This window comes from Micromonospora desertarenae (genome assembly GCF_056150265.1).
In genome coordinates this window covers 56,897-113,968 of sequence record NZ_JAXCFQ010000013.1, presented here as the reverse complement: position 1 = coordinate 113,968, position 57,072 = coordinate 56,897, and the positions used below count along the sequence as shown (strand labels likewise).

The following is a 57,072-nucleotide window of genomic DNA, read 5'->3' as shown; positions in this document are numbered from 1 at the left end:
CTTGAACAGCCCCTTCTGCTCGGCCTCCAGCCGGTAGCGGGTCGGCTCGGGCAGCGCGTGGAAGTAGTCCACGTAGTCCGGTGAGGTCATCTCCAGGGTCAGCTTGGTGTACTCCAGCGGGAAGAACCGGGGCGAGCGGGTGACCCAGTTCAGCTGGTAGCCGTACGTGCCGATGTCGCCGAGCAGGTCGTGGTAGATCTCCGCGGCGCTCTGCCCGCTGCCCACGATGGTGATGCTGCGCTTGGCCCGCAGCGCCTCCCGGTGCTCCAGGTACCGCGAGTTGTGGATCAGGTCGCCGCCGAGGCCGGCGCAGGCGTCCGGGAGGTACGGCGGGGTGCCGGTGCCGAGCACCAGGTGCCGGGCCCGGTGGGTGACCGGCCCGTCCGCCGTGTCGGCGTGCACCACGTAGCGGCCGTCGGCCTCGTCGTACTCGACGGCGGTGACGGTGTGCCCGAAGCGCAGGTTCGGCAGCCGCCCGGCGGCCCACCGGCAGTAGTCGTTGTACTCGGCGCGCAGCGGGAAGAAGCTCTCCCGGATGTAGAACGGGTAGAGCCGGCCGGTCTCCTTGAGGTAGTTGAGGAAGGAGTACGGCGAGGTCGGGTCGGCGAGGCTGACCAGGTCGGCGATGAACGGCGTCTGCAACCGGGTCGACTCGAGCAGCATCCCGGGATGCCAGTCGAAGCCGTCGCGGGCCTCCAGGAACACCCCGTCCAGGTCGTCGATCGGTGCGGTCAGGCAGGCCAGGCCGAGGTTGTACGGGCCCAGGCCGACGGCGATGAAGTCGTGGGTCGACATGCGTTTCTCCAAGCGGCGGGGCGTCAGCCGACCGGGCAGGACAGCTCGGCGGCGGAGCTGGTGCGGGCGTACCAGGCGGCGTGCTCGGCGATCAGGTCGAGGACGTGGGCGATGTCGGCCACCGTGGTCTCGGGGTTGAGCAGGGTGAACTTCAGGTAGTGGGCACCGTCCACCTTGGTGCCGGCCACCAGGGCGGCCCCGGAGGCGGCCAGCGCCTCGCGGGCGTGCAGGTTCGCCTCGTCGGCCAGGCTGGGCCCGACGCCGTCCGGGAGGTAGCGGAACACCACGGTGCTCAGCTGTGACCGGGCGGCCACCTGGAAGCGGGGATCGGCGTCGAGCAGGCGCCCCGCCTCGGCGGCGAGGTCGACGACCCGGTCGAAGAGCGCGCCGATGGCGTCCGGGCCCATGATCCGCAGGGTGAGCCAGAGCTTGCACGCGTCGAAGCGGCGGGTGGTCTGGATGCTCTTGTCCACCTGGTTGGGGATGCCCTGCTCGGCGGCGCGGGCGGGATTCAGGTAGTCGGCGTGCCAGGTGGCGTGCCGCAGCATCCGGCCGTCGCGTACCAGCAGGGCGCTGGAGCTGACCGGCTGGAAGAAGGACTTGTGGTAGTCGACCGTCACCGAGTCGGCCCGCTCGATGCCGTGCAGCAGGTGCCGGCGGGTGGGGGAGACCAGCAGGCCGCAGCCGTAGGCCGCGTCGACGTGCAGCCACACCCCGGCCGCCGCGCAGATCTCGGCGATCTGGGTCAGCGGGTCGATGGTGCCGAAGTCGGTGGTGCCGGCGGTGGCCACGACGGCCATCACCACCAGGCCGTCCCGGCGGCAGCGGTCGATCGTCCGGGCGAGTTCGTCGGTGCGCATCCGCCGGCCCGCGTCGGTGGGCACGGTGAGGACCGCGTCGCTGCCCAGACCGAGCAGCTTGGCGGCCTTCTGCACGCTGAAGTGACCGGCGGCGGAGGTGACGATCCGCAGCCGGGCGAGCACCTCCGCCCGGGCCGGGCGGGTCGCGGCCGCGCCGACCACCCGGCGGTACGCCTCCTCGCGGGCCAGCAGCATCGCCTGCAGGTTCGACTGGGTGCCACCGCTGGTGAAGACGCCGTCGGCGGCGGTGCCGAGGCCGATCCGCCCGGCGGTCCACTCGACGAGCCGCCGCTCCATCAGCGTGGCCCCGGCGCTCTGGTCCCAGGTGTCCAGGGAGGAGTTGACAGCGCTGAGCACCGCCTCGCCGAGCAACGCCGGGATCACCACCGGGCAGTTGAGGTGGGCCAGGTAGCGGGGGTGGTGGAACCACACCGCGTCGCGCAGCCAGAGCTCGCTCAGTTCGTCGAGGGCGGCGTCGGTGTCACCCAACGGCCGGTCCAGGTCGACGCCGGCGATCAGGGGAGCCAACGCCTCCGGCGTGACGCCGGTGAACGGCCGGTCCGCGCCGGCCACCCGGTCGGCCACCCGGTCCACGCCCTGGCTCAGCACGCGCTGGTAGCGCGCGACCGAACCGGCGTTGAACAGGTGGGCCCGAGCGGCGGACAGGTCGGGGACGGCCCCGGTCGACGAGCTGTCGAGCGTGCTTCCGGTCAGGCTCATGCAGGTCCTCAGGTCGAGGTGGACATGATGGGCGCGAGCGCCGCAGTTAGGTTAGCCTAACCTAATAGATCGTCAAGTAGGGGGTCGGCGGTTCATCCCACCGGGGTCACGTCGCCCACGACCGGGCGCTGGTCGGCCGTCTCGACCGGGGTCCGCGGCGGGCGGTGCCGCCGCTGGTGCGCGAGGCCGAGCACGACCCCGGCCGCCACCAGGACCACTGACGCGACCGCGACCGCGGGGTAGCCCACCCGTTCGGCGGCCGCCAGCCCGACCGAGGACGCCACGAACGAGCAGACCAACCCGAACGACGACAGCACCGTGAAGTCGGTGCCGCCGGTGTCCGGCCGCGAGTAGTCCATGTTGACCGTGTAGAGCACCACGTTCGCCACCGTGTACGCCGCCAGGAAGCAGCAGAGGGCGGCGACCGTCCCGGCCAGCGGCGCGTGCCCGTTCATCAGTGGCAGCAGCAGCACCGTCGACAGCCCGAGCGCCACCCCGCCGGCCACGAGCACCCAGCTGCGACCGAGGCGCCCGATCCCCAGGCCGGCGAGCAGACCGGCCACGATGGCCGGTGCGCTGGTCACCACCCCGGTCACCACGCCGACCCGGCCCAGCGACCAGCCGGCGTCGACCAGGGCCGGCGTGACCAGCGCGTACGCCATCCCGGCGCCGACGTAGACCAGCGGCACCACACCGAAGGTCCACCACCGGCAACCGGGCTGGCCGAACACCGACAGCAGCGCCCGGTAGGCCGCGCCGACCCGGGGCACCCGGTCGGTGCGCGGGGGCTCCCGGAACCGCCACACCACCAGCAGCCCGACCGCCGTCAGCGCGGCCAGCAGGCCGACCGCCGGCGCCCAGCCGAACCGGTCGTAGACCAGCACGCAGGCGCCGCCGCCGAGCAGGTTGCCGAGGTAGCTGGCGGCGACCTGGATGCCGTTGCCGACGCCCCGGGCCGACTCGGCGAGCAGCCGGACGGCGACCGCGTCCACGGCGATGTCCTGGGTGGCCGAGAAGAAGACGTACGCGGCGCAGATGGCGACGACCGGGCCGAGCCGCTCGGCGGGGCGGGTGAACGGCAGCAGCGCCAGCAGAGCCAGCACCAGGGCGGCCTGGAACACCAGCAACCAGGACCGGTAGTGGCCGCGGTGCCGGGAACCGTAGCGGTCGAGGATCGGCGCCCACAGGAACTTGATCGGCCAGATCAGACCGACGATCTGCAGCAGCGCCAGGGTGTCCAGCGACGTCCCGCCGTCGCGCAGGATGGCGGTCAGCCCGACGGTGATGAAGCCGATGCCGAGGTACTGGGTGACGTACAGCGCGGTGAGCGTGCCGAGACGGCCCTTCATGCGGCGCTCCGGTGGCCGAGCGAGGTGAGCTGACGCATGGCCTCGAGCGTCAGAGCCGCCCAGTTCCGCTTCACGCACCCTCCAGGTAAGGTCAGCCTTCGTTAGGGCAGGTTAGCCTAAGTTGGGCGCTCGACGGAACGCGCGTCGCCCTCCCTCCGATCCGCGATGGCGTCGAGCCTCGTCGATGGCGCGCGGGAGTGCCGCGGCCACGGGGTGACGACGTCGACGGTCAACCGGCAGCACGGCCTCGCCCGTCCGCACCCCGTAGCTAAGGACCCCGCACCATGACATACCAGGAGAAGATCTCCGATCTCGGCGAGTTGTCGCTCGTGACCGTGGACCCCGACCGGCACGCCGACCTGCTGCACGGCTGGGTCACCCAGCCCCGCAACTCGTTCTGGGGGATGGGCACGCACACGGTCGACCAGGTACGCGAGATCTACGCGTTCATCGACAGCCTGCCGACCCACCACGCCTACCTGATCATGGTCGACGGTGAACCGGTCGGGCTCTTCCAGACCTACCAACCGGAGGCGGACCCGGTGGGCGAGCGTTACCCGGTCCAGCCCGGCGACATCGGGATGCACCTGCTGCTCAACCCCGGCCGGCGCTACGCACGCGGCCTGACCACCGCCGTCGGCCCGGCGCTCGCCCGATTCCTGTTCCGTGACCCGGCCGCGCAGCGGATCGTCGTCGAGCCGGACGTGCGCAACCACCTCGCCCTGCGCCGCCTGGAGGCCGAGGGCTTCACCTTCGGCTCCGAGGTCGACATGCCGGACAAGCGCGCCCAGCTCGCCTTCCTGACCCGGGCCCGGTTCGAGGCGGACCACCCGACCCCGGCCTGAACCGCCGTCGGGGCGGTCCCGCACGCCCACCGGTCCGCTCCCGCCACCGCCGCGGCAGTCGAACCGGCTGCGTGGGACACCCACCGCCGAGGGGAGCCGACGACACGAGATGCCGGTCGCGTCGCTGACCGACACCCGTGGCGTCCGCTGTCGGCTTCGTCTCACCGATCGTTCACCCCCGGGCCGCTGCCCGCCGGTCGGGTCCGGCGACCGGCCGGCGGGCCGGCCCGCGCGCCACGAATTCCCAGCTGGCGCCGATGCTCCGGGCACCCGCTCTGACCAGGGCCGCGAGGCGCCGGCCGGCGGACGGCGGGTGCCCGGGCCGGCGGCGGCGGCTTGCCCGCAGGATGACCGACCGATAGCCTCTCGCCGTCAAGGTGCACGGGAAGCCGGTGTGAGACCGGCGCGGCCCTCGCCACTGTGACCGGGTAGCGATCTCCGACGACGCCACTGGGCCCATCCGGGCCCGGGAAGGCCGGAGGGAGCGTTGATCCGGGAGCCAGGAGACCGGCCTTGACGAGTGATCTCATCCACGAGGTGCTGGAGAGGAAGGTCGTTCCATGCATATCGCCGAGGGCTATCTGCCCCCGGTGCAGGCCGCGGCGTGGTTCGCGGTGTCCGCACCGTTCGTCGTCCATGGCAGCCGGACGCTGGTCCGGCAGGTGCGCCGGGATCCGGATTCGAAACTGCTGCTGGGAGCGGCGGGCGCCTTCACGTTCGTGCTGTCCGCGTTGAAGATTCCGTCGGTGACCGGGTCGTGTTCGCACCCCACCGGCACGGGGCTGGGCGCTGTGCTGTTCCGGCCACCGGTGATGAGTGTGCTGGGCGGCATCGTGCTGCTGTTCCAGGCGGTGCTGCTGGCCCACGGCGGGTTGAGCACACTGGGCGCCAACATCTTCTCGATGGCGATCGTCGGCCCGTGGGTCGCCTTCGCCGTCTACGCCCTGGTCCGCCGGGCCGGTGGCGGGATGGACGTGGCAGTGTTCGCCGCCGCGGCGCTGGGTGACCTCGCCACGTACTGCGTCACCAGCGTCCAGTTGGCGCTGGCGTTTCCCGACCCGGCGGCCGGGTTCGTCGCCGCGCTGGCGAAGTTCGGCGGGATCTTCGCCGTGACCCAGATCCCGCTGGCGATCAGCGAAGGGCTGCTCTCCGTGCTGGTGGTACGCCTGCTGACCCGGACCAGCGGGGACGACCTGCGCCGGCTCGGGGTGCTGCGGACGCCGGCGGAGGTACGGGCATGAAGCGCTTCACCCGGACGAACCTGGTGCTGCTGCTCGCGGTGCTGGCCCTGGCGGTGGCGCCGGTGGCACTCGGACTCGGGTCGGGCGACGAGCCCTTCACCGGGGCGGACGCCCTGGCCGAGCAGGCGATCGTGGACGACCACCCGGACTACGAGCCGTGGTTCGCGCCGATCTACGAGCCGCCGTCCGGCGAGGTGGAGTCCGCGCTCTTCGCGCTCCAGGCCGCGCTGGGCGCCGGGTTCCTCGGCTACTACTTCGGGGTCGCCCGGACCCGGCAGCGGCAGCGGAGCACCGCCGCCGAGCAGCCGCGCGAGTAGTGTTCGCGCTCGACGTCGCGGCGCACACCGGTCCCTGGCGGCCGCGGCACCCCGCCGAGAAGGCGCTGCTCTCCCTCGGGCTGCTGGCCTGCGCGGTCGCGCTGCCGCCGTGGCCGGGTGCGGTGCTGTCGGGCGGGGCCGCCGCCACCCTGCTGCTCGGCCCCGCCAGGGTGTCGCCGGCCGTGCTGCTGCGGGCGGCCCGGGTGCCGCTGCTCTTCGTGGCCACCTCGACCGTGCCCCTGCTGGTGACGATGCCGGCGCCGGCCCGGCTGGCGGTCGACCCGGCCGGCCCGGCGCTCGCGGCGCAGACCGCCGGACGGTCGGTGGCGGCGTTGGCCTGCCTGCTGCTGTTCAGCGCCACCACCCCGCTGTCGGAGGTGCTGCCCCGGCTGCACCGGCTGGGGATCCCGGCGGCGGTCACCGAGGTCGCCGCGCTGACGTACCGGATGCTCTTCCTGCTCGTGGACAGCGTGCGCGCGGTCCGGGAGGCGCAGGCGGCGCGGCTCGGCTTCCGGACCTGGCGCACCGCCTACGCGTCCCTCGCCGGGCAGGCGGGTGCGGTGTTCGTCCGGGCGTTCAGCCGCGCGCGGCGGCTCGAGGAGGGGTTGGCGTTGCGCGGATACACCGGATCGCTCGCGGTGCAGGTGGAAGCCCGCCGGATGTCACCGCCGTTCGTGGCGGCCACCGTGGGTTTGCTCGTGACCATCGTCGTCGCCACCGCCGTCGCGGGGTCGCGGTGGTGACCGGCCCGCTGCTGGAGATGGCCGGGGTGCACTACGCCTACCAGCCGGGCCGCCCGGTCCTGACCGGCGTCGACCTGCGCGTCGAGGCGGGCCGGCGGCTGGCTGTGGTCGGGCCCAACGGCGGTGGGAAGACCACCCTGTTCAAGCTGGCGGCCGGCGCGCTGAGGCCCGGCTCCGGGCAGGTCACCGTCGCCGGCCACCGGGTACGGCACACCCGGGCCGGGCTGCGCGCGCTGCGGCAGCAGGTCCAGCTGGTGGTGCAGGACCCGGACGACCAGCTCTTCTCCGCCAGCGTCCGGCAGGACGTCTCGTTCGGACCGGTCAACCTCGGGCTGCCCGCCGAGCAGGTCCGCCGGCGCTGCGACGAGGCGCTGGCCGCGCTCGGCGTCACGGCGGTCGCCGACCGGCCCACCCACCTGCTCTCCTACGGCCAGCGCAAGCGGGTGGCCATCGCCGGCGCCGTGGCGATGCGGCCCCGGCTGCTCATCCTGGACGAGCCGACGGCCGGGCTCGACCCGGCCGGGGTGGAGGCGTTGCTGCGGACGCTGGACGACCTGCACGCCGCCGGCACCACGGTGGTGCTGTCCACCCACGACCTCGACCTCGCGTACCGCTGGGCGGACACCATGGCCGTGGTGACCGGCGGTGGGGTACGCACCATGCCGACGGCGGACGGGATGGCCGACCCGCGGCTGCTCACCGCGGCCCAGTTGCTGCCCGCCTGGGCCCCGCTGGTGCACCGGCTGCTGGACCGGGTCCCCGGCCTGGCCGGGAACCGGCCCCGCTCCGCCGCCGAACTCGCCACCCTGCTCACCGGCGACCCCGAGCGGGCGCCCTGACGCCGGCCGCCGGGACGGGAGCGGAGCGGCGGCGTCGGCGGGCTACCGCACCGAGGATCACGTCGACGACGAGGAAACCGAGCAGGGTGACGCCGAACCAGGGCAGCGCCCAGCCGACGGCCACCGTGAGCGGCACGCCGAGCAGCAGTGCCCAGACCGGCAGCCGCCGTACGCCGCCGCGGGCGGGCGGAGCACCGAGCGGGAAACGCCGCTCGGCACGGGTGGGGCGGCGCTGCCACCACATCCGGTATCCCCAGACGATCACGCAGAGCAGGCCGAGGGCGAGCGCGGCGAGCAGGATCTGGTTGACCGGGCCGAACAGCACGCCCATGTGGGCCTGGATGCCGAGGCTGCTGAGCTGGGCCAGCAGCGGCCAGTCGGCGAAGTCGCTGCGGGCGGTGACCGTGCCGGCGACCGGATCGACGGCGACCCGGTCCTTCGCGACGGGCCAGGTGTTGTCGGTCTGGGTGACCGTCCAGGCGGTACCGGCCGTCTCGGCGGGGATGATCTCCACCGGGCCGGCCAGGCCGGCGTCCCGGGCCACGGCCAGCACCCGGTCGTAGGTCGCCGGGTCCACGGCCGCGGCGGCGGACGCGCCGTGGTGGTGCGCGCCGCCGGCGTCCGCCGGGGTGCCGGTGAGGCTGGTGGAGAGCTGCGGGGTGCCGGCGCGCAGGGCCGCCAGGCCGGCGCTGAAGTTCGCGCCGGCGTAGCGGGACCAGGTCAGACCGGTGGCGGAGAGGAAGAGCAGGCCGACGACGAGCCAGACCCCGGTGGTGGCGTGCCAGCCCCGGGTGCGCCGTACCCCCTTGCCGGCGGCCAGGTCGGGCACGAGCAGGTGCCTGGCGCGGGCACGCGTGGGACCGCGGCGACGCCACCACAGGACGATCCCCCCGAGGACGAGGACCCACAGCCAGCTCGCGGCGAGCTCGGAGTAGTGCCGGCCGAGGTCGCCCAGGTGCAGGTTGCGGTGCAGGTCGTCCAGCCAGGTGGTGGCGGGGGTGGCGCCGAACCAGGTGGTCAGCTGCCCCTTCACCGCGCCGCTGTACGGGTCGACGTAGACGGTGTGTTGCCGGTCGCCGAGGTCGGGTTGGGAGAACACCACCCGGGTGGTCGTGTCGCCGATGCCCGGCTGCACGGCGGCGAGGGTGCCGCCGGGGTGCGCGGCGCGGGCCGCGGTGATCTGCACGGCGAGCGGCTGGGGTGGACCGCCGACCGCGGTGGTGGTGAGTTCGTCGCCGTAGAGGGCCCGGTCCAGCTGCGGGGTGATCGTGTAGGCGAGGCCGGTCAGGGCGGCGACCAGCAGGAAGGGGGCGACCAGGATGCCGGCGTAGAAGTGCAGCCGCGTCAGCAGCGCGGCGAAGGGCGCCAGCCGCCGTGCAGGCTGCGCGGTGCCCGCCGGGGCGGCAGGGGAGTCCGGCGCGTCTTCGGGCAGTTCGGTCACCGACATGGACCACTCCGATCGGAATTCACGGGTTCTGGTTGCGGTTGACTCGTGCCCGTCGAGCCATCTCGGGGTTGCCCGGTCGCCGTCTCCCGGTCGAGTAGTCGGGTCGATGCCTCAGGAAGTTCCCGGTCGACCGCTCGGGTCGGTGCGGCTCATCCGTCCGCGGCGCCCTCGGCCTGTCGTGCCGCGCCGTCGGCCTGTCGTGCCGGGCGGTCGGACTGCGGTGCCGCCCGGTCGGCCTGGCTGGCGGCGGCGAGGAAGGCGTTGTAGCGGGCCAGGTCGTCGACCTCGCCGGTCTCCTCGGCACGGTCGGCCGCCCGGTCCAGGCGGGCCTGTTCCCGCTGGTCGGCCCGGACCCACTGGCGCACGAGGACGACCATGACGACGGCGGCCGGGATCTCGCCGAACGCCCAGGCGATGCCGGCGCCGAGCCGCTGGTCCTCCAGCAACGAGGACGCCCACGCCGGATGCACGGCCAGGTACCAGTCCGGGGCGATGACCGTGGTGGTCTGCATCAGCACCAGGCCGAAGAAGCCGTGCGCCATCATCGCCGCCAGGTGGACGATCACCAGGATCGGGTACGACACCCGCGGCCGGCCCGGGTCGACGCCGATGAGCACCCAGAACAGCAGGTAGCCGGCGATGACGAAGTGGACGAGCATGGCCAGGTGCCCGACGTGCGAGCGCATCAGGGTGCCCAGCAGGTCGCTGAAGTACAGGGCGAAGAGGCTGCCCGCGTAGCCGCCCAACGCCACGAGCGGGTGGGTGAGCAGCCTGGCGGGCCGGCTGTGCAGTGCCAGCAGCAGCCACTCCCGGGCGCCCCGCACGTCGGGGTCGGTGGGGCGGCGCAGCGCGCGCAGGGCCAGGGTGACCGGGGCCCCACCGACGAGCAGGATCGGCACCAGCATGGAGAGCACCATGTGCTGCACCATGTGCGCGCTGAACAGCACGTACGCGTACCGGGCCACGCCCAGGGTGGTGACCGCGGCGAGCACCGCCAGCCCGCCGAGCCAGCTCGCGGTGCGGGCGGCCGGCCAGCGGTGTCCGCCCCGGCGCAGCCGCCACACCCCGGCCAGGTAGCCGGCCGCGCCCACCGCGACCGCGCTCAGCACGAACAGGTCCGGCAGCGGCTGGCCCAGCAGTCGTCCGGGCGTCGGCGCGGCGGGCATCGGGAAGCCGAGCAGCTCGGTGATCGGATCGGCGTCGACCGGGTCGGCCGCCACCGGCGTGGGACTGCGGGACAGCGCCACCGCCAGTCCCAGCACCGCCGCGAAGACGACCACCTCGCCGGCGGCCAGCCGGGCGAACGCGCCACGCCGCCCCGAGCGCAGCGCCGGCAGGGTGCGCGCCCGGTGTGCCGCGCCGACCGCGCCCAGGACCGCCAGCGCGGCCAGCTTGCCGAGCACCAGCCACCCGTACCGCGACCGCCACAGCTCCTCGACGCTGCCGAGGCGGACGGCGGCGTTGACGGTTCCGCTCACCGCGACGGCCACGAAGCAGCCCAGCGCCAGCCGGCTGTAGCGACCCACCGCGTCGGCGAGGTGCCGGCTCCGGCGCACCATCAGCAGCGCCACCAGCCCACCCACCCACAGCGCGGCGGCCAGGACGTGCAGCACGAGGCTGGAGACCGCGACCTGGTGGTTGCCCGCCCCGGCGGCGTGCCCGGTGAACGCCGGCGGCACCACCGCGACCATCGCCACCAGCGCCGCGGCGGCGGCCAGGCCCCGTGACACGCCCACCCGGGCCAGCACCGCCACGGCCAGCGCCAGGCCGGCCTGGAGCAGCAGGGCCTGACCCTGCGAGATGGCGGTGGCGAAGCTGACCACGCTCGCGGCGCCCAACCGGCCCGCCGGCACCCCGAGCACGTCGGACACGGTGAGCACGATGAGCACCAGGGCGGCCGCCGCCCAGGCCGCCGCGGCCAGGCCCGCGCGGCGCAGCAGCAGCCAGCCGTACGGGGAGACGCTCGGTCCGTCGCCGGGCAGCAGGAAGGCCGCCGTCACCGTCAGCCCCACGGTCACCGTGGCCAGGCCGTCGACGAGCAGCCGGACGGCCGGCAACGCCCAGGCCGTCACCGGTCCCGGGTCCGGCAGGCCGGGGATCGCGGCCACCAGCGCGTCGCCGACCCGCAGCGCCAGCACCAGGACGGCCACCGCCGACGCCAGGGCGGCGGCGGTCACCAGCGCGTCCGGGCCGGCCGACCGGCGTACGGCCGGTGGCGCCGCCGGTCCGGCGCCCGCCGCCGCGCCGCCGGTGGGCGCGGAGCGGTGCTGACGGGTGGGGGCGGAGGCGATGTCTGGCACGTCGGAGACCTCGGTGTCGGGGCGGTCGGCGGCAGCGCGGTCGTGGGTGGTCGCCGGGCCGCGGACCGCGGGGTCGGGGTTGGTCGGTGGCGGCGGGTTCACCGGTGCCGCGCCGGCGGTCAGGACGCGGTGCGGCGTCGGCGCAGCAGCACCACCGCCCCGGCGGCGAGCGTCGCCAGCAGGAGCACGCCACCGACCAGGGCCGGTGCGCCGGGTCCGCGGTCGGGGTCGCCGGTCGCCGACGCGGGGCTGACCGACGACGGCTCGGCCGCCGGCGCCGAGGGCGTCGTCGCTGTGCCGGCCTGCGGGCCCGCGGTGGCGGAGAGGTCGGCGACGGTGAACCGGTACGAGCCCTGCACCGGGTGCCCGTCGGCGGAGACCACCCGGTAGGCGACGGTGTAGGTGCCGTTGGCCAGCGGCTCGTCGATCGTCACGGTGCCCGTCGCCCCGGTGACGGTCGGCCCGCTGGCGGGGATCCTGTGCTGGGCGGCGTCCGAGATCGCGATGGTGGTGAAGGCCGGGTTCAGCTTCTCCATGAACTCGAGCGTGATCCGCGTCGGCGCCGTGGTGAGCCGGGCGTCCCGGGCCGGGGTGGCGGCCTTCAGCGTGTTGTGCGCGGCGGCCGGCTGGGCCGGTACGAACAGCGCCGCGACGGCGGCCAGCGTGGCGGCGAGCAGGCCGGCGACGGACCGGCGGGCGTGGGTGTGCATGGTTCTCCTGTCGGGTCAGCCGAGCAGTTGCTGGCCGATCCAGCCGCCCTCGGGGCAGCCGGGTGGGATCGCGAAGACGGCGGAGCCGATCGGGGTGGTCCACTCGTTGAGCAGGTCCCGCTCGGCGAGGCGCCGTTGGATGGGCAGGAACTGACGGGCGACGTCGGCCTGGTAGGAGGCGAAGATCAACCCGCTGTCGGCGGTGCCGTCCGCCGTCGGGACGCCGTCGTAGTTGTACGGACGGCGCAGGATCTTCAACCGGTCCTCACCGACCCGGGCACGGGTGAGGTGCGAGAAGTCCGGGATGACGGTGAGCCCGTCCGGCCCGAGGGCGGCGAAGTCGGGCTCGTCGCGCTCGGCGGTGCCGGTGAGCGGAGCGCCGGTGTCGAGCCGGCGGCCCACCGCCAGCTCCCGGTCGGTACGGCCGAGCAGGTCCCAGGTCTCGAGGTTCATGCTGATCCGCCGCAGGACCAGCGTGCTGCTGTCGCGCAGCCACGGCGGCCCGTCCGGCACCCACACCGCCGTGTCCAGGGGTGCGCCCGGCTCCGGGTTGGCGGTGCCGTCGAGCTGACCGAACAGGTTGCGCTGGGTGCGTCCCGGTTCGGCGCCGGCCGCCCGCCGGAAACCCTGCTGCACCCAGGCCACCGTGGCGAAGGGTCGACTGTCCTTCACCAGCACGCGCTGGGCGTGGGCGACGGTGACCGGGTCGTCGGCGCAGATCTGCAGCAGCAGGTCCCCGCCCGACCAGCGTGGCTGGAGGCGGTCGATGCCGAACCGGGGCAGGTCGGCCACCGACGGCGGGCGCCGGTCGTCGAGGCCGGCGGCCCGGTAGAGGCCGGGGCCGAAGCCGACGGTCACGGTCAGCCGGGCCGGCAGCAGCCCGAGTTCCGGTTCGGTGTCGGCCAGGGCGGGCCGGCCCTGGGCGAGGCGGGCGGCGTCGTCGGTGAGCAGCCGCAGCATCCGCCCGAGCGCCGCCCGGTCGGTGCCCGGCCGGAGGGTGAACGCGACGAACGCGGCGTGCGCCTGCGGGTCGGTGGCGACACCGGCCTGGCGGGGCCCGTGGAACGGCTCGACAGCGGTGCCGACCCGCGCCACCGGGACCGCCGGGACGGGGCGTACCGCCGGGTCGTCGGATCGGGCGGCGGCGGTGACGGCGGTGGCGCCGGCGAGCGCGCCGCCGGCGGCCAGGGCGCCGCCGGTGAGCAGGCCCCGCCTGCTCACCGGCCGCGCCGGGGAGCGCTCGGTCATGACGCCGGGCTCGTGCTCGTCCCGGGCGTGGCGCCGGGGGCGGACATCGGCGCGCCGTGGCCGGGGTCGTAGCTCTCCTGGGCGCCGGTGAACGGCTTGGCCACCGCGGTGAACGTCTGGGTGCGGCCGTCGGCGAAGGTGAGGGTGAAGGTCAGCTCGTCGCCGGCCCGGACCGGCCGGGTGAGGTCCATCAGCATCAGGTGGTCGCCGCCCGGTTCGAGCACGTGGCTGCTCTTCGCCCTGACCACGATGCCGCCCGGCTTGGCCCGCATGACCATCCTGCCGTCCTTCATGGTCATCTCGTGCAGCTCCATCGGGGACACGTCGGTGGCCGCGGCGGTGATCGTCACGTCGGTGACGCCGTCGTTGACCAGCGTCCCGAACGCGGCGGTCATCCCCGTGTCGGCCGCCTTCACCCACGGGTCCCGGACTCCGAGCACGCCCGCGGCGGGGCTCGGCGACGCGGAGACCGACGGGCTCGGGGCGGCCGGCGCGTCGCCCGCGCAGCCGGCGGTGGCCGCGGCCAGGAGGGCGGTGGCGAGCAGGACGGCCGGGCGCGGGCGCCGGACGCTGACGGTGCTGGGCATGGAGGTCCCCTCGAAAGGTCGATGTGGCGTGGTGGTCGGCCCGGCGGGCCAGGAGGCTCCGCAGGGTGTGGGTGTGCGTGTGGGTGGCTGGCCGGGTCAGGCCGCCGTGCGGTCCCGGCGGTACGCGGACCCGGGGTGGGGTGGCGGCAGCAGCCGCAGGTTGGCCGGCGCGGGGATCTCGTCCTCGGCCGGCAGCCGCCAGCGGCTCTGCGGCGAACGGCCGCGCTCGGACGGGCCGTCGGGCCGTCGGCCCGACCGGGACATGGCGACCACGATCGCGTAGCCGGCGAGCAGGAAACCGTGGCTGACCAGCCGTGCGGTGTCCACCCGCCCGATCACCAGGTCGTTGGCCGACAGCAGCACCAGTGTGCCGACGAACGCGCTCAGCATCGGCACCAGACCGGTCGGTCGGGTGCGCCGGGCGGCCACGAACAGGAACCCCGCGCCGACGGCGACGTTCCACGCCGCCGACTCGTGCCACAGGTGCCCCGATGTCAGCGCGCCGGCCGCCGAGTGGGCGTGATCGTCGGCCGCACCGCGCCCGATCTGCGCCAGGCCGAGCAGGAGTTGCAGGGCCCCGATCAGGCCCAGCACGGCCCGCAGGGTGAGCACGAGCCGGTGCCGCCGGCGGTACGGCGCCGGTGCGGGCAGGGCGGCGAGGATGGCGTCGGTGCGGTCGTCCCCGGCGACGGTGACCGACAGCCGGGCCCGGCGGGTCACCGCGGCGGCCCGGTCGAACCAGGTCCGGCAGTCGGCACAGCCGGCCAGGTGGGTCTCGGCCGCGGTCCGCTCCGCGGGCGTCTCCTCACCGTCCAGCTGGGCCGACAACACCTCGCGCCACTGCTCACACCTCATGTACCGGTAGTCGGCCCGGCGGCGGCGTTGGTTCCCGGCTGGTGCCGGGAAACCCGGTATCGACGCAGGTCAAAGCCGGTGCGCCGGGTCATCCGGCGGCGTCGTCGCCGCGGCGCGAGCCCGGCGCGGTCCGGTTGTCCACCGCGGCGACGAGATCTTCCCGGGCCCGGGCCACCCGGGAGCGGATGGTGCCGACCGGGCAGTCGCAGACCGCCGCCGCCTCGGCGTAGGGCAGGCCGAGGACCTGGGTGGCGACGAACGCCTCCCGCCGTTCGGCGGGCAGGGCCGCGATCAGTTGCTCCAGTACGACCTGCCCGTCGAAGCCGCTGCGGGAGACGTCGAGGTCGTCGTAGCCGTCCGACATCGGCACCGTCCGGGGACGCGACGTGACGGTGCGGACGTGGTCCGCCGCGACGCGGCGGGCGATGGCGAGCAGCCAGGTCCGCGCGGACGAGCGTCCGGCGAACGACGGCAACGACCGGAACGCCCGCAGGAAGGTCTCCTGGGCCAGGTCGTCGGCCTCGGTGGGGGAGACCAGGGCGGCGAGGAAACGCCGGACCTGCTGCTGGGTCGCCCGGACGAATCGGCCGGCGGCGTCCTGGTCGCCCCGCCCGGCGGCCAGCGCGCACGCCGTGATCTCCGCCTCGTCGTCAGTCATCCGGCGCCTCCGGGTCGGTCCCGCGGCGCCGGCAGGGCGAGGTCGGACGGGTGGTCCCTGGCTGCCGACCGTGCACGTGTCACCTGGGCTCCTTGCTCCACACGTCCGCGCCGACCGCCTCGGACCGCACGAGGTGGCCGGTGTGGCCACCGCTCGTTGGTCGCAGCCCGGGCCCGTCGAGTTCCCGGCGATGACGAAATCAGCGCTCGGCCGGTCACCACCCCCGCGTGATCTTGATCATGCGGGGACTCGCCGGAGGCTTGTTGCCAAGGTTTGGCAACTGAGGAAGAGTGGCGATACCCGGGTCCGCGGTCGGCGCGCACCGGTGCCGAGCCGCCGACGTCCCCGGCCCGGCCGTCGCACCCGCACTCGTCAGGAGCACGTCATGGGTAAGCCGCTCTCCGCGCGCGTCACGGCCCTGGCCGTCGCCACCGCCCTCGCCGTCGCCGGCTGCTCGTCGGCCACCTCGCCGGCCGGCACCAACGCCGGCGGCACCTTCGTGGTGGCCACCGGGGGCGAACCCGAGACGTTGAACCCGGTGCTGAACTACGGCGTCGACGGCGGATCGCTGATCTTCGACGGCCTGGTCGCCCGGGACGGGCGCAACCAGCTGGTGCCGGCGCTGGCCCGGGAGCTGCCCGTGGTGTCCGCGGACGGCCGGACGGTCACCGCGAGGTTGCGCGACGGTGTGCTGTTCCACGACGGCGCCGCGCTGACCGCGCAGGACGTCGTCTTCACCTACCAGGCGGTGCTGGACCCGAAGGTCGACTCGACGCTCCGTTCCGACCTGGACATGCTCACCTCGGTCACCGCGCCCGACCCGTCGACCGTCGTGTTCACCCTGAAGTACGCCTACGCGCCGTTCCTGCAGCGGCTGACGCTGGGCATCGTGCCGGCGAAGGCGTTCGCCGGGCAGGACGTCAACCGGGCCGAGTTCAACCGCAAGCCGGTCGGCACCGGCCCCTACCGGGTGACCTCGTGGGTTCCGGGCGACCGGCTCGTGCTCGCGGCGAACGAGAAGTACTGGGGCGGCAAGCCGGCCAACTCCGGCGTCGTGGTGGCCTTCGTCGCCGACGACAACGTGCGCGCGCAGCGCATGCGGGCCGGCGAGTTCGACGCCGCCGAACTCGCTCCGAAACTGGCCGCCGGCTTCGACGGGCAGCCCGGCCACCGGGTGCACCGGGTGCCCACCGCCGACTACCGCGGCGTGATGCTGCCGATGGGCAACCCCGTCCTCGGCGACCCGGCGATCCGCCGGGCCCTCAACGCCGCGGTCGACCGGCAGGCGATGGTCACCGGAGTGCTCGGCGGAGCCGGGGAGCCCGCGTTCGGGCCGGTGCCGCCGTCGTCGGACTTCGCCGAACCGTCCATCGCCGGCAAGCCCGCCGCCGACCTCGCCACGGCCGCCGCCGTGCTCGACGCCGCCGGCTGGCGGCCCGGCCCGGACGGCGTGCGGGTCAAGGACGGTCGACCGGCGGCGTTCACCCTGATGTACCCGGCCACCGACAGCCTGCGCAAGGAACTCGCCCTGGCGGTGACCGCAGACGCGAAGAAGGCCGGCATCACGGTCACGCCGGAGGGCCTGACCTGGGACGCGATCACCCCACGGATGAAGACCGACGCGCTGGTCATGGGCTACGGCACCCCGTACGACCCGGACTTCGTCTCCCACAAGCTGTTCGGCTCCGCCCTCGCCGGCCAGGGCTTCTTCAACCCCGGCCGGTACGTCTCCCCGGTGGTGGACAAGGCGTTGCAGGACGGCCGGGACAACGCCGACCCGGCCACCCGCAAGGCCGCGTACGCCACCTTCCAGAAGCAGCTCGCCACCGACCTGCCGTGGGTGTTCCTCACGTACCTCCAGCACACCTACGTGGTGCGGGACGCGGTGGTCGGGGTCACGCCGCGGGTGGAGCCGCACGAGCACGACGTGGCCAACAGCCTCTGGTGGAACATCGACACCTGGACCCGGACGTCGTGACCGCGGCCGGTCCCGTCCGCGGCGCCCGCCGCTCCCGGCGGCTGGCCGGCGCCGGCGCGGTGATCCGCCGCCGGCTGCTGGTCGCCGTCCCGGTCCTCGCCGCGACCAGCGCCGGCATGTTCGCCCTCGGTGCGGCCTCCCCGATCGACCCCGCCCAGCAGTACGCGGGCGCGGCCGCGTTCACCACCAGCGAGGAGAACCTGGCCCAGATCCGCGCCAACTGGGGCGTCGACGACCCGCTCCCGGTGCAGTACGCCCGCTGGGTCGGCAACCTGCTCCAGGGTGACCTCGGCTGGTCGACCAGCCGGCACGAGCCGGTAACCGCCGTGCTCGCCGCGCGGGCCGGCTGGACGCTGCTGCTCGTCGGCGCCGCCCTCGTCCTCGTGCTGCTGGCGAGCCTGCTGCTCGGCACCCTGGCCGCCTACCGGCGGGGCGGCTGGTTCGACCGGGCCCTGCGCGCGAGCGCGTACGCGGTGCAGTCGATGCCGGTGTTCTGGCTCGGGCTGGCCGCGATCGCGGTGTTCGCGCTCAGCCTGGGGTGGCTGCCCGCCGGCGGCCTGACCGACATCACGGCCACCGGCACGGACCCGGCCGACGTGGCCCGGCACCTGATCCTGCCGGTGACCGTGCTGGCGCTCTCCCAGGCGCCGTGGTTCGTGCTGTTCATCCGCGACGCCGTCGCCGACAGCCTGCGCGACGACCACGTCCTCGCCGCCCGCGCCCGCGGCCTGCCCGGCCGCACCGTCCTGTTCGGGCACGCCCTGCGTACCGCGCTGCTGCCGTTCCTGACCCTGGTCGGCACCCACCTGCCCGAGCTGGTCGGCGGCGCGGTGCTGGTGGAGACGGTGTTCTCGCTGCCCGGCCTCGGCGCGGTCACCGTGCAGGCCGCGCTGGGCAGCGACTTCCCGCTGCTGGCCGCGACCACCCTGGCCACCACCGTCGTGGTGCTGACCGCCAACCTGCTCACCGACCTCGGCTACGCCGCCGCCGATCCCCGGGTACGCCTCGATGACTGACCTCGCCGCCCCGTCCCGCCTCCACCGGCCCCGCCGGCCGGTGCCCCGTACCGGCCGTGCCGGAGTCGCCGTCGCCGCCGTCGTGCTCGCTTCCGCCGTCGCCGCCTGCCTGCTGGCTCCCGTCCTCTGGCCGCTCGACCAGAGCGCCGTCGAGCTGGGCGCCATCCGGCTCGCCCCCTCCGGGGAGCACCCGGCCGGCACCGACGACCTGGGCCGCGACGTCCTCCACCGCAGCCTCTACGGGCTGCGGATCTCCCTGCTCGTCGGCGCGATCGCCGCGCTGGTGGCCACGGTCATCGGCGGCTGCGTCGGTGCGGTCGCCGGCACCGTCGGCGGTTGGGTCGACCGGGCGCTGATGCGCGTCGTCGACACCATCGCCGCCCTGCCGCACCTGCTGCTGGGCATCTTCGTCGTCGCGATGCTGCGCCCCAGCCTCGGCGCGGTGATCCTGTCCATCGGGCTCACGCACTGGCTGTCCACCGCGCGCATCGTCCGCTCGGAACTGCTCAGCCTGCGGACCCGCCCGTTCATCGACGCCGCGATCTCCGGCGGTGCCAGCCGGGCCCGCGTGCTCACCCGGCACCTGCTGCCGCACGTGCTGCCCCGCCTCGCGTTGGCGACCACGCTGATGGTGCCGCACGCCGTCTGGCACGAGACCGCGCTGTCGTTCCTCGGTCTCGGCCTGCCCCCGCACCTGGCCTCGCTGGGCAACATGATCAACGATGGGCAGCGGTCCCTGCTCACCGGCGCCTGGTGGGCCAGCCTCACCCCGGGCCTGGTCCTGATCGTGGTCACCCTCGCCCTGGCCACCCTCACCGGCCGCTGGCGGGACCGCCTCGACCCCCGCGTCCGAGCGGAGCTGAACCTGTGACCGCCACCCCCACCCACGCGCCCGCCGCCACCGGCGACACCGCGGAGTGGCCCCCGTTGCTGGACGTCGACGGCCTCACCGTCCGCTTCCAGCTCCGCGACGCCGTCGTGCACGCCGTCACCGACCTGCGCGTGGCGATCCGACCCGGCGAGCTGCTCGCCGTCGTCGGCGAGTCGGGCTGCGGCAAGTCCGTGCTCGCGCACGCCCTGCTGGGTCTGCTCCCGGGCAACGCCACCGTCACCGGCCGGGCCCGCCTGCACACCGCCGCCGGCGCGGTGGACCTGCTCGGCTGCGGTGAGCGGCACCTCGCCCGGCACGTCCGGGGCCGCGCCGTCGGGCTGATCCCGCAGAGCCCCGCCACCGCCCTCACCCCCGTGCGCACCGGACGCCGGCTGCTCACCGAGACCCTGCGTGCCCACGGCCACAGCCGCGCCGCGGCGTCCGACGCCGCGGTCCGGCTCGCCGCCGACGTCGGCCTCGAACCCGCCGACCTCGACCGCTACCCCCACGAACTCTCCGGTGGCATGGCCCAGCGACTGGTCACCGCGCTCGCCCTGGCCCCGGATCCACCACTGCTGCTCGCCGACGAACCCACCACCGGCCTGGACCGGCCACTGGTCGACCACACCCTCGACCTGCTGCGCCGGCGCTGCGACACCGGCGCCGCGGTCCTGCTCATCACCCACGACCTCGCCGCCGCGCGCCGGGTCGCGGACACCGTCGCCGTGATGTACGCCAGCCGCGTCGTCGAACACGCACCCGCCGACGCGCTGTTCACCGCCCCCGCCCACCCGTACGCCGCGGCGCTGCTCGACGCGCTGCCCGACCGGGCGTTCCGACCGGTTCCCGGCCACCCGCCCATGCTCACCGACCTGCCCGCCGGCTGCGCCTTCGCGCCCCGCTGCGGCCACCGCACCGACGCCTGTCACACCCAGCCGGACCTCGCCCGCGTCGCGACGAGCCGGGTCGCCTGTCACCACCGGATCGGAGCACCGACATGAGCGACGCCGGGCTGGCCGCCCGACAGGTCACCGTCAGCTACGGCCGGCAGCGCGTCCTCGACGGCGTCGACCTGCACATCGCCCCGGGCGAGACCGTCGGGCTGCGCGGCCCCTCCGGCAGCGGCAAGTCCACCCTCGCCCGGGTCCTCGCCCTGCTGCACACCCCCGAGGGCGGCCACGTCAGCATCGACGGCGTGCCGATCCGGGGAGCCCGCCACCGCGTGCCGGCCGCCGTGCGGACCCGGGTGGCGATCCTGTTCCAGAGCCCGCGCGCCGCCACCGACCCCCGGCTCAGCCTCGCCGACATCGTCGCCGAACCGCTGCGCGCCACCGGCGTTCCCGCCCCGGCCGTCCGCGCCCGCACCACCGAACTGGCCGACCTCGTCGGGCTCACCCCGGACCTGCTCGGCCGCCGGCCCCACGCCGTCAGCGACGGGCAGCTCCAACGCGCCTGCCTCGCCCGGGCCCTCGTCCACCGGCCCGACTACCTGATCTGCGACGAGGCCACCGCCATGCTCGACGCCTCCACCCAGGCCCACGTCGCCGCCGTCATCACCGCCTATCAGCGGGAGCACACGGCAGGGGTCCTGCTCATCACGCACGACACCGCCCTGATGAGCCGGTGGGCCAGCCGCGGCGTCGACCTCGCCGCGCGGCCCGCGTCCCCGGCGCGGCCGGGATCGGCCGACCACCGGGACCGGGCCCTGTCCCGACGATCCTGAGGCTCCGCCGCGGCAGGCGGGGTGGACGGTGAATTGTGTTGATCTTATGATCGCCCGATGTTCGGACTCTTCCGCAAGCCGCCCGCCCCGGACACCGACCTGGCCCAGGCCGACCTGGACCTGCGCGCCGCGCGTGACCGGGCGCTCGCGGGTGACTGGCCGGCGGTCCGGGGCCTGATCGCCGCCACCGGCCGGGACTGGGAGCTGCGCGGACGCCGGCTCTCCGTGCTGGGTGGCGCCGCCGGGCAGGCGCCGCACTGGCTGGACGCCTGGGAAGCCGCCGTGCCGGACGACCCGACGGTCGCGGTCCTGCGCGCCGACGCCCTGATGGACCAGGCCGGCGAGGCCCGGGGCTACGCCTCCGCGCGCAACACCACCCGCGAGCAGTTCCGGGAGTTCGAGCGGCTCTCCGCCCTCGCCGCGCAGGCCAGCGAGCGCGCGGTGAAGCTCAACCCCGACGACCCGTACCCCTGGGTGACCCGGATGGCGTCGACGCTCGCCAACGGCCACCGGCAGCGCGAGGAGTTCCGCGCGGCGATGGACGAGGCGGTCGCGCGCGACCCGGACAACTTCGAGGCGCACCTGATGGCGGTGACCTTCTACTGCGAGAAGTGGTACGGCTCGCACGAGCAGATGTTCGCCGCGGCCCGCGAGCCTGCCGCCGCCGCGCCCGCCGGCTCGTCGGTGGCGATGCTGCCGCTGCTCGCCCACTTCGAGTACGCCCTGCGCGAGTACGGCTTCGACACGCGGGCGGAGTCGCTGGGCGCGAAGGCGGACTACTTCCACCGGCCGGAGGTGATCCGGGAGATCCAGGCGTGCGCCGCCAAGTGGCGCGGAGCCGGCGAACCTCGCCTGATCGGTCGGGGGATCACGCTGCGCCACTGGCTGGCGCTGGCCAACTACCTGGCCGGGCACGACCGGAAGGGCACCAGGGCGCTGCTCGGGCAGATCGGGCCCTACCTGGGTAGCACCGCCGTCTACGGCTACTTCTGGGTGCGCCAGACCGAGGGCTTCCGCGCCGTCTGGGAGTGGGCCGGCTGAACCCGGCCGGGACGGGGCGCTCGCGGTCGACGTCGGTTCGACCGCCGGCGGCCCGTCCGGCCGGCGACGCCCCCGCGACGGTGATCGCCTCCCGGCGGCGGGACGCGCGACGATCCCTCAGAGCCAGCCCTGGTCGCGGGCGCGCCGGTACGCCTCGGCCCGGTTGCGGGTGTCCGTCTTGCCGATGGCCGCCGACAGGTAGTTGCGGACCGTGCTCGGCGACAGGTGCAGCCGCGCGGCCAGGTCGGCGATGGTCGCGCCGTCGGCGGAGGCGGCGAGCACCTCCCGCTCGCGTTCGGACAGCGGGTTGGGGCTGGCGCCGAGCGCCCGCGCCGCGAGCTGCGGGTCGACGACGATCTCGCCGGCGAGCACCCGGCGGATGGCCGCCGCCAGGTCCTCCACCGGGTCGTCCTTGACCAGGAACGCCCTGGCGCCGGCCTGGAGCGCGCGCCGGAGGTAGCCCGGCCGCCCGAACGTCGTCACCACGATGACGGCGCACGAGGGGACGGCCCGCAGCAGATCGCCGATGACGTCCAGGCCGCTGCGCCCGGGCAGCTCGATGTCGAGCAGGCAGACGTCCGGCCGTACCCGCTCGACCGCCGCCACCACCTCGTCGCCGCGGGCGACCTGGGCCACCACGGTCAGGTCGTCCTCAAGGTCGAGCAGGGTGGCCAGGGCCGAGCGCATCATGCCCTGGTCCTCCGCGATGAGCACCCGTGTCGTCCGGTCCATCGCGGGCCTACCGGGAGCCCACGGGTACGGACGCGGCCAGGCGGAAGCCCGCCGGTGTCCGGGACGCGGTCAGCTCGCCGCCCAGGTCCTCGACCCGCTCCCGCAGGCCGTGCAGGCCGCTGCCCTCCGCAGCGGCCGGGCCTTCCCGGCCGTCGTCCACGATCTCCACGGTCACGGTCGAGCCGTCCGAGGTCACGGCGATCCGGCAGGTGCGGGCGCGGGCGTGCCGCAGGACGTTGGTGGTTCCCTCGCGGACCACCCAGCCGAGCAGGGAGTCGACCTCGGCGTCGAGGGGGACCGACGGCGGGGTGAGGTCGACCCGGACGTTGCCGGCGGCCAACGCCGTCCGGGCACCGGCCAGCTCGTCCGCCAGCCGCACGCTGCGGTAGCCGGTGACCGCCTGGCGCACCTCGGTCAGCGCCCGGCGACCGGTGGTCTCGATGTCGCGGGCGTGCGCGGCCGCGGCGGCCGGGTCGCGCTCGGCGAGCCGCCGTACCGCCTGCGCGCTCACCACCATCACCGACAGCGTGTGGCCGAGCAGGTCGTGCAGGTCGCGCGAGAAGCGCAACCGTTCCTCGTCGACGGCGGCGCGGGCGAGGCGCTCGCGGGTGCGGCGCAGCTCGGCGGCGACGTCGAGCAGGTGGTAGACCAGGAACGTGCCGACGCCGCCGAAGAACGTCGCGAAACCCAACGACAGCGCGGCGTCGACCGAGCCGGTCTCCAGGCCGACGGCCAGCGCGCCGCTGATCGTCAGGGACGCGATCGTGCCCGGCGCCCAGCGCGGCCGGACCGCCACCGCCACCGCGATGGCGAGCAGGGGGAACACGAACTGCCGGTCGGTGCGCCAGAGGACCAGGTACGCGGTGACGAGCAGGAGGAGCACGGCCAGCACCGCCTCGGCGCGCCACCTCGGCGTCCGGGACCGGAAGGGCAGCCACACGGCGTACGCGTAGCCGAGGCCGATGGCCGCCACGTGACCCGCCCGCGCCACCCGACCGTCGGCCAGGGCGGCCACGAGGGGCGCGGTGAGCAGGAGCGGCGCCCAGACCAGCGCGAACCACGGGCCGGGGTGGCGGGCGAACCACGCCACCGCCGGCTGCGGCTCGGTGCAGTAGGTGTCGCGCATCGGTGTCGGTCCGTTCAGCCGGCCGCGGTGGCGGCGTCCGCCCCGGGTGCGAGCCCGAGGATCAGCGTCGTCCCGACGGCCACGTGCATGGCGATCAGGCCGGCGAGCACGCCGCCGGTCGCCCCGGACGACAGCGGCCCGAGCAGGGACAGCGCGAGCACCGTCCACCCCGTGATCCGCCATGCCCGTCGCCCTCGCCGCAGCCGTCGCTCCAGGAACGCTAGCAGCGCCCATCCCGCGGCACCGACGACCAGGGCGGCGACGACGATCGAGGCCGGCCCGACGGTTCGGGTCGCCGCCGACTGGCCGACTGTCAGGTCCAGTCCGGCGAGCGGGTCGCACACCAGCCAGACGGCGAGGCCGGCGATCACGGCGAGCCCGAGCGCCGCCGCTCGACGGCCCCACCGCGCGGACGGCCGAGGCCGGGTGATGGTCTGTGTCATGGGATCCCCTTTCGGATGTCGTCGTCCGACGCGCTCGACGCTACGGAGGCCGGCCGGTCCGCCGGCAGGCCGAGGAATCCCGTCCCGGGCAGGACGAATGTCCCGGGGCCGCGCGTCGTGGAGGTATGTGCCGGCGTGCCCCGGGTAACCGGCCGGCATGGCGCGGTACACCAAGCCCGAACTCAGGGAGCAGATCAAGGAAGAGATCCAGGCATCCGACCGGGGCGGCCGGCCGGGTCAGTGGTCCGCCCGCAAGTCGCAGCTGCTCACCAAGGAGTACCAGCGGCGAGGCGGGGGCTACCTCGGCCCGAAGGACGAACGGCAGAAGTCGCTGCAGCGCTGGGGCAACGAGAAGTGGCAGACGAAGGAGGGCGGCACCCGGGCGCGCCGCGGCGGCGAGACGAGTCGTTACCTGCCCAAGCAGGCGTGGGAGCAGCTCTCCGACGCGGAGAAGCGCGCCACCGACGCCAAGAAGCGCCGGGAGTCGAAGTCCGGCAGACAGTTCGTCGCGAACACCGGCCCGGCCAGCCGCGCACGCAGGAACGCCTCGGCGGCCGCGCGGCTGTCGGAGATGACGGTCGCCGAGGCGGCCAAGCTCGTCCGCACCCTCGACACGGGCCAGCTCCGGAACGCGCTGCGCCGCGAACGGGACGGTAGGGCCCGTAAGACGCTCCTCCAGCGACTGGAGACGGAACTCGCGCGCCGCTGACTCACCTGCGCGTCGAGTGCGCTCCACACGCGCGACCCCGGGACCGGCTGGGGAAGGTCGCGCCGTTGCTCGCCCTGGACGTGGGGCGGCGGAGTTGCCCGCATCGCGGCGGCCCCAGCGGTCGCTCCGTCGGAGATCCGGGCGACGGCGCCGCCGCTCGCCCCGGTGGTCGCACCCGCTTCGGTTCGGCCGCCCGAAGGTGGGTCGACCGTCCGGGGAAGTGGCCCGGGCGCGGGTGGCGAAGGTGCTTCAATCGGAACAAGAGCACCAATGTTAGAAAACCGGACACGTTCGTCGTCGAGGAGCTGGAGATGCCGCTGACCGCCACCGACAACCACGCCGTCGCCCAGGCGGTGCACGACATCGGGTCCGCCCTCTGGTTCGGCGGGACCGTGATGGGCGTCGCCGGAGTCAACAAGTCGGGCAGCGACCTGCGGGACGGCATCGACCGCATCCGGGTCGCCGAATCGGCGTGGGGACGGTTCGGGCCCGTTCAGTGGCTCGGCATCGGCGCGACCCTGCTCGCCGGCGCCCAACTGGCCCGGGTGGGTGGGCGGCGGATGGCGTTGCAGAAGGGTTTCGGGACGGTGGGGGCGGTGAAGGCCGGGCTGGCCGTAGCGGGCGCCGCCGCCAGCGCCTACGCCGCCTACTGCGGAAGTCGGATCGGCCGGCTCGCCGAGGAGGCGCATCGACGCGGCGACACCGTCGAGGTGCGCGACGCGACGATACCGACGTCGCGGACGCCGTCGGAGATCGCCCGCTGGCAGCGGCGGCAGCGGCTGACCCAGTACGTGGTGCCGGTGCTCGCCGGGGCGAACATCGCCTGCGGCTCGTACCTGGTGCAGTCGTACCGGATGGGCGCGACCGGCAGGGGAGTGCTCCGGCGGCTGCTGCCGGACTGACCTCGGCTCGGGTGGGGCCGGCCCGGCGATCAGTCGGCCGGTCAGCCCGTCGGCTCGACCGGCCGGAACTCGTGGACCACCTCGATCGGCCCGACGATGTGCCGGTTGAACTCGTCCAGCTCCTCGGCCGGCACCCACAGTTCCAGGATGTCCCGTCCGCCCGCCTGCCGGACGGGGTAGCGGGCGGCGAACGCGCGGTCGACGTGGAACCGGGTGACGTAGCCGACGCCGGAGGCGGGCACGTTCCAGTCCCGGGCGATCATGATCGCGTACTGCTCGTTGAGGACGGGGTAGAAGATCGGCTGGTCGGGCAGGCGCGGCGGCCACGCCGTCCACCCCGAGGCGCGGACGAGGTCGAGCTCCTGCGGGCCGGTCGGCCGCCACAGCGTCATCGTCTCCGTCACCACGCGCTCCCTCCTCGGTCGAGGCACCGTACCGGCCGGCTCGCGGCGCGGACCAGCGGATTTCGTCCGTCTGCCGCTCCGGTCGCGGCCCGCGGCGGCCCGTGGGCCCGGGCCGCTGGCCGAGCGTGCGGAGGTTCGCCGCGTGTCGGTGCACCCGGATACTGACCCGATGACATCGGAGCCGTACGCGGGGCTGGCCAGGACGTTCGACTCGGCCGCGGAGCTGTACGAGCGGGCCCGCCCGGGCTATCCGGAGCGGTTGTTCGCCGATCTGGCGGCGTCGACGGGGCTGCGAACCGCCGGAGCCCGGGTGCTGGAGGTCGGCACGGGCACCGGCCAGGCCACCCGTGGGTTGCTCGGGCGCGGCTGGCGGGTGGTGACGCTGGAGCCGGGGCGGGAACTGGCCGCGGTGGCACGCCGCGTGCTCGCCGGCCGTGGTGACGTCGAGGTCGTGGTGTCGCCCTTCGAGCGGTGGGCGGCGGGTGCCCGGGAGCCGTTCGACCTCGTCTTCGCCGCGACGTCGTGGCACTGGCTGGACCCGCGGGTCGCCTACCGCCGCGCCGCCGAGCTGCTGCGTCCGGGCGGTCACCTGGCGATCGTGGCGACCGAGCACGTGTCGCCACCGGGCGGCGACGACTTCTTCCGGCACGTCCAGCGGATCTACGACGAGGTGGGCATGGGCGACGGGCAGGACGGCCCGAAGCCGCCCGAGGCGATCCCGGCCCCGGACGTGGCGGCGATCGGCGGCAGCGGCTTCTTCGCGCAGCCGATCGTGCACCGCTACGTCTGGAGCCAGGACTACACCGCCGAGGAGTACCTGACCCTGCTCTCCACCTACTCCGGGCACATCGCCGCCTCGCCCCGGCAGCGGGAGACCCTGTTCACGGCGATCCGGGACCTGATCGCCGCCCGCCCGTCCGCGACGGTGCGCAAGCACTACCTGAACCTGCTCCAGATCGCCCGACGCGTCGGCTGACCCCGCGGCGCCGCGGCGGCCTACAAGGTGAAGTCCTCGGGTGCGCCCTCGCCCACCCGGCCGTCCACGGCCTCGCGCAGCAGGTCGGCGTGGCCGGTGTGCCGGGCGTACTCCTCGATCATGTCGAGGAGCATGTCGCGCACGGTGGGGGTGCGCCCGTTCGGCCAGGTGAAGGCGGCCGGCCCGGCGAGCCCGCGCTCCGCGACCACCTCGGCGACCAGTTGTCGGGACCGTTCCACGGCGTCCCGCCACACCCGGTAGACGTCCCCGGGCGCGTCGACGGCCCCCGTGCGCCATTCCCAGTCCGGGTCGGCGTCGAAATCCACCGCGTCCCACGGGGCGCCGTACTCGCGGCCGGCGAGCTTGACGGCCAGCCAGTCGGCCTCGACCAACGCCATGTGCTTGACCAGGCCACCGAGCGTCATCGTGCTGGCGGCCGTGGTGGCCCGCAGACCCCGCTCGTCCAGACCCCAGGTCTTCCAGGCGAAGGTCCGCCGGTTGCGGTCGAGCACGGACAGCAGGGACTCCACCTCGGTGCGGTCCGCTGCCGGGCGAGACCGTGCGGTCGTCTCAGTCATGACCGGAGCATAGGCACCGGGGCCGACACCGGGAGGGGTCAGCTTCCGGTGCGCCGGTCACCCGGTCCGGAACGGTATGGGCCCTCGCCGGAGACCAGCGCCGTCTCCCTGCCGGGTCGGCGCGGTGGCCGGGATCGGCGGGACCCGCCGGCCGGGTCCGCGCGGTGCGGCACCGGCGGGAACCGTCATGATGAGCCGGTGAAGATCCTGTCTATCCAGTCGTCGGTCGCCTACGGCCACGTCGGCAACTCGGCGGCCGCCTTCCCGCTCCAGCGGCTCGGGCACGAGGTCTGGCCGGTGCTGACGGTCCACTTCTCCAACCACACCGGGTACGGCGCGTGGCGCGGGCCGTTGCTGGCCCCGGCCGACGTCGCCGAGGTGATCGCCGGCATCGGCGACCGCGGGGTCCTCGGCAGCGCCGACGCGGTGCTCTCGGGCTACCAGGGCGACCCGGCGATGGGCGCGGTGATCCTCGACGCGGTGGACACGGTCAAGGCGGCCAACCCGGACGCGGTCTACTGCTGCGATCCGGTGATGGGCGACGCCGGCCGGGGGATGTTCGTCCGGCCGGGCATCCCGGAGTACCTGCGCGACGTCGTCGTCCCGCGGGCGGACATCATCACCCCGAACCACTTCGAGCTGGACTTCCTCGCCGGCGGGGCCACGAACTCGCTGACCGGTGTGCTGGCGGCGGTCGACGTGGTACGCGGGACGGGGCCGCGGCACGTGCTGGTCACCAGCGTGATCCACGACGACGTGCCGGACGGCTCGCTGGAGGTGGTGGCCGTCTCGGACGAGGGCGCCTGGGCGGTGACCACGCCGTTGCTGCCGATCAGCCCGAACGGTGGCGGCGACGTCACCGCGGCGCTCTACCTCGCGCACCTGTGGACGACGGGCTCGCCCGCGACGGCCCTGGAACGCACCATCGCCTCGGTCTTCGCCGTCCTCGAGGCCACCCTCGCGGCGGGCACCCGGGAGATCCAGCTGATCGCGGCCCAGGACGCGATCGCCGACCCGCCGGCGAGGTTCGCCGCCCGGCGGCTGCGCTGACCCGACCGGCCGGCGTCGCCCCGGGGGCTGGTCGCACTCGCCGCGGGGAGCCGGCCGAGGGGCGGCGGCGGGCTGGTGGTCGCTTCGCGCTCGCGCGGTGGGGCCGGGCGGGACGCCGTCCCGCCCGGCGTCCCGGCTCAGGGAGCGCAGTTGTAGTTGCGCACCGGGTTGGTCAGCTTCTCCTGGGCGCCGAACTTCGCGTAGACCCGCAGGTAGCACGGCAGGTCGAGGTCGCCGTAGTAGCTGGTGACCTGGTTGTCGTAGTACGTGGTGCCGCTGTCCGCGACCTGCCAGGTGCCGCTGTCGGCCGAGTGGACCTCCCAGTAGACGTCGCCGGCGCAGCCCTGCAGGCCGCGCGACCAGGCGATGATGTTCGCCCCGTTGTAGATCTCGGACTGCACCAGGGTGCAGGTGGCGGCCTGTGCGGGTGCGGCGCCGACGAACAGCCCGGCCGTCAGCATGGCCCCCGCCCCAACCGCCGACATCAGCTTGCGCATGGTCCGATACCTCCAAGGTGGATGGTGGATCACTTCCCGGAGGGTAGCCGGCTGAGAAAAGGAGTTTCAAGGTAAGAACATCATCTGTCGAAATTCTTCATCGATGGGAGTGGCTCTGTCGCCGGTCGCGATAGTGACCCGCCGACCGCCCGCGCGGCGTCGACGGGGCGGTGCCGTCCGGCTCGCCGGAGCGGTCGCCGGCGGGCCGGCAACCGCCGGCGGTCACCCCGACGCCCCCGTCAGCAGCCCGGCGACGGCGTCGGCCGCGGCCGGGTGTGCGGCCACCAGCGCCGCCGCGGGCCCGGCGGCCGGCGCGGCATCCTGCCGCCACCCGTCGGCGCAGCCGAGCAGCGCGGCCACCGCGTCCACCGCCTCCGGGTGCCCGACGAGCAGCGCGGTCGCCGGGCCGGTCGGGGCCGACCGTACGGCCGGCGCCGGCTGGCCGGCGGCCCGCCACGGCGGCACCCAGGCGTCCAGCGCGGCCAGGCCGCCGGGGAAGGTGCGTTCGGCCTCGCGGACCAGCCGGGGCACCAGGTCCGGCCCCTGGTCCCGCAACGTGGTGATCAGGGTGGGCAGCCAGGGCAGCAGCACCGGATCCGGCAGCCGGGCGAACGCCGTCGACATCGTCTCGACCACGAACGGCGCCAGCCCCGGCGCCGGCTCCAGCGCGTGCACGAAGCCGGACAGGTACTGCGGGAACGCCGGCACCACCAGTGGGTTCGCCAGCAGCTCGGCGCAGCGGTCCCGCAGCTCGGCCAGCGGCAGCAGGCCGAGCTGGTGGCGGGACGCCCAGAGCAGCGCGACCTTCGCCGGCGCCTCCGGATGGGACTGGGCGACCGCCAGCTCCAGCTGGGACCGGTCGCAGCCCAGCGACAGCGCGAGGCTCTCCATCCCGAACAGGAAGCCCAGCATCGCGCCGACCTGCCGGACCCCGGTCGCCTCGTCCACGAACGCGGTCGGCAGCAGCGTGCAGTAGTGCGCGTACCCGGTGGTCACGAACGCCTCGCACCAGGCCGGCAGCCGCGCCGCGGTGGTCCGGTGGTGGGCCAGCAGCCGGCGGATGCGCCGCAGCACCTCGGGGGCGTCGTCCACGGTGCGTTCGGCGGAGAGCAGCTCCACGGCCCGCGCGCCCAGCTCGTCGACCAGGCGCGGACTGTCGAGCAGCCGGATGGCGTCCTCGACGGCGGCGAGCGCGGTGGCGGCGGTCGCGTCGGGCCCTCGGACGCAGCGGCGCAGCCGCTGCTCGAGAACCTGTTCGACGGTGACGCCCTCGTAGCCCAGCTCGATGAGCGCGCGCTGGTGACGCCCCAGCGCCAGGTCCCAGCTCTCCTGCGGCGACCGGTGGCCCAACCGCCGCTCGCCCATGATCGGGCGGACCGCGTCGGCGGGCAGCAGGTGCCGCAGCATCCAGAGCAGGTCCGAGCAGGCCGGCAGCGCCGGGTCCGCGCGCAGGTCGAGCAGGGCCCGCTGCACGGTCCGCTTCTCCAGGTCCAGCCCGAGGGGGCGGAGGCGGTCGAGCACGTCGCGGGCCAGCGGGGGCAGCGAGTCGTAGCCGACCTGCCCGATCCGGTCGCCGCCGAGCAGGATCTCGCAGAGCCGCCGGACGTCCCGGCGGCCCGGCACGACGTCCTTCTCGATGCAGGTGACCGCGGCGTCGGCGAAGTCGTACGGGGTGGGCCGGGCCCGGTTGCGCAGCCCGGCGAGCAGGATCGAGGTCTCGAACACGGCGATCGCGTCGGCGGTGCTGGCCAGGTAGCCGTTGCGCCGGGCCAGCCGGACGATGTCGACGCACCAGCCGCGCAGCTCCGCCTCGTCCAGCTCGTCCAGCACCGGGGGCGCGGCCAGGAAGCCGGTGAGCCGGTCGGCGACCGGTGTGGCGGGCGCCGGGGCTACCGCCGCCCGCCCGCGGCGGCTGCGCTTCGTGCCGCCCTGCTGGCCGTCGAGCCGGAACGGGACCAGGCCGCCGCGGCTCAGCGCCGTCGTCCAGGCCGCCGCGGCGATCGAGACCGAGCCGGGGGCCAGGCCGAACTGCGCCTCGATCGCGGAGTGGCTGGACGGGATCAGGCCGTACCGCCACCTGGTGGCGGTGCGCGGGCTGATCGCGAAGTCCGGCGCGGTCGAGTCGAGGCCGAACTGCTCGACCCGGCTCGCCGCGTGGAACGCACCGCACACGTAGAGGCAGTCGGCCGGGTCGGCGCCGGACGCGGCCAGGTGCTGCCGGATCCGGGTCCACATGTAGCGTTCCCGGTCCTCGTCGCGGTCCAGCCGGTCCGCGGCGGTGGGCCGCAGCCGCCGGAAGAGGCTGCCGATGAGCACCATCACCTGCCGGTAGGTGTCGTGGTCGGCGGTGGCCAGCGGGCGCTCGACGTACTGGTCCCACCACTCCGACCAGTGCCGCACCTTGCCGTGGTGCAGCAGGTACGCCTCCAGCTCCGCGAACCGGGGCCGCAGGTCGCCGATCTCCACGCCGACCGCGTCGCCGTGCAGCGCCGCCTCCTCGGCCGGCTCCGCGCCCACCGTCGCCTCGCCCGGCGGCCCCGCCGGGGTGGAGCCCGCCTCCCCCGGGCGGGGCGTCCACTGGAAGACGTGGTCGGTGGAGCGGTCCACCAGCACCAGCTCCACCCCGGGGGTGTCCAGGGCGTACGCGATGGCCTGGTATTCCGCGGACGCCTCGGTGATCGGGGCGACGACGCTGAGCGGGGCCCACTCGGCGGGGAAGTCCGCCAGCTCGGTGGCGAACGCCTGCACGGCCACCGGGAGGCGGCAGTTGCGCAGCTCGGTCAGCAGCGGCTGGAGATCCTCGCACAGCTCCAGGTAGACGACCTTCGGCTGCTTGGCCCGCAGCCGCCGGAGCATCGCCAGCGCGGAGGCCGGTGAGTGGTGGCACACCGGGAAGATCTCCAGCCGCTCGCCGAGGGCCCGGTCGACGTCGTCGACCATGCCGGCCAGGATGCCGGCCAGCGCGTCGGGGGAGTCGGCGAAGGCGGCGGCCGCGTCGGCGAGCCGCTCGCGCAGCGCGCCGAACAGGCCGGCGTCGGTGGGTGCGGTCACGACAGCGACGCGATCGCCTGGCGGCCGCCGTCGAGGAAGCCCGCCCAGTCGCCGCCGTCCTGCTTGGCCCGCGGTTCCACGACCCCGTGCAGGTACTTGTTGAGGATGGCCAGGTCCTCCGGGCTGCGCCGGGCGAGGGAGCCCATCAGCGATCCGGCGAGGATCTCCGGGCGCAGGGCACGGTCGCCGAAGAACTGGCTGTGCAGGATGGCGTCCTCCAGCACCCCGATCTGCTCGGCGGTGGACAGCGCCGACTCCAGCTTCTCGTCGTCGCTGGTCGCCGAGGCGGCCGCGGCCCGCAGGTCGGCGAAGCTCTGCAGCAGGATGTCCAGCAGGGTGGGCGGCACGTCCAGGTCGATGTGGTGCCGGCGCAGCAGCTCCTCGGTACGGAACCGGACGATCTCCGCCTCGCTGCGCTTGTTGGTCACCACCGGGATCCGGACGAAGTTGAACCGCCGCTTCAGCGCCGAGGACAGGTCGTTGACGCCCCGGTCCCGGCTGTTCGCGGTGGCGATGATCGAGAAGCCGGGCTTGGCGAAGACGATGTTGTCCCGGTCCAGCTCCGGAATGGAGATGTACTTCTCGGACAGGATCGAGATCAGCGCGTCCTGCACGTCGCTGGTGGACCGGGTCAGCTCCTCGAAGCGGCCGACGACACCCTGCTCCATCGCGGTCATGATCGGCGACGGGATCATCGACTCGCGGGACTGGCCCCGGGCGATGACCATTGACACGTTCCACGAGTACTTGATGTGGTCCTCGGTGGTGCCGGCGGTGCCCTGCACGACCAGCGTGGAGTTGCGGCAGATCGCGGCGGCCAGCAGCTCGGCCAGCCAGCTCTTGCCGGTGCCCGGGTCGCCGATCAGCAGCAGCCCCCGGTCGGAGGCGAGGGTGACGATGGCGCGCTCGACGAAGCTGCGGTCGCCGAACCACTTCTGCGGGATCTCCCGGTCGAGGCCGTCGGCCCGTTCCGAGCCGAGGACGAACAGTCGCACCATCCGCGGGCTCAGCCGCCACGAGAACGGCTTCGGGCCGGTGTCGACCGACTCCAGCCAGTCGAGCTCGTCGGCGTACTTGACCTCGGCGGGGGCACGCAGCATGTCGGACATGAGGGGTTGGTCTCCTAGGTGAGGAAGCTCTTGAGCTCGAAGACGAGTTTGCGGATGTGGCCGGAGATGACCGGGGTGCCCAGGTCCTTGAAGCGCTGCCGGAACCAGGGGTTGACGCTCTGCTGCCCGGAGCTGTTCACCGAGCCGACCGGGATGAACCGCACCCCGGAGCGGTGCACGGCCTCGATCCCGTCGAACAGCGGCTGCGACCGTCCGAACTCGTAGAAGTCCGAGATCCACACCAGCACGGTGTTCTTCGGCTCGACGATCTTCGGCCGGGCCATCGCCATCGCGACCGGCCCGTCGTTGCCGCCGCCGAGATTGGTGCGCAGCAGCACCTCGAACGGGTCGTGCACCCACGGGGTCAGGTCCAGCGCCCGGGTGTCGTACGCGATCAGGTGCACGTCCACCTTGGGCAGCCCGGCGAAGATGGACGCCAGGATGGTGCAGTTGACCATCGAGTCGACCATCGACCCGGACTGGTCCACCACCACGATGAGCCGGGCCGGGGTGGTGCGGCGGGCGGTCTGCCGGTAGTAGAGCCGGTCGACGTAGAGCCGCTGGTCCTCCGGGCTCCAGTTGGTCAGGTTCTGCCAGATGGTGCGGTCCAGGTCGAGGTTGCGGAACACCCGCTTCGGCGGCACCGAGCGGTCGACGGTGCCGACGCTGGTCTGCTCCACCTGGGTCCGCAGCACCTCGGCGACCTCGTCGACGTAGCGGCGGATCAGCGCCTTCGCGTTGGCCAGCGCCACCCCGGACAGGTTCGCCTTGTCCCGCAGCAGCTGCTCGATCAGCGACATGCTGGGGGTGAGCTTGCTCGCCAGCTTCGGGTCGGCCAGCACCTCCCGCAGGTGCATCCGCCGGACCAGGTCGCCCTCCAACCCGGCGAGCGCGGTGCCCAGCTCGCCGCCCTGCCGGCGCAGTTCACCGGGCGCCGCGCCGAGCGCCTGCTCGAACCAGCCGGCGTCGGACTGCCAACGGGCGAGCTGGCCGGCGCTGACCGACCCGGAGCCGGTGGCGAAGACGTTGAGCAGCAGCTTCGACACCAGCGCCGCCCGGCGTACCTCGGCCGGGCCGGGCTCGGCGGGGCCGGCGGCGGGCTCGCCGCCGCCCGTGAGCAGGCCGCGCAGCTCGTCGGCGAGCGCCGGGAAGCGCTGGACCACCGTGTCGACGGAGACCGCCGGGTCGAGCAGCGCGGCCGGCAGGCCGAGATCCTCGACGACGGCCATGCTCGCCGACTCCAGACCGGGCTGCTCGTCGGGGCTGAACAGCCGGGCCAGCAGCCGCCAGTAGAGGACCTGGCGGCGGTTCTCGTCGTTGCGCTCAAGCTCTGTCATCGGCGCAGCAACCGTCCCGCGCGCTCGCGCAGCACCGCCACGGCGTCACCCGCCTTCGCCTCGGCCTTCGCGATCTTCGGGTCGGTGACCCCGTCCGCCCAGTCGCCGTTGTGCGCCTCGGCCACCTGCCGCTTGCTGGTGAACCGCACGCCGAGGGGTTGCAGGAGCCAGCGGCCGTCGTCCCAGCGCAGCAGGCCGAGGCAGGCCGTCGCGGCGGCGACCCGGTCCCGGGTGAGCGGGCCGCTGGCCGGCAGCCGGTCCACGGTCACCGGGACCCGCTCGCCGTCGAGATCGAGGACGAGCCCGCCGTCGTCGCGCACCGCGGCGCCCTCGACCAGCACCGGTTCGGCGATCGCGGCCGGGTGGCGGTCCAGCGGCGGCGTCGACGCAGCGGTCGCCGACGCGAGCAGTACCCGCGCGGTCGCGAACGGGTCGGTCGGCTCGCCCAACTCGGCCCGCGTGTCGTCCCAGCGCAGGTCGCCGCCGTGCAGCGGCAGGTCGGTGACCGTCACGGCCCGCCGCCCGGCCAGCGCCCGCAGCAGCGTGGGCTGGCCCGGGAAGAGCCGCCAGATCGCCGGCCCGACGATGGTGGCCACCTTCGCGGCGCCCACCGTGGCCCGGACCAGTCGTGGCGTCCCGCCGCCGGCCGGTTCGAGCACGGCGTGCAGCCCCACCTGTACGGCGGTGTCGTGCTCGTGGACGTCCACGCCGAGCGGCAGCAACCGCCCGGAGACCAGCTCGACGTCCGCCGCCGGCCCGGCCGGCGCGCCCTGGGTGAGCAGCATGCCGCGCGCCCACAGGTCGGCCCAGCGCCGGACCGGCGCCTGCGGCATCGCCGCCACCGGTACGCACGCCCGCAGCTCGGCGGCGAGACCGTCGAGCAGCACGGCGAGCCGACGCGACCCGGGCTCGGCCAGCGCGGCTTCCACCGGCGCCGCGGCACCCGAGACCAGCTCGTGGTCGACGCCGCGCCAACCGGTGAGCGCCACCTCGTGCAGCCAGGCCCGCGCCGCCAGCCGGGCGGGGGAGACCTCCGTCGCGCCGGCGGCCGCTCCGGGCCACGGTGACCGGTCCCGCCCGAGTACCCCGTCGAGCTGCCCGAGCAGGGCGTCGTGCGCCGCGCCCAGCAGGGCCGACCGCGCCCCGGCCAGCACGGCGAGGTGCTCCTCGGCCACCGAGCCGGCGGTCACCTTGCCGACCGCCTCCGCCACCCGCGCACCGAGCGGGGTGCCGGCCACCGCGTCGGCCAGCGCCGCCAGCGCGGCGGCGTCCTCCTCGCCGATCCGGGCGAAGCCCCGGGTCAGCACGGCGTCGAAGCCGGCGACCACGTCGAGGGCCTCGGTCAGCCCCGCCGGCACGTCGGTGCGCAGCCGGGTCACCTGGTGCGCCAGCATCAGCCCACCGCCGCGCTCGCCGGGAACCACTGCAACTCGGGCAGCGGCGCGGTGCTCTCCGGCACCTCCAGGTAGGCCAGGTGGTGCAGGAAGCGGCTGAACACCACCGCCGCCGGGCTCGGCTCGTGCCGGGGATCCATCCGGGCGAACAGCTCCGCGCCGGTGTCCACCCCGTCACCGACGTCCACCCGCAGGTAGCGGGCGACCGGCTCGACGCCGTACTGGATGATCGCCTCGTCGGCCAGCGCGTGCAGGTGCTTGCAGGGGTTGCCCCGCAGCCCGCCGCAGGGCCGGTTGTTGTTGGTGCTGCAGTGGTACGCGTGGGTGCCGGCGGCCACCGACGAGACGTACACCCGCTCGATGTCGGAACCGCTGGACACCACGCCCTGCAGGCGCCCGTCGGCCAACTCGACGAAGGGCACCTTGGCCAGCTTGCGCGCCCGGGCGGGTGGCACCACCCGCAGCACGCTTCGTCGTCGCCACGAGGCTTCGACCGCCTCCGTCATCTCCGACCTCCCCGCCGGAGACCGGCTGCGGGCACGATGCTGCCCACGCCGGCCCACATCCGTGCCGCTGTGACGACAGGGATCATGGACCATCGGTACGACAACGCCGCCACCGCCGGTCCCGTGCGGTGCGGGGCGGCGGTCGGTCGTACTCGGCCGCCGGCACCGGACCCGCCGGGCCCGGCGATCGGGAGCGCGTCGCGGGGAGCGCGGCCACCCCGGGGCGTACCCCGTCAGGCGCGGAGGTTGCCCGCCGTGACGCTCATCGGGCCGGCGCGGACACCTCCACGGCCGCGGCGGCGACGACTGCCCGGTCGCCGTCGTGCTGGAGGTAGCCGATTACCGACGCCTGCCGGCGGTCGAGGTCGGGCGGCACCGCCAGCTCCACCCGTCCCCGCTCGCTGTCGAGCCGGGCCGACCGGAAGGCGCGTACCACGTTGTCCTGCCGCAGCGTCCGTCCGGCGTTCTCACCCCGGGCGACGTCGCTCGCCAGGCCGCGCTCCACCACCGCCACGTTCAGCACCGCCGGCTCCGCGGTGCCGGGGGTCTGGTAGTCCACCACCACCCGGCCGCCGTCGGGGGAGTCCTCGACCGACAGTACGAGCGGCGCGCCGGGCGCCGCCGTCAGGGCGGACGCGATCGCGTCCGCCGCCCGCCGTCGGTCGGACCCGACGAACTCGACGGTGCCGTTGACGACCATCTGCGGGGTGTACAGCCGTCCGGAGCCGAGGGCCCGGGCGTACGCCTCCTGCCGCCTGGTGTACGCCGCGTCGGCGAACGGGTCGGGCCAGCCGAGGTAGTCCCAGTAGTCGACGTGGAAGCCGAGGGCGAAGACCGGTAGTGCCCGCTCCCGGGCGTCGCGCTCGATGTCGGTCAGCACCTCCTCGGCCGGTGGACAGCTCGAGCAGCCCTGCGAGGTGAACAGCTCCACGACGGCGAAGCCGCCGTCCGCGCGGGCGTCGTCCGACCCGGTGCGCGATGGGTCCGTCATGGGCCGCCTCCTCCGTCCGTGCCGGTCGCGGCACCCCGATTCCCGTTACGACCGCGACCATGCCTGACCCCGCTTGCCGCGGAGGTCGGTGGTGCCCGGCCCGACGACCTCTGACCCGCGCGACCGTTCGCTTCCCGCGGTCCGACTCCGGACGGCCCGTCGTCGCTCGCTGACCGCGACGAACGGGCCGTTCCGGCGTTCCCGGCCGGATACCGGTCGGCTCGGTCGAAGGGCGGCCAGGAATCGGACGACCGGAGCGTGGCGCTGGCCGTCGACTGGTTCTCGGCCGAGCTGCGGCGGCTCGTCCCTGCGCGATGCCGACCCGGGCGGTGCGCCGGGGCGGTGCCGGCGCACCGGGCGCCGGCGGTCATGACCGGCTGGCGGTGAGCAGCAGCGGAGTGCCGATCCCCTGCCGGGCGCTCAGGTCGGCGAGGAACGCGCCCAGCCAGCCGAGCGCGTCCAGCGACCACTCGGCGAGCGTCCCGTGGAAGGTCGCCCGGTGCCGGGACGGGCCGTTCCAGAAGCCGTCGTCGAACGGGGGCCGCCGGGTCAGCGGGTCGTGGTCGGCCAGCGACAACGACTCGCACCGGAACACGTCCTGGTCCAGCCGGCCCAGCCACTCCCGCATCCGCGGCGCCGCCGAGGGGATGGACGGTGCCTGGCCGCTGTCCAGCGTGACCCGCACCCGCGTCCTCGACCGCGGATCAGCGTCGCGGAACCAGCCGGCGCTGAGCAGCGACGGCATCAACGCGGGCTCCGGACGCGCCGCGGTGGTCAGGCCCTGGACGGGCAGCAACACCTGCACCGCCCGCAACCTCAGGGCGCCGATCCGCGCCACCGCGTCGCCGGCGCAGCGCAGGAACGGCTGCACCGGCAGCGGACGGTCACCGGGCACCGGTTCGGCGCCCACCTGGAACCACGCGACCAGGGACGCCCCGGGTGCGGCGAGCGGGTGATCCTCCCCGGCGTCGTTCATGCCCCACAGGCCAGCCGCCCGGAGAGCCCGGTCGCCGGTGTCCCCGGCCGCCGCGCCGTCGAGCCACCCCATGGCGAGCGACCGCTCGTGGAACAGGAAGTACGGATCCAGCGCGCTGTCCGGGTCGCGCCAGGGATGGCGAGTCAGCTCGCCGTACAGGGCCGCGAACAGGGTGCCCGCCGGTGAGCGGGCACCGGGTGCCAGGCCAGGGCGGGCCGGCTCGTCGCGGCCCGTCAACGGGCTGGCCCAGGTGGCGGTGGCATCCACCGATCCTATGCACCGGGGCGCCCCGTTCGCCCGCGCGTCGACCGCACCGGGTCGGGCCTGCCTCGAACGGGGCAGAGGTCAGCCGCGCCAGCGGTCGTTCACCAGTCCGGGGCGCAGGACGGTGTGCACGAGCGCGCCGGTCCGCCACCACGCGGCCGCCACCGAGGCCCGGGCGACGTCGGCGGTCGCCCGGAACGCTGCGCCGTCCGCGTGGACCTCCTGCCGCGGCGCCGGGGTGGCGGCCGGGTCGTCCAGAGCGCCCGCCCGCGTCACCGGCTCCGCCTCACGCTTCCGGGCCGGTGGCGTCGCCGGAGCGGCGAGGCGGCAACTGGTGGTGGATCACGTCGCCGTTCATCGCCCCGTACGCGGCGGCGCCGGGTGCGCTGGCGCTGATGATCTGCGTCTGCGGGACGGTGCGGGACTCCCCGGACTCGGGCGGCCGCTGCCGGAGCTGCCGGCCGGTGAGGACGACGCCGACCACGCCGACGGCGAGGGCGACCACCGCCACGACCATGCTCACCACGTCGGCGGTGTTCGCCTGGACGTCCAGCGGCTGGCCCAGGAAGACCCGCGTGAGCTCGACGGCCCCGACGGACAGGCCGGCGAGGCCGACCACCGCCGCGACGACCGCCCCCCACCGGATTCTCCGCCTCGCACGGCTGTCCATCGCACCCTCCGCCCCGCGGTTGCCCGACCGCCGACGCTCGACGCCGGGGAACCTCCACAGTGCAGCACGCGTCGGCAAATCACCATCTCCTGACGTGTTCGCGGCAGTCGCCGGCATCCGTCGTCGGGGGGCGCGGAATGCCCACGGCGGATCCACCCCGGGCCGCCGGCCCGGTTCGCGCCCGCCCCGGCCGTCCGCCCTGGTGCGTCCGCCGTCCGGGCTCCACCGTCCGGCACGGTTGGTTCGGGGTCGCCGCGCGGGCATCCGGAGTCATCGATACCTCGGCGCGGCGGGCCCGGCCCGTCCTAGGCTCTGAGACGCCAGGACAGTCGCCCGAGGGAGCCTCATGCCGACCGACGCCATCGACCTGCTCGTCGAGGATCACCGCAAGATCCGCGGGTTGTTCCAGGAATTCCAGGACGCCGGATCCGACACGCGCAGGCGCGGCCAGGTGGTCAACCAGATCATCGAGGCCCTGACCGTGCACACCTACGTCGAGAACGAGTGCGTGTACCCCGAGGCGCGCCGGCTGCTGCCCGACCTCAACGAGACGGTGCTGGAGTCCTACGAGGAGCACCACGTCGCCGATGTGCTCAGCTTCGAACTCGCCATGATGAGCCCCGACGACGAGCACTTCGAAGCCAAGACCATGGTCCTGATCGAGGTGGTCACCCACCACATCGAGGAGGAGGAACAGGAGTGGTTCCCCAAGCTTCGGGCCGGTGTCGGCGCTGACCAGTTGCAGGCGCTCGGTGCGCGGCTGGCCGACATGATGAAGAACGCGCCCCGCAAGCCGACCGCTCCCCGCGCGCTGAAGAAGGCCATCGACGCGGTGCGGGCCTGAGGGCTTCCCGGCCGCCGCCCGCGGGCTGACGCGCGGCGGCCCCGGCCGCACCGGCGGCCGCGCGAGTGACGGCGAGGCGTCCCGGCGTACGGGAAAGAGCGGGCCCCGGGCGCGCCACACCCCTGTCCTGCGGCGCACCCGGGGCACCGATCCCCCGGTCAGCCCAGATCGACCCGGATCAGGTTGACGCCCCGGGTGGTGAAGAGGCTGCGCACGCCGTCGGTGACCACCTCCGGGGCGCCGAACCAGTTCTGGTTGAGCCCTTCGGCGAGCACGCTCGGCGTCGGCTCCCGGCGGCTGACCCGGACCGTCCACAGCCGGCCCCCGTCGGTGCCGAAGATCCGGTCGTCGATCACCGCCAGCTTCCCGCCGACCGTGCCGACGTCGACCCGCCAGAGCACCTCCCGGGTGCGCGGATCCAGGGCGAACAGCTCGCCGTCACGGGTCACGCCGACCAGCACCCGGCCGATCAGCTTGAGGTCGACGATCACCCCCGCCGCGGTCGGCTCGACGAGCCAGGCCAGCCGCTCGGTGCGGTAGTCGAAGTAGCCGAGTTTCGCCCGGCTGGTCGTCGGGGTGGTGCCGTAGCCGTTGATGATGCTGCCGCCCAGGAACACGCCGTGCGGGTCGGGGCAGACGGCCTGCACGGTCTGGTCCGGCAGGATCCCCCGCCAGCTGCGGAACCGCTGGCCGTCCCAGATGTTGAGGGCGCCCTCCCAGCGGCCGTAATCCGGCTCGGTGGACATCAGCACCAGGCCCCGGCGCGGGTCGACGGTCAACGACGTGGGCCGGGTCTGCTCCTGGCCCGCGTCGACCCGCGCCACCTCGGTCACCTCCCGGCCGCCGGTGGGCAGGGTGAGGTAGCGGGCCAGGGTGTAGACGCCCATGTGCACGACGCCGCCGTACGCCTCCATGTCCTTGGCCTCACCGCCGAAGGGCACCCGGTAGCTGGGGAAGGCGGGGTCGACCTCGGTGGAGACGACCTGCACGCCGAGCGTGCCCCCGACGACGATCCGGTCCCCGGCGTGGCAGAGCGACATCGGCCGCTCCGGGGTCGGGGCGAGGTCCGGGGAACTCATGTCCAGCGCCTCGGTGGCGCGGGTGTCCAGGTCGTAGAGGATCCCGCCGGCGCCCTGCACGGCCCAGAGCCGGCCGTCGTCGAGGAAACCGAGCCGCACGTTCGACGCCTCCGCCACCGGCACCCCGACCAGCGTCGGCGCGCTGTCGCCGAGCCGGAAGCGGTAGAGCGACCCGCTCGGGCGGGTGGTGTAGAAGATCTCGTCACCCCGGCTGGTGATGCCGACCACGAACGAGTCGTTCGGGGTCTTGAGGATCTGGTGGCGGCTGTGGTCCCGGGTGTCGACCACCAGGACCTCGGCGGTGGGCGAGATGCCCACCACGAGGTGGTCGCCGGCCAGGTGACAGACCGCCCCGAAGGTGCGGTCGCGCAGTTCGGCCGGGAGGATGTCGGTCCGGGTGCCGCTGGCCCGGTCGTAGGCGACCAGCCCGGCGTGGGAGCCGATGCCGCAGTAGACGGTGGTGTCGGTGGCCACCAGGTCGCGGACGTAGGTCTCGTCGGGGTCCATCCGGCCGTGGTCGGTGGCGCGGCCGGTCGCCGGGTCGTACTCCCAGAGTCGGGCGGAGGGGTAGGTGCCGACGAAGACCTTGCCGTCGGGCGAGGCCTTGGTGGTCCAGCCGACCTCCTCGCGGAGGTCGAGCACCTGGGTCACGTCGAGGGTGCGGGTGTCCACCCGGAACAGCAGGCCGGGGGAGTACGAGGAGACGAAGACGTCCGTGCCGACAGCGTCGATGCCCCAGATGCCGGGCACGCCGGGAATGAGCGCGGTCTTGGTGATCCGGCGCTCGGTCAGGTCGTACGCGGCGACCCGGGTGGGCAGGATCTGGCGGGTGGCGAACCAGATCTCGTTGCCGACCCGGACGCCGTTGCCGAAGTTGAGTACCCGGGAGGCCGGGCCGAGGTCGCTGATCGCCACGCGGAGCGGGTCGGCGAGGTCGTCAGCGGCTGCGGCGTGGGCCGCCCGGGGGAATACGGCTCCTGCCGTTACTGCGCCGATACCGGCGAGGACGGCTCGTCGCGAGAGACTTCCCGACATCGTGCATCCTTCCGACTGGTCGGTCCTGAGGACGCCCGTAGCTGTGAATATTACGGCCAGGACCGTTATCGGAGGACCCTAGAGCAGGCGGATACCGTCGTCAACGGTCCACGGCCGACGGACGGCCGTCCGCGCACCGCCCCCACGGGCCGTGCGCGGGCTTTCCGGGGCGGCCGGCTCCGGCCGGTCAGCGGAAGCCGAACAACGGCGGGAAGAGCAGGACCACCACCCAGGCCCAGACGGCGTACACCGGCAGGTAGCCGGTCTGCCAGCGTTCGATCGCCGAGAACGGGGTGCGGCGCCGGACGAAGCCCAGCACCAGCCACGCGGACCAGGCGAGATTGACCAGCAGGATGACGTTCTCGCCGAGGGCCGCCGCCTTGTTGGGCGTGGTGCCGTACTCGGTGATGCGCCCGGTGATCTCCAGTAGCACCAGCACGTCGATGACCAGGGCGCTGACCACGAGGGCGAACTGCAGCTTGTCGAAGAGGCCGGGTGGGGCCAGCGGGTCGCGGGCGGAGATCGAGTAGAGCAGCAACCCCAGCACCACGACCAGCAGGAGGTTGAACAGGATCAGCGCTTCCCGCTCCACGTTGATGCCGGTCCCGCTGCCGCCGAGGGCGGCGAGGAAGGCCAGCAGCACGGCGGTGAACAGCGGGGTGAACAGCCGCGTCAGCACCGGGGCGATGTTCTCGACCACGCTCTGCTTGGCCTCGACGAGCCAACCGGCCACCACCACCGCGGCGGCCGCGCCGCAGGGCAGCAGCCACCGCGAGACGAAGCCCTCCGGCGAGATCCCGATGGCCTCGAAGGTGCCGAACACGAAAGCGGTCAGCACCCCGCCGCCGAGGGCGATGAGGACGTAGTAGATGAAGCACTCGCCGGTGAACCGGATGAAGTCCATCCGTCGGCGTGACGAGCGCGGGTCGTCGGCCACGTACGCCAGTCCGACCACGAGCCAGAGCGCGATGGGGAGGTGGATGCCGGTCAGGACCACCGACTGGGAGTCCTCCGCGAGGGAATAGGCGTTGGCCGCCACCGCGCCGACCGCGAAGAGCGCGACCAGCGCCCCGATCAGCGCCCTGCTGGCGTGCCGGCGCCAGGCCAGGAACGCCGCCAGCCAGGGCAGGGTGAACAGGCTGAGGTTGGTCGCGTAGAAGGCGCCGTCGCGCTCGAAGCTCATCCCGAACAGCTCCGGGACCTTGACGGAGGCCGCCGCGCCCGCCGCGCAGACGACCACCGCGAGCAAGTCGCGCCGGCCCCGGGCGGTCACCACCGGACCGTCCGTCCCGCCGGTCAGCACCAGTTGTTTCCAGAGCCGCTCCGAGTGCTCCCGGGCGAACTCGCGGGACAGGTCGTTCAGGCTGCCCATGCGCTTGACGGCGACCAGAAACGCCTCGTCGGGCCGAAGGCCGATGGCCATCAGCTCGTCGACCGAGCCCCGGAGGTGGTCCTCGAGTTCGTCGGCGTCGGACCGTTGCAGCTCCGAGCGGCGTTCCACGTGCTGCCGCCACTGGGCGAACTGGGCCTCCAGTCCGCTCTGGCCGTCCATGGCTGTCATGCCGGGCCCTCCAGCGGGATCGCGGTGAACGGCCGGATCTCACCGGAGCCGCGCCAGACCTGCTTGAGCGCGCCCACGACGGTGTCCCACTGGCGGCGTTGCTCGGCGAGCTCGGCCAGGCCGCTCCTGGTGATGCGGTAGTACTTGCGCCGTCGCTCCCCGGCGACGGACTGCCAGCTCGACTCGACGTGCCCGAGGCGCTCCAGCCGGTGCAGCAGTGGGTAGAGCAGTCCCTCGGTCCAGTCCAGTTCGCCACCGGAGAGTTCGTTGATGCGTCGCAGGATGGCGTAGCCGTAGCTCTCGCCCTCGGCCAGGATGCCCAGCACCATCGGCGTCGCCGAGGCGGCGACGAGATCCTTGGTGACCCGCACGAGACCTCCCCGCACCAAACCCTAGAACTCTGATGCATAGTAGTTCTAGGTATCGTCCGGGCGCAACGAGTTCGGACGCCTTCCGACCGCTACCGGCTCACCCCTGATCCTGGCCGGCCTCCACTGTGGGATCATGGCGGCTCACATGCGCGATCTTGAGCGCCGGAGCATCTGGAGGAACGTGTGCGTGGACCAGCGCGTCGACTGGCCATCTCGATTCTCGCCGCGACCGTCGCGGCGGTGACGCTCGCGTCGCCGGCGCAGGCCGCGACGAACCCGTTCACCGCGGCACAGGCCTGCAACAACGACTTCGGTGGCTCCTGGGCCTACGCCAGTGACGGCCACCGGTCGATCTACGCGTCGGACGGCACCAAGGTGGGCGACGTCTACCTGATGTACAACAGCGCCAGCGGGTACAACTGCGTCGCCACCCTCAAGCGGGTGGCCGTCGGTTCGACGACCGGGGTTCGCGCCGGCATCCGGGTGGAGGGCGGCTCCTGGGTCCGGGACTCCGGGAACTTCAAGTACTACGCCGCGATCCAGCGCTCGGCCCGGGACACGTGCGTGATGTACGAGGGTGAGGTGCTGTACTTCACCAGCTGGCAGGGCGCCGGCCGGTACAGCTGGGGCAACTGCGGCTGAGCCACCGGGAAACCGGGACCCTGCCGGCGTGCGGGTGCCCTCCCACCGGGAGGCGGGAGCCGACGTGGCCTCCGTCGACGGCCGGGAGGGCGTCCGCCGGTGCGCATCGGCGCACGGTCACCACGACGACGGGAGCATCATGAGCCAGCCGAGCCGCCGGGCCCGCGACCTGGGCGTCGTCGTCGGAGCGCTGCCCACCGGGCCGCACAACGCGATCACCGACGTCGCCGGGATCCTGGTCGGGCACCGCACCATCGACGACGGGGCCGGCCTGCACACCGGTGTCACCGCCGTCGTACCGAGCCAGCTCGGCCCCGGGCGGTGGACCCTGCCGGCCGCTGTCCACACCGGCAACGGCCACGGGAAGCTCGTCGGCTCCACCCAGGTGGACGAGTTCGGCGTCCTGGAGTCGCCGATCGTCCTGACCGCCACGCTGTCGGTGTTCCGGGCCGCCGACGCCCTGCTCGGCTACCTGATGGACCGCCGGCCGGACGGGCTGTCGTTCAACCCCCTGGTCGGCGAGACCAACGACGGGCACCTGTCGGACATCCGCCGCCGCCCGGTCGGTGTGGAACACGTGCTGGCGGCCGTCACCGAAGCGTCCGCCGGCCCGCCCGCCGAGGGCTGCGTCGGGGCCGGCGCCGGCACCACGGCGCTCGGCTACAAGGCCGGCATCGGCACCTCGTCCCGGGCGGTCCGGGTGGCCGGCCGCCCGGCGACCGTCGGCGCCCTCGTCCAGGCCAACTTCGGTGGAGTGCTGACCGTGCTCGGCGTCCCGCTGCCGGTGGAGGAGTTGGTCCCGGACGCCGACCGGACCGAACCACCCGGCAACTCGTGCATGATCGTGGTGGCCACCGACGTGCCGCTGGACGCCCGGCAGCTCGGCCGGCTCGCCCGGCGGGCGGTCTTCGCGATGGGCCGGGTCGGCGCGGGGTACAGCAACGGCAGTGGCGACTACGCGATCGCGGTCAGCACGGCCCCGCCCGACCAGCCGCCGATCCCCGACGCAGAGATCAACCCGGTCTTCGCCGCCGTAATGGACTCCGTCGAGGAGGCCCTGCTCAACTCGCTCTTCGCCGCCGTCACCACCACCGGTGTCGGCGGTCGCACCAGCCACGCCGTCCCGCACCGGGAGGTGGTCCGCCGGCTGTCGGCGGCGGGCCGGCTGGCCGCGCCCGCCTGATCCGGGCCGGCACCACGGCGGCACGCCCGGCCGCCGCGGATGCGCGATCCCGTAGCCCGTGCGCCGCGGTCGTCGTCGCGGGCGCCACCGCCGAGGAGCACGCGGCACCCGGCCGGGAACCGGGGGCGGGCGCTGGAGTCGACGAGGAACGAGCCCGGCCGGAGTTCTCGCCGAGTGCCTCACCGATCTCCGCCGGCCGCGGGCGCCGGTATTGTCGCTGCCGATTAGCACGGTCGCGGCGGGCGGTACCGCTGGCGCCGGTCGCCGCGACGAATACCGCTAATGGGAGCGGAGGAACGGAGGGCTGCGACATTTGTCGCCGCTTCTCGGTCGGTCCTCGCCGCCACGGCTGCTCCCGATCGGTGAGCCCGCCGACGGCGTGGCCGCCGGCCGCCGGCGACGCGGGTGTCGGCCGAGAACCGCAGTCCCGCATACTGCATCCACAATGGATGCACCGCCCGCCGGGGAAAGGGTAAAAGTCAAGTTATTTGCGCGTCATATCCGAATATGTGCGCGTCGGCGACGGGTGACAGATCCGCTGAGTCTCACCAAGTGGACCGCATAGGAATTGTTGGACATCAACCCGACCATCGCGCGAGAATCGCCCCGAACCGGTGATCGACCGGGAGGGGGCGGGCGTTGATGAGGCGGGCCGACATCGACGTCGTCAAACTTCCAACGCTTTCCGTGCCGCGGTTCGTCGGGCGGGACCGCGAACTCGCCACGCTCGGTGAGGCGCTCGACCGGCCGCCGGCGGTGGTGCTGCTCGACGGGGAGGCCGGCATCGGCAAGACCCGGCTGCTGCGGGAGTTCCTGGCTTCCTCGGCCGAGCGGACCCGCCCCGAGCCGCGCCGGCCGGACGGGCGCGCCGGGCCGCGTGGGCGGCGCGCGCTGGTCGGGGCCTGCCCGCCGCTGCGCGAGCCGTACACGCTCGGCGCGGTGGTGGACGCGGTGCGCGAGGGCGTCGGCAGCGTGTCCGGGCTGCGGCTCAGCGGCCTGGCCGGCGCGCTGCGCCCGCTGTTCCCCGAGTGGGCCGCCGACCTGCCGCCGGCGCCGGAGCCGCTGGAGGACGCGACAGCGGCCCGGCACCGGCTGTTCCGGGCCTTCGTCGAGTTGCTCAGCCGGCTGGACGTGGCGGTGCTGGCCCTGGAGGACGTGCACTGGGCCGACGAGGCGACCCTGGAGTTCCTGCTGTTCCTCGTCTCCCGCCGACCGCAGCCGGTGAGCGTGGTGCTCACCTACCGGCCGGAAGAGTTGCCGCCGGATTCGCTGCTGTTGCGGCTCTCCTCCCGGTTGCCGGCCGACGCGCACCTGGTCAGGCTGACACTGAAGCCACTGGGGGTCGACGAGACCGCCGCGATCGTCTCCTCGATGCTCGCCGACGAGCACGTCTCGGCCGAGTTCGCGGCCTTCCTGCACACCCGCACCGAGGGCGTACCGCTGGCGGTGGAGGAGTCGGTGCGGTTGATGCACGACCGGGCCGACCTGATCCGCCAGGACGGTGCGTGGGCCCGCCGCCGGCTGGACCACATCGAGGTGCCGCCCACCATCCGCGACGCCGTGCTGGAACGCGTCGGGCGGCTGCGCCCCGACACCCGCTGCGTCCTCTACGCGGCCGCGGTGCTCGCCGATCCGGCCGACTACGCGATCCTGCACGCGGTGACCGGGCTGCCCGACGCCCGGGCCGGTGCCCAGGTGGCCGAGGCGCTGGGCTGCGGCCTGCTGCGCGAGGACGGGCGCGGGCAGTGGTCGTTCCGGCACTCGCTGGCGTGCCGGGCCGTCTACGAGGCCATCCCGGTCCAGGAGCGGCGGGTCCTGCACCTGCGCGCGGGGCGGGCGCTGGCGGAGTCGGCGGTGCCGCCGGTAGCGCAGCTGGCCCGGCACTTCCGGGAGGCCGGCGAGGTCGAGGCGGCGTGCGGGTACACCGAGCAGGCGGCCGACCTGTCCACGCAGTCCGGTGACGTGGCCACCTCGGCCCTGCTGCTGCACAACCTGGTGACCACGGTGGCGCTGCCCGCCGAGCCGCTGGTGCGGCTCGTCACGAAGATCCAGTTCCAGTCCCTGCCCGGTGCCGACCCGTACTCGAAGGTCATCGAATCGCTGCGGACCGCCCTGCGGGCCCGGGCGCTGACGCCGGAACAGCAGGCGCTGGTCCGCTTCCAGCTCGGCCGGGTGCTGATGGTGGCCGGCGCCATGGAGGCGGGCCGGCTCGAGATCGCGGAGGCGCTGCCGTACCTCTCGCCGGACTCGCTGGAGGCGGCGCGGGCCCGGATCTTCCTCGCCATACCCCTGGGCGACGCGCGGCCGGCCGCCGAGCACCTGCGGTGGCTCTACGAGGCGCCCGCCGTGGCGCCGTCGATCGCGCCCCACGAACGGCTGCGGCTGTTCCTGGAACGCGCATTCGCGCTGCTCATGCTCGGTGAGGAGGCCGGGTGGACCGAGGCCCGGCGGATTCCGGACGACACCGCCAGCCCGCGGGAGGCGGCGCTGCTGGCGATCGGCCAGACGAACGTCGCCGAGGCGGCGATGCGGTGGGGCCGGTACGAGGAGGCCAGGGCGCGGCTGGCCAGGGCGCTGGCCCTCGCCGACAGCCACCAGTTCCTCGGCCACCTCGGCAGCATCGCCTCGACCCGGACCCACCTGGACTGGTTCACGGGCGCCTGGGACGGGCTGGCCGACCGGGCGGCGGCGCTGGTCGGCGACGACGACGGGGTACGGCACAAGGACCGGTGCGAGGCCGCCCTCGTGGCGGGGCTGATGCAGCTCGCCGCCGGAGAACGGGCGGAAGCCGAACAGCGGCTGCGCTTCGCCGGGGGCGACGACCAGCAACGCATCGAGGCCGCCGCCGCGCTGGCACAGCTCTACCTGCGCGACGGTGACGTCGACGAGGCGCTGCGGATCACCGAGGAGCCGGCCGACATCGCCATCCGCAGTGGTATCTGGCCCCGGGCCACCGAGATCGCCCCGGTACGCGTGGCGGCGCTGGCGGTCGCCGGCCGGCTCGGTCACGCCACCGACCTGGCGGCCGCGTTCGCGCGGGCCGTCGGCGACAAGGACGCCCCGGCGCCGCAGGCGTCCCTGGTGGGGTGCCGGGCGATCCTGGCCGAAGCCGGCGGTCAGCCGGCCCGCGCCGCGGCGCTCTACGCCCGGGCGGCAGCCGCGTGGCAGGCCATGCCGCGCCCGTACGACGCCCTGCTGGCCCGGGAGCACCAGGCCCGCTGCCTGGTCGCCGCCGGCCGGCGCGACGCCGGCCTGACGATGCTCTCCGAGGTCTCGCGGGCGTTGTCGGCACTCGGCGCGCACAACGACGCCGAGCGGGTGGTCCGGTTCCTGCACGAGCACGGGTGGGGCGCCCCGGTGGCACGCGGGCGTGGCCGGCCGGGTTACGGCAACCAGCTCTCCCCGCGTGAGCTGGAGGTGGCTCGCCTGCTGGTGGGCGGCCGGACCAACCGGCAGATCGCCGACGCGCTGGTGGTGTCGACGCAGACGGTGGCCAGCCAGCTGAAGTCCGCCATGCGGAAGCTGCGCGTGACGTCGCGGACGGCCCTCGCGATCCGGGTCGTGGAGCTGGGTCTGGTCGAGCAGGGCCGGCCGCCGGCGGGCGACGAATAAATTCGTCGAGCTCGCCGGTCACGACGAAACAGCGCCCGAGCGAGCGACGGATTTAAATACCGCGTTTGACCAATCGAGCCGGCGGCGGGGCCGATCCCACACTTTTCCCCATGCTGCCCACCGATCCGCCGACGCCCGAACCGGCCGGTGTCCCCGCCGAGCCGGCCCGTCGTGCGAAGGACGACCTGGCACCGGCAGGACCGCCGGAGACCCCGGCAGACGCACCGACCGCCGAGGGGGCGGCCGGTGCCGACGTGGCTGGCGAGTACGAACCGCTCTAGCGAGGAGGCCCATGGCCGGACCCTGATCGCCCACGACCGCGCCGTCCCACCCGGACCGCGCCCGACCCGACCCGGCTCGCCCGGCCACAAGCCGTGGCGGGCACCGAGGCGCCGGACGACGTCCCGCGCCCACCCGCACACCCCCGCACATCTGTAACCGCAGAATGGCAGGAGCTGAGAGATGAGGCGAAGCCCGGCAACAAGGCGTCTCGGGCGACGCTTGGGCGCGGCGACCGCTGGTCTGGCCATCTTCGCGATGGTCGTGTCGACCACGGCGGCGCACGCGTCCGAGCCGATCCGGCAGGCGCCGATGCCCGAGGTCCCGCAGAAGAAGAACGTGACCGTGACCGCCAACGACGACCTGCTGCGGGTCGTCGCCGCGTCCGGCGCGACCCTCCCGCTGACGCTGGTCACCGGCGACAAGGTGTACGTCGGCATCAACGCCGCCGGCAAGCCGGTCGTCCGGGACATCGAGAGCGTCCCCCGGCCCGACGGATCCGACGTCGTGTTCCACACCCTCACCCGGATGGGCAGCGTGTACGTCGTGCCCAACGACGCCCTCTCGTTGCTCGGCAACGGAGTGCTCGACTGGGGGCTGTTCGACCTGACCAAGCTGGCGACGCTCGTCGCGTCGGGCCGGGTCGGCGAGGTGCCGGTGCTGGTCACCTACACCGGCAAGGCCGCGGCCGAGCAGGCGCGCAGGGTCGCCGGGGCGACCGACGGCAAGGCGCTGCGGAGCATCAACGGCCGCTCGATGGCCATCGCCGGCGACGGCCGCTGGTGGCAGGACGTGCGGGGCAAGACCGCCCCCGGCGCCGCCGCCGCCCGGGCCGCCGGTTCCCTGACCGGCGTGAAGAAGGTGTGGCTGAACGAGCTGGCCCGGATCAGCCTGGAGTCCTCCGTACCGCAGATCGGCGCGAACATCGCCTGGAGCCGCGGGTACGACGGCACCGGCGTGTCGGTGGCGGTGCTGGACAGCGGCATCGACCCCAACCACCCGGACGTGGCCGGCAGGATCGTCGAGCAGATCGACTTCAGCGGCAACCCCCAGGGCCCCCGGGACGGGCACGGACACGGCACCCACGTGGCGGCCACCATCCTGGGCACCGGAGCGGCGTCCGACGGGCTGCGCAAGGGCGTCGCCCCCGGCGCCCAGCTGCGGGTCGGCAAGATCTGCAACGACGGCGGGTCCTGCGCCCTCGACGCGATCATCGCGGGTATGGAGTGGGCCGCCCACTCCGGCGCCAAGGTGGTCAACATGAGCATCGGTGGCAGCGCCACCGATGGGACCGACCCGATGAGCGAGTCGCTCAACCAGCTCAGCCGCGACACCGGAACGCTGTTCGTGGTCGCGGCCGGCAACAACGGCCCGCAGAGCGGGACGGTCAGCGCCCCGGGCGCCGCCGACGAGGCCCTGACCGTGGCGGCGGTCGACAAGGAGGACGCGATGGCCGACTTCTCCAGCCGCGGTCCCCGGGTCGGCGACGGCGCCGCCAAGCCGGACATCGCGGCTCCGGGCGTCGCCATCGTCGCGGCCCGCGCCGCCGGCACGGCGATGGGCACCGTGGTGGACGAGCACTACACCACCGCCAGCGGCACCTCGATGGCCACCCCGCACGTGGCCGGCGCCGCGGCCCTCATCGCCCAGCAGCACCCGGGCATGACCGGCCAGGAGATCAAGGCGTTGCTGATGGGCACCGCCACCGACCTGGGGCACGACGTGTACGCCCAGGGCGTCGGCCGGGTCAACGTCGGCACCGCGGTCGACCCGACGATCATCGCGGCCGGGAACCTCAGCTTCGGTCGGCTGGCCTACCCGCACTCGCCGCAGGTCAAGAAGGTCACGTACACCAACCACACCGACCAGCCGATCACGTTGAAGCTCACCACGTCGATCTCCTCCGGCGACCGGCCCGCTCCGGCCGGCCTGTTCACCCTCAGCGGCGACGAGGTGGTCGTGCCTGGCAACGGATCGGCCGAGGTGGCGGTCACCGTCGACGGCCGGGTGCTCGGCACGGACGGGGTCTTCGGGCGCTACACCGGCCTGCTGAACGCCCACGACGCGACGGGCACGCTGCGGGCGACCACCCGGGTCAACACCTTCCTGGAGCCCGAGCGGTTCGCGCTGACCGTGAACGTCGTCCCGCCCACGGGCGCCACCACCGTCCGGTACGGCAACGCCGTCTTCCTGCCGGTCGACGACCAGGTGCTGCTGCACGACGGCCCGGTCGGCATGGACGGCGCGGAGACCATGACGGCGCCGCTCTTCGGTGGCGTCTACTCGGCCGCCGTCGCGGTGGAGTGGCAGGACCGGGCCGGCGAGTGGCACACCGCCATCCCGGCGGTGGCGGAGGTGCGGCTGACCAAGGCCACCACTGTCACGCTGGACCTGCGCAAGGCCAAGCCGGTGCGGGTGCAGGCGCCCGTGGCGACCGAGACGTACGACGCGTACAGCTACTTCGAGCGGCTCTCGGCGACCGGCGCGTGGGGGATGACGGCGGAGCTCCGGGCCGGATACGGCGCCGACGAGCCGAACTGGTGGGCGCTGCCGACCGGCAAGGTGCGCACCGGCACCCTCGCCCACGACACCTACGGCGTGCTCACCACGCCGACGGTCACCATGCGGGTGGTCGGTGCCGGTCCCACCTTCGGCCTGCCCGCCCGCTACCACACCCCGGACGCCTCGATCCCCGTCGGGCAGCAGCAGTGGCAGGAGAACGAGACGACGGCCGGCCGGGACATCAGCGTCGCGGTTCCCCGGCTGCCGACCCGCGGGACGGTGCCGGTGGTCCACGCGGGCACCGGGTCCGCCGCCGACCTCGCCACGGTCGACGCCCGGGGCAAGCTGGTGCTGCTCACGCCGACCGACATCTGCGAGACGACCTGTGACTTCCCGCGCCTGCGGGACGAGCGGGTCGCGGCGGCCGCCACGGCCGGCGCCGTCGGTGTACTGGTCGCGGCACCGGGCCTCACCTCGCTGGGCGCCGTTCCCGCGCAGAGCACCCAGTGCGCGGACGGGCCGCAGAGCTGCCCGGCCGTGCAGCCGTACGCCGCGCTGCCGATCGTGTCCGTGCCGTACGCCGAGGCGGACCGCCTGATCAGGCGGCTCACGGCCGGCTCGCGCAACGTCCAGGTCGTGCTCGGTGGCAGCGTCACCCCGACGGTCTACAGCGCCGCGTTCGGCACCGACGGCCAGATCCCGTCGAACCTGCCGTACCGGGCCAGGACGAGGGACTTCGACCGGGTCGACCACTACTTCCACGCCGACCGGCCCGGCGAGGTCACCGACCTCACCTGGCTGCAGCAGGCGAAGTCCGGTGCGGCCGGGTACGCCCTGAACCTGCCGCTCACCACCACCCAACAGACCCTGACCACGTTCGTGAAGCGGCAGGGCGACGCCATCAACCGCTACGGCACCGGGTGGGCCGAGCACGCCGGAGCCGGCATTCTCGGTGCCGGCGGCAGCGAGACGCAGGACGTGGTCCTCGGCGGCCGGAACAAGCTGCACTGGAACACGGGGCCGACCGTGCCGGGGGCGGTGCCGCAGGTGCGGACCAGGTCCGGCTTCACGGTCGAGACCGGCATGCTCTGCTCGGGTTGCCGGCAGGGTGACACCTTCTACCCGACCTTCTATCTCACCGGCAGCGGCGGGGCCCGCCAGGCGATGATCGGCATCGTCAACGACACCGGTATCGCGGAGGTCTACTTCGGATCTCCGGCCTGCGAGGCGCCAGCCTGTGACTTCAGGCTGCTCGACCAGTCCGGCGACGAGATCGAGCGTCGCCTGCAGCGGGTCACGTTCGGTTTCGGCAGCACCGGCAACACGCCGGATTCCATCCTCGGGGGTCGGCGATGACCGTCGACACCGGTAAGGAGACCAACGCGATGAACACGAGTGTGCCGTCGTCGCGGCGCCGGAAGGGGACCGTCGCGGCGCTGGTGACCGCGGCTGTGTTCGCCCTCGGCTGCTCCGTCGGCGGGGACGTCGTCGGCTACGACCTGCCGGCGGAATCGGCCCGGTACACGTTCGAGGCGGAGACCAACGGGGTCAGGACGGTGTGGGAGTACACCTCCGACAAGCCGACCGAGGGGGACTCCCCGGAGTCGCAGCCGTGCATGGGCGACGTGCTCGGCGGCAACGAGAGCGCCTGCCGGCCGGAGCCGCTGATCTTCCTGCGGTACGACCTCGGTCTGGCCCTGGACAACACGGCCCGGGCCGGGCGCGCCCACCGGATCACGGTGGTCGGCTACTACCAGGAACGGCTCACCGCCCCGCCCACGGTGACCACGCTGCGGGTCGAGGCCAGCTTCGACGGTGGCCAGAGCTGGCACCCGGCGACCACCCGGGCCGCCGGTAGGAACACCTTCACCGCGGAGATCAAGCACCCGAACCGGGAGCAGGCCGCCGAGGGCGTCGGGCTGCGGATCACCGCGACCGACAGCGGGGGCAACACGGTGAAGCAGACCCTTCCCACCGCGTACCGGCTGCGCTGACGGGCGCTGCCGAACGGGTGAACCCGGGTCGCGGCCGGGGCGGGCGAGAACTCCCGCCCCGGCCGCACGCCGTGTCCACATCGGTCGCCGGTCCGACCGGCCCGGGCCCGGACCGGGCCGGTCGGCCGCGACAGGCGTAGGACCCGCCGCCGGAAATGTTTCGCCACTCGTCGGATGAACGGCCGTGGGGTGCCCCGTAGCGTCGATGCAATTCACCCCGCACCCGGCCGGCCACTCACCGTGATCACCGGGCGCGGGCGCCGCCGACGAGCGCGGCGGACCGCCGCGGCGGTCGTGAGCCGGCGCTCCATGCTGTCTTTCCAACCCCCGAAGGGAGCAGCGGTGCCCCTCCGTTCCGGTCCATCGCGCGGTCGCCGAAACACCGCGATCCTGCTGTCCACGACCCTCGTCGCGGCCCTGACATCGCTCACCGCGACCCCCGCCGGCGCCGACCCGGACCTGGCCGAGCCAGCGAGGCCGGCCTTCCTCACCGGCCCCACCGACGGTGCCCCGACCGAGATCGCCATGGCCTACCTGCGGGCGCACCCGGCCGAGTACGGCGTGCGCGCCGGCGACCTCACCGACCTGGCGGTGGCCTCCAGCTACACCAGCCGGCACAACGGCGTCACCCACGTCAACCTGGCCCAGCGCTACCAGGATCTGGAGGTCTTCGGCGCCACCGCCACTGTCAACGTGGCCCGCGACGGCAGCGTCGTCTTCGTCGGCGACAGCCTGGTCACCGGCCTGTCCGACAACCCCTCCGGGACCGCGTCCCTGGATCCGGTCGAGGCGGTGGCCGCGGCGGCCGACGGCCTCGACCTCGCCGACCCGGCCAACGCGCGGGTGATGAGCCGCGCCGGTGGCCCGGCCCGGCGCACCGTCGTCTCCGGCGGCGGCATCTCCGACCAGCCCATCCCCGCCCGGCTGGGCTGGCAGCCCACCGCCGACGGGCTGCGGCTGGCCTGGCAGCTGGTGATCGACGACGCCACCGACGTGCACCTGTGGAACGCCACCGTGGACGCCGAGACCGGCGAACTGCTGGGCGCCGACGACTGGACCCACCAGGACGCCCCGGCCGACCTCGCCGCCACCCTCGGCCGCCGGGAGGCCCCGGCCACGACTATCGCCACCACGAGCATCCCGGCCGCCCGGGTCAGCCCGCCGAACCCGGTGGCGGACGGATCGAGCTACCGCGTCTTCGAGTTCCCGAAGGGGGACCCGAACGACGGCCCGCAGACCGTGGTGACCAACCCGGCGGACGGCACCGCGTCGCCGTACGGCTGGCACGACACCGACGGCGCCCCGGGCGCCGAGCACACCACCACCCGGGGCAACAACGCGCACGCCTACACCGACCGGGACGCCAACAACCAGGTCGACCCGGGCAGCTCCGCCGACGGCGGCGCCACCCTGACCTTCAACTTCCCGGCCGACCTCAACGAACACCCGCAGACCTACCGGCAGGCAGCGGTGGTGAACCAGTTCTACTGGTGCAACATGGTCCACGACCTGACCTACCGGTACGGCTTCGACGAGGCGTCCGGGAACTTCCAGGTCAACAACTACGGCCGCGGCGGCACCGGCGGCGACGACGTGCAGTGCGAGGCGCACGACGGGTCCGGCCAGAACAACGCCAACTTCTCCACCCCGGCGCTGGACGGCGGCCGCCCGCGCATGCAGATGTTCCTCTGGCCGGGCAACCAGTTCGGCCTGCCGAACGCGGTGACGATCGACGCCGGTTCCGCCGCCGGCACCTACGAGGCGGAGTACGCGCGGTTCACCCCCGCGCCGACCAGCGCCGGCTTCACCGGCCAGCTGGTACCGGCCGACGACGGCGTCGGAACCACCGGTGACGGGTGCACCGCCTACACCCTGCCGGCCGGGGCGATCGCCGTCGTCGACCGGAGCAGCGCGTGCAACTACCACACCCAGGTGGTCAACGCCGAGGCCGCGGGCGCCACCGCGGTGGTGGTGGTCAACAACGTCGCCACCGCGCCGGTGGTGATGAGCGGCTCGATGAACCCGGCGGTCGGCATTCCGGCGGTCATGGTGAGCCAGGCCGACGGCACCGGCATCAAGGCGGGACTGCCGGCCACCGGCCGGGTGCACCGC

The 57,072-nt window shown here is 74.2% G+C and carries 50 protein-coding genes and 1 riboswitch (2 of these 51 only partly in view); of the genes, 22 read left to right on the top strand and 28 right to left on the bottom strand.

The features are described 5' to 3' along the window. From SM577_RS24590 to SM577_RS24580, 3 genes are all read right to left on the bottom strand, one after another. On the bottom strand, positions 1–795 hold the 5' portion of the coding sequence (locus SM577_RS24590; RefSeq protein WP_474588076.1) for a lysine N(6)-hydroxylase/L-ornithine N(5)-oxygenase family protein. Its footprint begins 495 nt before the window's first position; the window shows 795 of its 1,290 coding nt (coding positions 1–795); its start codon is at positions 793–795; its stop codon lies beyond the left edge, outside the window. Positions 796–818: 23 nt separating this feature from the next. Beyond that, positions 819–2,375: a pyridoxal phosphate-dependent decarboxylase family protein gene (locus tag SM577_RS24585; protein ID WP_474588075.1), complete on the bottom strand. Its 1,557-nt coding sequence runs from the start codon at positions 2,373–2,375 to the stop codon at positions 819–821. Positions 2,376–2,467: 92 nt separating this feature from the next. Further along, positions 2,468–3,724, bottom strand: coding sequence for an MFS transporter (locus SM577_RS24580; protein WP_474588074.1), 1,257 nt, complete (start codon positions 3,722–3,724; stop codon positions 2,468–2,470). 284 nt (positions 3,725–4,008) lie between these two features. On the opposite strand from SM577_RS24580, the gene SM577_RS24575 reads away from it, so the two are divergent. From SM577_RS24575 to SM577_RS24555, 5 genes are all read left to right on the top strand, one after another. After that, on the top strand, positions 4,009–4,569 hold the full coding sequence (locus SM577_RS24575; RefSeq protein ID WP_474581353.1) for a GNAT family N-acetyltransferase: 561 nt from the start codon (positions 4,009–4,011) through the stop codon (positions 4,567–4,569). 358 nt (positions 4,570–4,927) lie between these two features. Next, positions 4,928–5,099, top strand: a riboswitch (cobalamin riboswitch). Between the two features lie 30 nt (positions 5,100–5,129). Beyond that, on the top strand, positions 5,130–5,810 hold the full coding sequence (locus SM577_RS24570; RefSeq protein ID WP_474581354.1) for an energy-coupling factor ABC transporter permease: 681 nt from the start codon (positions 5,130–5,132) through the stop codon (positions 5,808–5,810). After that, a complete protein-coding gene (locus tag SM577_RS24565; RefSeq protein WP_302920064.1) occupies positions 5,807–6,127 on the top strand; it encodes an energy-coupling factor ABC transporter substrate-binding protein in 321 nt (106 codons plus the stop codon). Before SM577_RS24570 ends, SM577_RS24565 begins: the two co-directional genes overlap by 4 nt. Further along, the gene (cbiQ, locus tag SM577_RS24560) at positions 6,127–6,870 is read left to right on the top strand and encodes a cobalt ECF transporter T component CbiQ (protein ID WP_302920063.1); all 744 of its coding nucleotides are present in this window, start codon (positions 6,127–6,129) and stop codon (positions 6,868–6,870) included. The genes SM577_RS24565 and cbiQ overlap by 1 nt, the downstream gene beginning before the upstream one ends. Further along, a complete protein-coding gene (locus SM577_RS24555; protein WP_474588073.1) occupies positions 6,867–7,709 on the top strand; it encodes an energy-coupling factor ABC transporter ATP-binding protein in 843 nt (280 codons plus the stop codon). Before cbiQ ends, SM577_RS24555 begins: the two co-directional genes overlap by 4 nt. Here SM577_RS24555 and SM577_RS24550 read toward each other — a convergent pair. From SM577_RS24550 to SM577_RS24520, 7 genes are all read right to left on the bottom strand, one after another. Further along, the gene (locus tag SM577_RS24550; protein ID WP_474588072.1) at positions 7,681–9,156 is read right to left on the bottom strand and encodes a PepSY-associated TM helix domain-containing protein; all 1,476 of its coding nucleotides are present in this window, start codon (positions 9,154–9,156) and stop codon (positions 7,681–7,683) included. The two genes, SM577_RS24555 and SM577_RS24550, sit on opposite strands and share 29 nt — an antisense overlap. A gap of 149 nt (positions 9,157–9,305) precedes the next feature. Beyond that, the gene (locus SM577_RS24545) at positions 9,306–11,456 is read right to left on the bottom strand and encodes a bifunctional copper resistance protein CopD/cytochrome c oxidase assembly protein (protein WP_474588071.1); all 2,151 of its coding nucleotides are present in this window, start codon (positions 11,454–11,456) and stop codon (positions 9,306–9,308) included. A 119-nt stretch (positions 11,457–11,575) separates the two neighbouring features. Then, complete coding sequence (locus SM577_RS24540) at positions 11,576–12,166, bottom strand: copper resistance CopC family protein (RefSeq protein ID WP_474588070.1); 591 nt, start codon at positions 12,164–12,166, stop codon at positions 11,576–11,578. A gap of 15 nt (positions 12,167–12,181) precedes the next feature. Further along, positions 12,182–13,414, bottom strand: a complete 1,233-nt coding sequence (locus tag SM577_RS24535) for a Dyp-type peroxidase (RefSeq protein WP_474588069.1) — start codon at positions 13,412–13,414, stop codon at positions 12,182–12,184. After that, positions 13,411–14,001, bottom strand: coding sequence for a copper chaperone PCu(A)C (locus SM577_RS24530; protein ID WP_302920057.1), 591 nt, complete (start codon positions 13,999–14,001; stop codon positions 13,411–13,413). Before SM577_RS24530 ends, SM577_RS24535 begins: the two co-directional genes overlap by 4 nt. A gap of 96 nt (positions 14,002–14,097) precedes the next feature. Continuing rightward, positions 14,098–14,856: a zf-HC2 domain-containing protein gene (locus tag SM577_RS24525; RefSeq protein WP_474588068.1), complete on the bottom strand. Its 759-nt coding sequence runs from the start codon at positions 14,854–14,856 to the stop codon at positions 14,098–14,100. Positions 14,857–14,944: 88 nt separating this feature from the next. Continuing rightward, entirely contained in the window at positions 14,945–15,514 is a 570-nt protein-coding gene (locus tag SM577_RS24520) for a sigma-70 family RNA polymerase sigma factor (protein ID WP_474588067.1), read from the bottom strand. Between the two features lie 385 nt (positions 15,515–15,899). Here SM577_RS24520 and SM577_RS24515 point away from each other — a divergent pair, with 385 nt between their 5' ends. Genes SM577_RS24515 through SM577_RS24490 form a run of 6 tightly spaced genes read left to right on the top strand, consistent with a single transcriptional unit; the run spans position 15,900 to position 22,143 of the window. Continuing rightward, complete coding sequence (locus SM577_RS24515; RefSeq protein WP_474588066.1) at positions 15,900–17,492, top strand: ABC transporter substrate-binding protein; 1,593 nt, start codon at positions 15,900–15,902, stop codon at positions 17,490–17,492. Further along, on the top strand, positions 17,459–18,508 hold the full coding sequence (locus SM577_RS24510; protein ID WP_474581364.1) for an ABC transporter permease: 1,050 nt from the start codon (positions 17,459–17,461) through the stop codon (positions 18,506–18,508). The genes SM577_RS24515 and SM577_RS24510 overlap by 34 nt, the downstream gene beginning before the upstream one ends. Next, positions 18,501–19,379, top strand: coding sequence for an ABC transporter permease (locus tag SM577_RS24505; RefSeq protein ID WP_474588065.1), 879 nt, complete (start codon positions 18,501–18,503; stop codon positions 19,377–19,379). The genes SM577_RS24510 and SM577_RS24505 overlap by 8 nt, the downstream gene beginning before the upstream one ends. Beyond that, positions 19,376–20,380 carry an ABC transporter ATP-binding protein gene (locus SM577_RS24500; RefSeq protein ID WP_474581366.1) on the top strand — a complete coding sequence of 335 codons (1,005 nt, stop codon included), beginning with the start codon at positions 19,376–19,378 and terminating at the stop codon, positions 20,378–20,380. The genes SM577_RS24505 and SM577_RS24500 overlap by 4 nt, the downstream gene beginning before the upstream one ends. Continuing rightward, on the top strand, positions 20,377–21,102 hold the full coding sequence (locus SM577_RS24495; protein WP_302920050.1) for an ABC transporter ATP-binding protein: 726 nt from the start codon (positions 20,377–20,379) through the stop codon (positions 21,100–21,102). The genes SM577_RS24500 and SM577_RS24495 overlap by 4 nt, the downstream gene beginning before the upstream one ends. Before the next feature lie 57 nt (positions 21,103–21,159). Next, complete coding sequence (locus tag SM577_RS24490; protein ID WP_474588064.1) at positions 21,160–22,143, top strand: tetratricopeptide repeat protein; 984 nt, start codon at positions 21,160–21,162, stop codon at positions 22,141–22,143. A gap of 117 nt (positions 22,144–22,260) precedes the next feature. Here the strand turns inward: SM577_RS24490 and SM577_RS24485 are convergent, their stop codons facing one another. From SM577_RS24485 to SM577_RS24475, 3 genes are read right to left on the bottom strand one after another with little or no spacing between them, the layout of a single operon-like run. Continuing rightward, positions 22,261–22,875, bottom strand: coding sequence for a response regulator transcription factor (locus SM577_RS24485; protein ID WP_302920048.1), 615 nt, complete (start codon positions 22,873–22,875; stop codon positions 22,261–22,263). Between the two features lie 7 nt (positions 22,876–22,882). Continuing rightward, positions 22,883–24,001 carry a sensor histidine kinase gene (locus SM577_RS24480; protein WP_474588063.1) on the bottom strand — a complete coding sequence of 373 codons (1,119 nt, stop codon included), beginning with the start codon at positions 23,999–24,001 and terminating at the stop codon, positions 22,883–22,885. Positions 24,002–24,015: 14 nt separating this feature from the next. Beyond that, entirely contained in the window at positions 24,016–24,444 is a 429-nt protein-coding gene (locus SM577_RS24475) for a DUF6069 family protein (protein ID WP_474588062.1), read from the bottom strand. Between the two features lie 157 nt (positions 24,445–24,601). On the opposite strand from SM577_RS24475, the gene SM577_RS24470 reads away from it, so the two are divergent. Both SM577_RS24470 and SM577_RS24465 read left to right on the top strand, forming a co-directional pair. Beyond that, a complete protein-coding gene (locus SM577_RS24470; protein WP_302920045.1) occupies positions 24,602–25,153 on the top strand; it encodes a DUF5872 domain-containing protein in 552 nt (183 codons plus the stop codon). A 311-nt stretch (positions 25,154–25,464) separates the two neighbouring features. Beyond that, positions 25,465–26,055 carry a hypothetical protein gene (locus SM577_RS24465; RefSeq protein ID WP_302920044.1) on the top strand — a complete coding sequence of 197 codons (591 nt, stop codon included), beginning with the start codon at positions 25,465–25,467 and terminating at the stop codon, positions 26,053–26,055. Between the two features lie 41 nt (positions 26,056–26,096). Here the strand turns inward: SM577_RS24465 and SM577_RS24460 are convergent, their stop codons facing one another. Further along, the gene (locus SM577_RS24460; RefSeq protein ID WP_474581371.1) at positions 26,097–26,459 is read right to left on the bottom strand and encodes an ADP-ribosylation/crystallin J1; all 363 of its coding nucleotides are present in this window, start codon (positions 26,457–26,459) and stop codon (positions 26,097–26,099) included. 169 nt (positions 26,460–26,628) lie between these two features. On the opposite strand from SM577_RS24460, the gene SM577_RS24455 reads away from it, so the two are divergent. Beyond that, complete coding sequence (locus SM577_RS24455; RefSeq protein WP_302920042.1) at positions 26,629–27,435, top strand: class I SAM-dependent methyltransferase; 807 nt, start codon at positions 26,629–26,631, stop codon at positions 27,433–27,435. A 20-nt stretch (positions 27,436–27,455) separates the two neighbouring features. On the opposite strand, the gene SM577_RS24450 is transcribed toward SM577_RS24455, so the two are convergent. After that, on the bottom strand, positions 27,456–28,013 hold the full coding sequence (locus tag SM577_RS24450; RefSeq protein WP_302920041.1) for a mycothiol transferase: 558 nt from the start codon (positions 28,011–28,013) through the stop codon (positions 27,456–27,458). A 198-nt stretch (positions 28,014–28,211) separates the two neighbouring features. Here SM577_RS24450 and pdxY point away from each other — a divergent pair, with 198 nt between their 5' ends. Next, positions 28,212–29,063 carry a pyridoxal kinase PdxY gene (pdxY, locus tag SM577_RS24445; protein WP_302920040.1) on the top strand — a complete coding sequence of 284 codons (852 nt, stop codon included), beginning with the start codon at positions 28,212–28,214 and terminating at the stop codon, positions 29,061–29,063. Positions 29,064–29,200: 137 nt separating this feature from the next. Here the strand turns inward: pdxY and SM577_RS24440 are convergent, their stop codons facing one another. From SM577_RS24440 to SM577_RS24395, 10 genes are all read right to left on the bottom strand, one after another. Then, positions 29,201–29,560 carry a hypothetical protein gene (locus SM577_RS24440; RefSeq protein WP_302920039.1) on the bottom strand — a complete coding sequence of 120 codons (360 nt, stop codon included), beginning with the start codon at positions 29,558–29,560 and terminating at the stop codon, positions 29,201–29,203. Positions 29,561–29,782: 222 nt separating this feature from the next. Next, on the bottom strand, positions 29,783–32,611 hold the full coding sequence (locus SM577_RS24435) for a DUF5682 family protein (protein ID WP_474588061.1): 2,829 nt from the start codon (positions 32,609–32,611) through the stop codon (positions 29,783–29,785). After that, positions 32,608–33,720 (bottom strand): ATP-binding protein, encoded by a 1,113-nt coding sequence (locus tag SM577_RS24430; RefSeq protein ID WP_302920037.1) that lies wholly within the window; start codon positions 33,718–33,720, stop codon positions 32,608–32,610. The genes SM577_RS24435 and SM577_RS24430 overlap by 4 nt, the downstream gene beginning before the upstream one ends. 14 nt (positions 33,721–33,734) lie before the next feature. After that, complete coding sequence (locus tag SM577_RS24425; protein WP_474581374.1) at positions 33,735–35,057, bottom strand: VWA domain-containing protein; 1,323 nt, start codon at positions 35,055–35,057, stop codon at positions 33,735–33,737. Further along, the gene (locus tag SM577_RS24420; protein ID WP_474588060.1) at positions 35,054–36,451 is read right to left on the bottom strand and encodes a hypothetical protein; all 1,398 of its coding nucleotides are present in this window, start codon (positions 36,449–36,451) and stop codon (positions 35,054–35,056) included. The genes SM577_RS24425 and SM577_RS24420 overlap by 4 nt, the downstream gene beginning before the upstream one ends. After that, complete coding sequence (locus SM577_RS24415; RefSeq protein ID WP_302920426.1) at positions 36,451–36,918, bottom strand: hypothetical protein; 468 nt, start codon at positions 36,916–36,918, stop codon at positions 36,451–36,453. Before SM577_RS24415 ends, SM577_RS24420 begins: the two co-directional genes overlap by 1 nt. 301 nt (positions 36,919–37,219) lie before the next feature. Beyond that, complete coding sequence (locus tag SM577_RS24410; RefSeq protein WP_302920034.1) at positions 37,220–37,948, bottom strand: DUF1223 domain-containing protein; 729 nt, start codon at positions 37,946–37,948, stop codon at positions 37,220–37,222. 367 nt (positions 37,949–38,315) lie between these two features. Next, positions 38,316–39,191, bottom strand: coding sequence for a hypothetical protein (locus SM577_RS24405; RefSeq protein WP_474588059.1), 876 nt, complete (start codon positions 39,189–39,191; stop codon positions 38,316–38,318). 78 nt (positions 39,192–39,269) lie between these two features. Further along, positions 39,270–39,464, bottom strand: coding sequence for a hypothetical protein (locus tag SM577_RS24400; protein ID WP_474581378.1), 195 nt, complete (start codon positions 39,462–39,464; stop codon positions 39,270–39,272). A gap of 10 nt (positions 39,465–39,474) precedes the next feature. Continuing rightward, positions 39,475–39,858 (bottom strand): hypothetical protein, encoded by a 384-nt coding sequence (locus SM577_RS24395; protein ID WP_302920031.1) that lies wholly within the window; start codon positions 39,856–39,858, stop codon positions 39,475–39,477. 346 nt (positions 39,859–40,204) lie between these two features. Between SM577_RS24395 and SM577_RS24390 the strand changes: the two genes are divergently transcribed. After that, entirely contained in the window at positions 40,205–40,702 is a 498-nt protein-coding gene (locus SM577_RS24390; protein WP_302920030.1) for a hemerythrin domain-containing protein, read from the top strand. Between the two features lie 158 nt (positions 40,703–40,860). Here the strand turns inward: SM577_RS24390 and SM577_RS24385 are convergent, their stop codons facing one another. The 3 genes from SM577_RS24385 to SM577_RS24375 form a co-directional block, all read right to left on the bottom strand. Further along, a complete protein-coding gene (locus tag SM577_RS24385) occupies positions 40,861–42,696 on the bottom strand; it encodes an NHL repeat-containing protein (RefSeq protein ID WP_302920029.1) in 1,836 nt (611 codons plus the stop codon). Positions 42,697–43,003: 307 nt separating this feature from the next. Further along, positions 43,004–44,377, bottom strand: a complete 1,374-nt coding sequence (locus SM577_RS24380; protein WP_474588058.1) for a permease prefix domain 1-containing protein — start codon at positions 44,375–44,377, stop codon at positions 43,004–43,006. Next, a complete protein-coding gene (locus SM577_RS24375; RefSeq protein WP_302920027.1) occupies positions 44,374–44,748 on the bottom strand; it encodes a PadR family transcriptional regulator in 375 nt (124 codons plus the stop codon). The genes SM577_RS24380 and SM577_RS24375 overlap by 4 nt, the downstream gene beginning before the upstream one ends. Before the next feature lie 183 nt (positions 44,749–44,931). Between SM577_RS24375 and SM577_RS24370 the strand changes: the two genes are divergently transcribed. The 6 genes from SM577_RS24370 to SM577_RS24345 form a co-directional block, all read left to right on the top strand. Next, a complete protein-coding gene (locus SM577_RS24370) occupies positions 44,932–45,390 on the top strand; it encodes a hypothetical protein (protein ID WP_302920026.1) in 459 nt (152 codons plus the stop codon). A 28-nt stretch (positions 45,391–45,418) separates the two neighbouring features. Then, positions 45,419–46,573: a P1 family peptidase gene (locus tag SM577_RS24365; RefSeq protein WP_474588057.1), complete on the top strand. Its 1,155-nt coding sequence runs from the start codon at positions 45,419–45,421 to the stop codon at positions 46,571–46,573. A 687-nt stretch (positions 46,574–47,260) separates the two neighbouring features. Continuing rightward, complete coding sequence (locus tag SM577_RS24360) at positions 47,261–50,185, top strand: helix-turn-helix transcriptional regulator (RefSeq protein WP_474588056.1); 2,925 nt, start codon at positions 47,261–47,263, stop codon at positions 50,183–50,185. Between the two features lie 537 nt (positions 50,186–50,722). Next, a complete protein-coding gene (locus SM577_RS24355; protein WP_474588055.1) occupies positions 50,723–54,322 on the top strand; it encodes a S8 family peptidase in 3,600 nt (1,199 codons plus the stop codon). After that, complete coding sequence (locus SM577_RS24350; protein WP_474588054.1) at positions 54,319–54,960, top strand: hypothetical protein; 642 nt, start codon at positions 54,319–54,321, stop codon at positions 54,958–54,960. Before SM577_RS24355 ends, SM577_RS24350 begins: the two co-directional genes overlap by 4 nt. 342 nt (positions 54,961–55,302) lie before the next feature. Continuing rightward, positions 55,303–57,072, top strand: the 5' portion of a protein-coding gene (locus SM577_RS24345; RefSeq protein ID WP_474588053.1) for a M36 family metallopeptidase. 1,062 nt of this gene lie beyond the right edge of the window; 1,770 of the gene's 2,832 nt are visible here — the first part of the coding sequence; it begins with the start codon at positions 55,303–55,305; its stop codon lies off the right edge, out of view.

Excerpts from the sequence above, each read along its gene's own strand:
- SM577_RS24585 (WP_474588075.1), bottom strand. The coding sequence starts at position 2,375 with ATGAGCCTGACCGGAAGCACGCTCGACAGCTCGTCGACCGGGGCCGTC.
- SM577_RS24580 (WP_474588074.1), bottom strand. The coding sequence starts at position 3,724 with ATGAAGGGCCGTCTCGGCACGCTCACCGCGCTGTACGTCACCCAGTAC.
- SM577_RS24575 (WP_474581353.1), top strand. The coding sequence starts at position 4,009 with ATGACATACCAGGAGAAGATCTCCGATCTCGGCGAGTTGTCGCTCGTG.
- SM577_RS24570 (WP_474581354.1), top strand. The coding sequence starts at position 5,130 with ATGCATATCGCCGAGGGCTATCTGCCCCCGGTGCAGGCCGCGGCGTGG.
- SM577_RS24565 (WP_302920064.1), top strand. The coding sequence starts at position 5,807 with ATGAAGCGCTTCACCCGGACGAACCTGGTGCTGCTGCTCGCGGTGCTG.
- SM577_RS24550 (WP_474588072.1), bottom strand. The coding sequence starts at position 9,156 with ATGTCGGTGACCGAACTGCCCGAAGACGCGCCGGACTCCCCTGCCGCC.
- SM577_RS24540 (WP_474588070.1), bottom strand. The coding sequence starts at position 12,166 with ATGCACACCCACGCCCGCCGGTCCGTCGCCGGCCTGCTCGCCGCCACG.
- SM577_RS24535 (WP_474588069.1), bottom strand. The coding sequence starts at position 13,414 with ATGACCGAGCGCTCCCCGGCGCGGCCGGTGAGCAGGCGGGGCCTGCTC.
- SM577_RS24530 (WP_302920057.1), bottom strand. The coding sequence starts at position 14,001 with ATGCCCAGCACCGTCAGCGTCCGGCGCCCGCGCCCGGCCGTCCTGCTC.
- SM577_RS24525 (WP_474588068.1), bottom strand. The coding sequence starts at position 14,856 with ATGAGGTGTGAGCAGTGGCGCGAGGTGTTGTCGGCCCAGCTGGACGGT.
- SM577_RS24520 (WP_474588067.1), bottom strand. The coding sequence starts at position 15,514 with ATGACTGACGACGAGGCGGAGATCACGGCGTGCGCGCTGGCCGCCGGG.
- SM577_RS24515 (WP_474588066.1), top strand. The coding sequence starts at position 15,900 with ATGGGTAAGCCGCTCTCCGCGCGCGTCACGGCCCTGGCCGTCGCCACC.
- SM577_RS24505 (WP_474588065.1), top strand. The coding sequence starts at position 18,501 with ATGACTGACCTCGCCGCCCCGTCCCGCCTCCACCGGCCCCGCCGGCCG.
- SM577_RS24495 (WP_302920050.1), top strand. The coding sequence starts at position 20,377 with ATGAGCGACGCCGGGCTGGCCGCCCGACAGGTCACCGTCAGCTACGGC.
- SM577_RS24490 (WP_474588064.1), top strand. The coding sequence starts at position 21,160 with ATGTTCGGACTCTTCCGCAAGCCGCCCGCCCCGGACACCGACCTGGCC.
- SM577_RS24485 (WP_302920048.1), bottom strand. The coding sequence starts at position 22,875 with ATGGACCGGACGACACGGGTGCTCATCGCGGAGGACCAGGGCATGATG.
- SM577_RS24480 (WP_474588063.1), bottom strand. The coding sequence starts at position 24,001 with ATGCGCGACACCTACTGCACCGAGCCGCAGCCGGCGGTGGCGTGGTTC.
- SM577_RS24475 (WP_474588062.1), bottom strand. The coding sequence starts at position 24,444 with ATGACACAGACCATCACCCGGCCTCGGCCGTCCGCGCGGTGGGGCCGT.
- SM577_RS24470 (WP_302920045.1), top strand. The coding sequence starts at position 24,602 with ATGGCGCGGTACACCAAGCCCGAACTCAGGGAGCAGATCAAGGAAGAG.
- SM577_RS24465 (WP_302920044.1), top strand. The coding sequence starts at position 25,465 with ATGCCGCTGACCGCCACCGACAACCACGCCGTCGCCCAGGCGGTGCAC.
- SM577_RS24455 (WP_302920042.1), top strand. The coding sequence starts at position 26,629 with ATGACATCGGAGCCGTACGCGGGGCTGGCCAGGACGTTCGACTCGGCC.
- SM577_RS24450 (WP_302920041.1), bottom strand. The coding sequence starts at position 28,013 with ATGACTGAGACGACCGCACGGTCTCGCCCGGCAGCGGACCGCACCGAG.
- SM577_RS24440 (WP_302920039.1), bottom strand. The coding sequence starts at position 29,560 with ATGCGCAAGCTGATGTCGGCGGTTGGGGCGGGGGCCATGCTGACGGCC.
- SM577_RS24430 (WP_302920037.1), bottom strand. The coding sequence starts at position 33,720 with ATGTCCGACATGCTGCGTGCCCCCGCCGAGGTCAAGTACGCCGACGAG.
- SM577_RS24425 (WP_474581374.1), bottom strand. The coding sequence starts at position 35,057 with ATGACAGAGCTTGAGCGCAACGACGAGAACCGCCGCCAGGTCCTCTAC.
- SM577_RS24420 (WP_474588060.1), bottom strand. The coding sequence starts at position 36,451 with ATGCTGGCGCACCAGGTGACCCGGCTGCGCACCGACGTGCCGGCGGGG.
- SM577_RS24410 (WP_302920034.1), bottom strand. The coding sequence starts at position 37,948 with ATGACGGACCCATCGCGCACCGGGTCGGACGACGCCCGCGCGGACGGC.
- SM577_RS24395 (WP_302920031.1), bottom strand. The coding sequence starts at position 39,858 with ATGGACAGCCGTGCGAGGCGGAGAATCCGGTGGGGGGCGGTCGTCGCG.
- SM577_RS24390 (WP_302920030.1), top strand. The coding sequence starts at position 40,205 with ATGCCGACCGACGCCATCGACCTGCTCGTCGAGGATCACCGCAAGATC.
- SM577_RS24380 (WP_474588058.1), bottom strand. The coding sequence starts at position 44,377 with ATGACAGCCATGGACGGCCAGAGCGGACTGGAGGCCCAGTTCGCCCAG.
- SM577_RS24355 (WP_474588055.1), top strand. The coding sequence starts at position 50,723 with ATGGTCGTGTCGACCACGGCGGCGCACGCGTCCGAGCCGATCCGGCAG.
- SM577_RS24350 (WP_474588054.1), top strand. The coding sequence starts at position 54,319 with ATGACCGTCGACACCGGTAAGGAGACCAACGCGATGAACACGAGTGTG.